We start from the raw sequence: 56,547 nt of genomic DNA on the forward strand, positions 1-56,547 counted from the left end.
CCCTCCCGCCCCCCCCCCTGTGGTCGGGGGGGGGGCGCCCCCCCCCCCCGCCCCCCCCCCCCCCCCCCCCGCCCCCCCCCCCCCCCCCCCCCCCCCCCCCCCCACGAGGGGGGTGTGCCGAAGCGCTTGCATCGAGGATTGGCCTTAGCCCTATCCATGTTCGTTTCGACTTGCTCCCCCGCCTCCGCCGATCCCCTGCCCGCCGGCTTTGTCCGCCTGGCCGATGTCGATCCCTCGATCCGCCAGGACATCCGCTATGCCGGCCTGGAAAATTTCCTGCATCGCAAGGCCGATGGCTACGACGCCCCAATCTGCATCCTCACGAAGCAAGCTGCGCAAGCGCTGTCCGGTGTCCAGAAAGCGCTCGCCGCCGATGGCCTGACGCTGGTCGTCTTCGACTGCTACCGCCCGGCCCGCGCCGTTGCCGACATGGGCAAATGGACCAGAGAGGGCGGCCCGCCCGATCCGCAATGGTACCCTCAGGTGCAGCGCGGCGACCTCATCGCCAAGGGCTATATCGGCGAATTGTCCACCCATTCGCGCGGCTCGACCGTCGATATCGCCATCGCCCGCAGCGACGGCAAGAACAAGTCATCCGCCGCTTGCGGCGCGGCCGGCGCCGGCACGCTCGATTTCGGCACCAGCTTCGACTGTTTCGACCCGGCAAGCGAAACCGCACATCGCCCATTGGCGGCAGAAGCGGCGGCAAACCGCAAAAGGCTGCTCGACGCCATGCGCGCCGGCGGCTTCAAGAATTATGCGCGAGAGTGGTGGCACTACACGCTTCGGGATGAGCCGTTTCCAAAGCTGCGCTTCGATTTTCCTATCACTGCGGGCTGAACCGCCCGGTGCTACACCGAGCCTTCCCTCGCTCGGCCTTGCTTCTGCGGTGTCAGCTCCTAGATAGCGTCAAACCGGCCGGATTTGGGTTAGACCAATATGAGGAAAATATTTCCTTCCGAAACCTAATATCGGCGAAAATTTCCTTCGAGTGGACAAAAAAGGCAACGTTGAATGCATCTAATTTCTATCAATTCGATAGAGTTCAGCCGTCATCAACGGAGGCGGGAATGACCAAACCTCATTTCAAGAAACTGCTCGGCGCACTGGTCGCCACATCGATCCAGTTCGGCACGCTCGGTTTCGCGTTTGCCGATACGACCATTCTGAACGTGTCCTACGACCCGACACGCGAACTCTACAAGGCCTATGACGAAGCCTTCGTCGCACACTGGAAGGCCGAGACCGGCGAGACGGTCACCATCCAGCAATCGCATGGCGGATCGGGCGCCCAGGCCCGCGCCGTGATCGACGGCCTCGATGCCGATGTGGTCACGCTGGCGCTCGAAGGCGACATCAACGCCATCGTCACCAAGTCGAAGAAGATCAATCCGGACTGGCGCAAGAAATTCGAAAACAATTCGGCGCCTTACACCTCGACCATCATCTTCCTGGTCCGCAAGGGCAACCCGAAGGGCATCCACGACTGGAGCGATCTGGTCAAGGACGGCGTCCAGGTGATCACGCCGAACCCCAAGACCTCCGGCGGTGCGCGCTGGAACTACCTTGCCGCCTGGGCCTATGCCAACGCCAATGATGGCGGCGACGAAGCCAAGAACAAGGAATTCGTCGGCAAGCTCTACGCCAATGCTCCGGTGCTCGACACCGGTGCACGCGGCTCGACGGTCACCTTCGCGCAAAAGGGCATCGGCGACGTGCTGATCGGCTGGGAAAACGACGCCTATCTGGCGCTCAATGAATTCGGAGCCGACAATTTCGAGATCGTCTATCCCCCGACCTCGATCCTGGCCGAGCCGCCGGTGGCGATCGTCGACGCCAATGTCGATGCCAAGGGCACCCGCAAGGTCGCCGAAGCCTATCTCGGCTGGCTCTATTCCAAGGAAGCCCAGACGATCATCGCCAAGAACCACTATCGTCCGGCCAAGCCCGAGTTGGTGGATGCGGCTGACATTCCGAAGACGCCCGAAATCAAGCTGATCTCCATCGACGATCCGCTTTTTGGCGGCTGGAAGAAGGCACAGCCTTATCATTTCGGCGATGGTGGTATATTCGACCAGATCTACAAGCCGGCCCAGTAGGATTTAGATCAGGACGACATGACCATAGCACCCGCCAAGGCGGGGTGGCGATTCAGACAGCCGAGTGTCATTCCGGGTTTCGGATTGACGCTCGGCTTCTCGCTTGCCTACCTCACGCTCATCATCCTCATCCCCCTGTCGGGCCTGATCTGGCGCTCGGCAGCCCTCGGCTGGACCGATTTCTGGGCGATCGTCACCGACCGCCGGACCATCAACGCACTCGAAATCAGCTTCGGCACAGCCTTCATCGCAGCCGCCGTCAACGTCGTCTTCGGCACGCTCGTCGCCTGGGTGCTGGTGCGCTACCGTTTCCCCGGCCGCCGCGTCGTCGACGCCATGGTCGACCTGCCCTTCGCGCTGCCGACGGCAGTAGCCGGCATTGCGCTGACCACGCTCTATGCGCCCAATGGCTGGATCGGCCATCTCCTGGCGCCGCTCGGCATCAAGGTCGCCTACACGCCGCTCGGCATCGTCGTGGCGCTCGTCTTCATCGGCCTGCCCTTTGTCGTGCGCACGGTGCAGCCGATCATGGAGGAGATCGACAAGGAAGTGGAGGAGGCTGCCGCGACGCTCGGCGCCAACCGCTTCCAGATCATCACCCGCATCCTGTTTCCGGGCTTGGCGCCGGCCATCATCACCGGCTTTTCGCTCGCCTTCGCGCGCGGGGTCGGCGAATACGGCTCGGTCATATTCATCGCCGGCAACCTTCCCTACAAGTCGGAGATCGCACCGCTTCTGATCGTCATCCGGCTCGAGGAGTACAATTATCCGGCGGCCACCGCGATCGCGGCGATCATGCTTTTGCTGTCGTTCGTGATGCTGCTGGTCATCAACCTGGCGCAGTCATGGAGTCGCAAGCGCTATGGCTGACCCCGAGATCAAATCCTACGAACCGCATCACGAGAGCCGGTCGGCGGCGGTGACTGAAAGCCGGCCGGTGCGGCTGCTGCTGATGGCGGTGGCCTTCGCCTTCCTCGCCATCTTCCTGCTGCTGCCGCTGATCATCGTCTTCCACGAGGCGCTGGCGAAAGGCATTGGCGCCTACACGGAATCGCTCTCCAATCCCGATACGCGCTCGGCGATCCGGCTGACGCTGCTGGTGGCGGTGATCGCCGTTCCGCTCAACGTCGTCTTCGGCATTTCGGCTGCCTGGGCGATCGCCAAGTTCGAGTTCAAGGGCAAGGCTTTTCTAACCACGCTGATCGACCTGCCCTTCTCGGTCTCGCCGGTCATTTCCGGCCTGGTCTATGTGCTTTTGTTTGGCGCTCAGGGACTGTTCGGTGAATGGCTGAAGGCGCACGGCATCCAGATCTTGTTCGCCGTGCCCGGCATCGTGCTCGCGACCATCTTCGTCACCTTCCCCTTCGTTGCCCGCGAACTGATCCCGCTGATGCAGGAACAGGGCAACGGCGACGAGGAAGCCGCGCTCTCTCTGGGCGCCAATGGCTGGCAGACCTTCTGGTACGTGACGCTGCCCAACGTCAAATGGGGATTGCTCTACGGCGTGCTTTTATGCAACGCCCGCTCGATGGGCGAATTCGGCGCGGTCTCGGTCGTGTCGGGCCACATACGCGGGCTGACCAACACCATGCCGTTGCATGTCGAAATCCTCTACAACGAGTACAACGCCGTCGGCGCTTTTGCCGTCGCTTCGCTGCTTGCCGGCCTGGCGCTGGTCACGCTGGTCTTGAAAACACTTCTAGAGATGCGCTACGGCGCCGAGATCGCCGCGACGCGCGGGCACTGACTAAATGCATGTCGCCCAAGACTGGGAACCGGTTTTGCGACAACGACATGCACCAAATTACTGAGGGATCTACATGGAAGTTCGCGTTGCCAACGTACGCAAGGAGTTTGACCGGTTTCCGGCCCTCCATGACGTATCGCTTGACATCAAGTCGGGTGAGCTGATCGCGCTGCTTGGGCCATCCGGCTCCGGCAAGACGACGCTGCTGAGGCTTATCGCCGGCCTGGAGCGGCCGACGCGCGGAAAGATCTTCTTCGGCGACGAGGACGCCTCGCACCGCTCGATCCAGGAGCGCAATGTCGGCTTCGTCTTCCAGCACTATGCGCTCTTCCGGCACATGACGGTCGCCGACAATATAGGCTTCGGCCTCAAGGTCCGGCATGGACCGTCGCGACCACCGGCGGCCGAAATCCGCCGACGCGCCTCCGAACTGCTCGATCTCGTTCAGCTTTCCGGCCTGGAAAAGCGCTATCCGGCGCAACTTTCCGGTGGCCAGCGCCAGCGCGTGGCGCTGGCGCGCGCCATGGCCATCGAGCCCAAGGTGCTGTTGCTCGACGAGCCGTTCGGCGCCCTCGATGCGCAGGTGCGCCGGGAACTCCGCCGCTGGCTGCGCGAAATCCATGACCGCACCGGCCACACCACCGTCTTTGTCACCCACGACCAGGAAGAGGCGCTCGAGCTTGCCGACCGCGTCGTGGTGATGAGCCAGGGCCGCATCGAGCAGGTCGGCTCCGCCGACGAGATCTACGACACGCCGAACTCGCCCTTCGTCTACTCCTTCATCGGTGAATCGAGCATGCTGCCGGTCAAGGTTGAGAATGGCGAGATCTGGCTCGCCGACCGTCCGATCGGCGTGTCGGCGCCGCACGCACCCGAGGGCGATGCGACGCTGTACTTCCGCCCGCACGATATCGAACTGCTCGACGGCTGCAGCGGCTGCATCGCCGGCACGGTCGCCGCCAGCCGCCGCGTCGCCGGCACAAGACGCGTCGAACTGGAAATCGGCGGCGAGCGCCAGCGGGTCGAGATCGAACTGCCTGTGGACCATCCTGCGGCGCAGAAGAGCCGGGTGGCGTTCAGGCCGCGGCGCTGGAAGCTTTTCCCGGCGACCTGAGCCGGCGCTATTCCAGCCAGTTCTCGACCTTCAGGCCCTTGATCCGGCTGAACTCACCGGTGTTGGCCGTAACCAGCGTCGTCCCCAGCGCGCAGGCGTGGGCAGCAATGAAAAGGTCATTATGGCCGATGACCTGGCCCCTTACTTCCAGTTCGGCACGAACCGTGCCGTATTCGGCATCCACCGGCACATCGAGCGGCAGCACAGGTAACTCGGCGAGCAATTGCTCGACCTTGGCGAGCAGCTTGGCCGATCCCTTGCGGGCGCAGCCATAACGCAGCTCCGAGGCGACAACGATGCTGGTGCACAGGGCACCGTCTCCCGCGCGAACCGCCGTACTGGCAGCCTTGCCGGCAGGGTTTCGGATCATGTCGCTGAGAATGTTGGTGTCCAGCATGAACCGCATCAAAAGATATCCTCAGGCCCCACGGGCGCATCATGGATCTCGGGAAAGTCGTCTTCAGGACCAAGCGGCGGCTCTTTCGCCCATTGGGTGAGCAAGGCGGTGAGGCCTGGTTTACGGACTGGCTCGATAACCAGGCGATCGCCGTCGCGGCTGATGAGGACTTTTTCGCCGGGAAGCTCGAACTCGACGGGAATGCGCACCGCCTGGCTGCGGTTGTTGCGGAAGAGCTTCGCCTCTCTCGGCGGCGTTGAATGGCGGTGTTGCGGCATCACGATGCATCCTTGTATATGCCAAATGTATATGCCACAGCGGCAAGATGCAATCATTTTGCATGGCGTTGGAAGGAAATCCTACCAATCGGCTGTTTCGGCAACGCTTTTTCTCATCGTCGAATGGCGAACCCGGCGCGCATGTCTGTCCGCGCTGGACATGGTCCTATTATGTTGGCGCATTATATCGATGCATCGACAAACGGCCTTCTCAAGGAGCTCCTTTTCATGAAGCGTTTTTTGCTCAGCGTAGCCGCCGCCGGCCTGATCCTCGCCTCTTCGCAGGCTTGGTCGGCCGACAAATTGCTCAACGCTTCCTATGATGTCGGCCGCGAATTGTTCGCTCAGGTGAACAAGGCTTTCGTCGCCGGCCATCCGGGCGTCACCGTCGACCAGTCGCACGCCGGCACCTCGGCGCAGGCGCGCGCCATTGCCGAAGGCCTCGGCGCCGATGTCATCACCTTCAACCAGGTCACCGACATCGACTTTCTGGTCAAGAAAGGCCTCGTCTCCGCCGACTGGCAGAAGGATTTCCCCGACAACGCCTCGCCCTTCTATTCGCTCCCATCCTTTCTCGTCCGCGCCGGCAACCCCAAGCACATCAAGGACTGGGACGACCTCGTGCGCGACGACGTGCAGGTGATCTTCCCCAACCCCAAGACCTCGGGCAATGCGCGCTACACCTATCTGGCCGCAACCGCCTACGCCAAGGAAGCCTTCAAGGGCGACGACGCCAAGGTGAAGGAGTTCGTCACCAAGCTGTTCAACAACGTGCCGATCTTCGACACCGGCGGGCGCGCCGCCACCACCACCTTCGTGCAACGCGAGATCGGCGACGTGCTGATCACCTTCGAGTCGGAAACGCGCGGCATCCGCAAGGAGTATGGCAACGACAAGTTCGAACAGGTCACGCCAACGGTCAGCCTGCTCGCCGAATTCCCGGTGGCGATCGTCGACAAGGTCGCCGACGAGCACGGCAGCCGTGACCTCGCCAAGACCTATCTCGATTTCCTCTACACGCCCGAGGGCCAGACCATCGCGGCTGAAAATGGCCTGCGCGCCCGCAACGCTGAAGTCGCGGCAAAATACAAGGCCGACTTCCCCGATGTCCGCCTGCTGACGGTGGAAGACGTCTTTGGCGGCTGGGACAAGGTACAGAAGGAGCACTTCGCCGCCGGCGGTCTGCTCGACCAGACCTATGGCAGCCGCTGATATCAGCAGCGTTCGACCTCACCTCACAAGAATGCCGGCGCTTTGCCGGCTTTTTCGTTTTCGCGCGCCGACAAACGGCTTTCATGCGGAATCTGTCGCGATCGGCGAAAAACGTTACAAAGAATCAACGCCTTTGTGCCTAACGTCTCAACCGGGCGGCTTGTTCTACGCGAAACCGGGTTGTTCAGGCGAAACGTCATGATTTGCACACAAACAACCGCCAGATGCGGGTGGTTGGGGTTTTCATGAACTGAACCGGGCATGCTTACCAAAAAAGGCAAATACGGCCTCAAGGCCCTCGTGCATCTTTCCGGCCTGCCGGTCGGCCAGCTTGCATTCGTCAACGACATCGCGATCGCCAACAACATCCCGAAGAAATTTCTGGATGCCATTCTGGGCGAGCTGCGCAATGCCGGCTTCGTCCTCAGCCGCAAGGGCAAGGAAGGCGGTTATCGCCTCGCCCGGCCGGCTTCCGAAATCAAGATCGGCCACGTCGTGCGCGTGCTGGACGGCCCGCTCGCTCCCATACCCTGCGCCAGCCGCACGCAATACCAGCGCTGCGAGGATTGCGACGAGGCGACCTGCCAGGTCCGGCACATGATGCTGGAAGTGCGCCAGGCGATCGCCGAAGTGCTGGACAATCGCAGCCTCGCCGCCATGCGCGACGCCGACAATGATGATTTTCCGGTCGAGCTGACGTCGCAGATTTAAATTAGAGCATGGTCCCGAAAAGTGCGAACCGGTTCGGACAAGATCATGCTCAAATGAGAGTCCTCAGACCAGGCCGAGCTTGCCGGCCAGGCCGACGCGCTGGATTTTGCCGGTGGGACCCTTGGGTATCTCCTGGAGAAACAGGATGTGGCGCGGCACCTTGAACTCGACGATCCGGCTGCGCGCGAAATCGCGTATCTGCTCGGCATCGGCGGTGGCGCCCTCGGCCAGCACGATGGCCGCACCCACCTCTTCGCCGAGCATGGCGTGCGGCACGGCGAAGGTCACCGCCTGCGCCACCAGAGGATGATCGAGCAGGACATTGTCGACTTCGAGCGGCGAGATCTTTTCGCCGCCGCGATTGATGATCTCCTTCAGCCGCCCGGTGATCTTCAGATCGCCATCCTCGTCGATCAGGCCCTGGTCGCCGGTGCGGAACCAGCCTTCGCTGAAGGCAGCTTCATTGGCCACCGGATTGTTGAGATAGCCATCATGGATGTTGGCGCCGCGCACCGCGATCTCGCCCTTTTCACCCGCCGGAAGGATCGTCCCCTTGTCGTCCAGGATCGTCACCTGCGGACCCGCAGGCAGGCCGACCGAGCCTGGCTTGCGGCGCGCAGGCGGCAGGCCGTTGGATGTCATCTGGTGCGCCGCCTCGGTCATGCCATAGGCCTCGACCACCGGACAGCCGAAGACGCGCTCGAGGTCGCGGAACACGGTGTCCGGAAGTGCGGCCGAAGACGAGCGGATGAAGCGCAACCTCGCAGCCGCGATGGTTTCGCCATTGCGGGCGGCGCGCGCCAGGATCGCCTGATGCATGGTCGGCACCGCGCTGTACCAGCTCGGCCTGAAGTCGCCCAGCCAGCCGTAGAATTTGAGCGGGTTGAAGCCCGGCGTGCAGACAATAGCGCCGCCGACTGCCAGCTGTGCGCTGAGCGCCGCCATCAGCCCGTGAATGTGGAACAGCGGCATCACGTTGAGACAGATATCGTCTGCCGAAAGCGCCAGGGTGCGGGCGATGTTGGCCATTGATGCCTGCAGATTGCGCTGCCGCAAGCCGACGATCTTCGGCCGCGCCGTGGTTCCCGATGTGTGCAGGACAAGCGCGAAATCGTCCGGCCCGTTGAGCTGCATATCGTCGAGGCGAGCCTCACTGGCAGCCTCCACCTCGGCGTCGCCCGCCAGGAGAAACTCGCCGGCCTTGGCGCCGTCAGTCACGACGACGTCGAGCACCGCAATGCCGAGCCCCTTTGCGGCGTTGCGCGCGGCATCGCCCATGCCTTGTCCGCACAGCAGCAGCTTCACATCGAGATCGCCGAGATAGAAGCGGAATTCGTCTTCGCCGTAAGCCGGATTGAGCGGCGCCGCCGTCGCCAACGCCGAGACCGCCAGGAAACAGGCCGCCATTTCCGGGCCGTTGGGCAAGACGATGCCGACGGCCGTGCCGCGGGCAACGCCACGCCTGGCGAGATCGCCGCAGAGCTTGTCGACAAGATTGGCGAGGCCGGCAAAGCTCAGGGACGGCCGGTCCGGCGCCATCAGCGCCACCGCAGCCGGCCGCCAGGGCGCCAGTTGGGGAAGTGCTACCGATAGGGCCTGTTTCAAGTTCGAACCCTGAATGGCGTTCACCATGGCCTTGCCGGCGCCGATTGCGCGCCCGTGGCAGACGCAGTAAAGCGATTTCCGGACGCACGCAAGAACAGGTGGACACCGATCGGATGAGGCTGCCGTGGTTGGGAAAATCCCGGAAAGCCGACCGGACACAATCTTCCGCCGTCATTTATCATACGGAAATCATCGCCGACATCCTGGTGCCCGAACGCGCCGAGCATGTCCGCTTCTTCAGCCGCAAGCAGGTCCGCGCCGGCAAGTTGCGCACCTTCAACAACAGGGATTTCCGCGAGCTGCTGCTGGCCGCCTTCTATCTCGGGGTCGCGGCATTGCTGCCGGTCAATTGGTGGGCCGCGATCTGCAGTCGCATATCGGGGCTGCGCCTCAAGCGCCATATCCGCAAGGATTTCGTGCGCTACGCCGCCGCGACGCGCGCCGTGCTCGGCAATGGCATCGATGCGCAAAGGCAGTTCAGGGCCTTGCTCTGCGCCAACCACCGCCGGCGTTTGCTGCTTGCCGCGCATCTCATCGGCCGCCGCTGGTCACCTGATATCCGGCTGGAGGGCCTGGAAGGCCTGCAAGCGGCGCTGAAGCGCGGCCACGGCGCTATCATCTGGTGCGATCAGTTCACGGCACAGACCATCATCGGCAAACGCGCTCTCCATGAGGCCGGTATCGAGACACACCAGCTCAGCGTCAGGGCTCACGGCATATCCGATTCGACCTTCGGCTTGCGCTTCCTGAACCCGCCGATGGTTCGGGTCGAGAACCGTTTCCTGAAAAGCCGGATCGTGTTCGACCGCAGCGACGCCTACCAGGTCACCGGCCGGATCCACAAGATCCTTGGCAACAACGGCGTCGTATTGGTGACCAACACCGTGCATGCCGGCTCGACATTCACCGAAGTCGGCCTTGGCGAGAGCGGCTGGACTCACCTCGCCTCGGCGCCGACGAATTTCGCTGCCAGAGGCAAGGCGGCGCTGTTTTCCATGTCGACCTTCGAGACCGATCCGTTCCGCCAATACCGCGCCGTCCTAAGTCCCGAACTGGTGCCGGCCCCGGCAGAGGCCGGCGAGCGCGCGGCCAGAGCCGGCGCCAAGAACATGGCGCTGCAGGCCGAGTACATATTGCTCAAGCGCGACCGCTTGCTGGAGGCGCTGAAACTTTATCCCGAGCAAATGATGGTCTGGTCCGGCGCCGACCGGTTCACCGAACGGCCGGAAACCGCCTTGCCCGACGAGGGTGGTTCATGATTTTGCGCCGGCCAGCAGGCTGGCAACGGCGGTGACGATCTCAGCCACTGGAAGTGTGGCGTCGGCCGTCAGCGCCCGCTCGTCGGCGCCAGGCGGCTCAAGGATGGCGAACTGGCTTTCGACCAGGCTTGCGGGCATGAAATGGCCCTTGCGGTTGGCGACACGCTGCTTGGCGGTTGCGGGATCGATCTTCAGATAGATGAAATCGATATCCCGGCGGAAGCCACGCAGACGATCGCGGTAGCTGCGCTTCAGCGCCGAGCAGGCGGCAACCACGCTTTGGCCGCTGCCGGTCAGGTCGGCGATCCGCTCGCCGATGGCATCGAGCCAGCCCTCACGCAGTTGATCTGTGAGCGGCTCGCCGCTCGCCATGCGGGCGACGTTTTCGGGTGGGTGCAGCCTGTCGCATTCGACAAAGACGGCCCCTTCCTCTGCTGCCAATGCTTTGCCGACAGCCGATTTTCCGCAGCCGGCGACGCCCATCACCACAATGGCCCGAGGCACTGAGCCGGTAGCGCCCATTGGCGCCTTTGCGGTCTTTTCGTCCACGGTCAGCGGCTTGCCGGCGCGCGGCCGTAGAGCAGGAGCATGGCAACGATGACCAAGCCATAGACGATCTGCCGCCCCGCCTCCGGCATCTGCATGACCGAAAGGATGGACTGCAGGAGCGTGATCAGGATGACACCGGCGACGGTGCCGAGATAGGAGCCGCGGCCACCCAGGATCGAGGTGCCGCCCAGAACCACGGCGGCGATCGACGGCAGGAGATAGGCATCGCCCATCGATTGCGCCGCCTTGGAGGCATAGCCGGCGAGAAGCACTCCGCCAAAGGCGGACAGCCCGCCTGAGATAGCGAAGGCGATCATCACCACGCGCCTTGTATCGATGCCGGAGAGATAGGCGGCACGCTCGCGGTTGCCGATGCCGTAGACGGTGCGGCCGAAGCTGGTGCGGGACAGCACGAACACCATCGCAGCGCCAATCAGCGCCCAGATGATGACGGCGTTAGGTACGCCAGGAATGGTGAAACCTGTCGCAAGATAGCGCATGGCGCCGGTGGCCGAATCCTGTGGCGAGTAGCCGCCGGTATAAACGACCATGAGCCCCTGAGCGACAGCGTTGGTGGCGAGCGTGATGATCATCGAGGGTATGCGCAAATAGGCGACGCCAAAGCCGTTGACGATGCCGATCAGCACCCCGCAGAAGATGCCGAACGGGATGGCCAGCGCCACACCGATCGGGCCATAGGCCGCGGCCGCACACGCCATCATCGCGCCCGCCGCCACCGCCCACGGCACAGACAGGTCGATCTGGCCTAGCAGGATGACCAGCATCATGCCTGTGGCGATGACGCCGAGGAACGAGGCCACCTTGAGCTGCTGCAAGAGATATTCAGGCGACAGAAAGCTCCTGGAATAGAGGCTGCCTAGGAACAGCAACAGCACGATGCAGGCGAAGGCCGTCAGCACCGCCGGATCGGCGCGGCGGATGAATTTCGGCATGCGGCCGGCGATACCGCCCAATGTCGTTTCGCTCACAGGAACCACTCCAGCCGGTTGCGGACCCGAAACAGCGCAAAGGCGCCAAGGCTGACCGCGACCAGCAGGATAACGCCCTGGAACAGCGGCTGCCATAGCGGATCGAAATCGAAAACGAACAACAGGTCGCCGATGGTGCGGAAGGCCAGCGCGCCGAAGATGGCGCCGATGGCGCTGCCCTTGCCGCCAAACAGCGAGACGCCGCCCAGCACCACCGCGGCGATCGAAAACAGCGTATAGGCGTTGCCGCTGGCATAGGCTGCATCGCCGGTATAGGTGAAGAAGGTCAGGAACAGTCCGCCGATCGCGGCCAACAGGCCTGCGAGCGCGTAGGCAGCGAACTTGCCGCGCCTTATCGGCACACCGGACATGTAGGCCGCCGTCTCCGACGAGCCGGCCGCATAAGCCGCCCGCCCGAGCACCGAGCGGCTGAACGGTACCCAGACCACGAGCACGACGGCGAGCAGCACGACCAGGCTCGCCGGCATCACGCCGAACAGGCGTCCGGTCAGCGCGTCGGCGAGACCTTCGTTGACCGAACCGCCGGGAAACGGCCTGAGCAGCAGCGCGATGCCGAAATAGACCGCACCCGTGGCGATCGTGGCGACGATCGGCTGCAGGCGGCCGTAGATGACGATGGCGCCGTTGATCGCCCCGCAAAGGAGCCCGGTGCCGAGCACGGCGATGACGCCGAAAGCGGTCTCGAGGCCGGTGCCGATGACCAGCCAGGAGGCGAGGCAATTGGTCAGCGTGAAGATCATGCCGACGGAGAGGTCGATGCCGGCGGTGATCACGACCAGTGTCTGCGCCATGGCGACGAAGGCGAGCAGCACGCCCTTGTTGGACGCTGTCTGCACGACATTGGCGGTGAAGCCCGCCGGATGGTTCGAGGTGTAGATGACGAACATGACAATGAATATGCCGAGTGCCATCAGTGTTCCGCGCTGCTCGGCCAGCCAGTAGCGCCACTCTTTCACGCGTCCGCTCCCTGTCTTGCGCCGGCATCGTCTCTCGCGCCGTCATCGCCGTGGATGTTGAGCGCGCTTGCAATGAGCGCCCGCTCGGTGATCTCGGCCCCGACCAGCTCGCGCTTGACCGCGCCGTCATAGAGCACCAGCACGCGGTCGCAGCAGCCGATCAGTTCGTCATAGTCGGTCGAATAGAACAGGATCGCCGCCCCCGCATCCGCCAGCTTGCGCATCAGTTGATAGAGTTCCTGCTTGGTGCCGACGTCGATGCCGCGCGTCGGATCGTTGAGCAGGATGATACGCGGCTGGCGCATCAGCCATTTGGCGATGACCACCTTCTGCTGGTTGCCCCCCGACAGCGCACCGACCGGAATGTCGAGGCCGGCCGTCTTGATCGCCAGCAGCCCGACCATGTCGTCGATCAGCCGCTGTTCGGCGGCGCGGTCGATGATGCCGGCCTTGGACAGCCGGTCTAGGGCGGCAAAGGAGAGGTTCTCGCGCACCGTCATCGGCAGCATCAAGCCTTCGGTCTTGCGGTCCTCCGGGATCAGCGCCATGCCGATGCGGTCGTCGCGCGCCGCTTGCGGGCTGGCGATCGAAACCGGCTTGCCATCGATAAGGATCTGGCCGCCGAGGCCGCGCAGCACACCGAAAAAGGCAAGCAGCAATTCGCGTTGGCCCTGGCCGTCCAGGCCGCCAAGGCCGACGACCTCGCCTGCCCCGACCGTCAGCGAGACATTGTCCAGCCGGTCCGTCCAGGACAGCTTGCGCGCCTCCAGCACGGGAACGGCGGCGGCTGCGGTGCGCGCGGGTTTCGGCGGGAAAATATGGCTGTATTCGCGCCCGATCATCAGTTCGACGACTTCGTTGTCGCTCTTTGTGCCTGCCTTGTAGCTGGCGACATTGCGGCCGTTGCGAAACACCGTGCAGTGGTCGGCAAGCTCGGCGATCTCGTTCATGCGGTGTGAAATGTAAAGCAGCGCCAGCCCTTCCGAGCGCAATCGCTTGAGCACGCTGAATATCCTGGCGACGTCCGTCGCGGTCAGGGCCGAGGTCGCCTCGTCGAGGATCAGGATGCGCGGCTTCCTGGCCAATGCCTTGGCGATCTCGACCATCTGTCTTCTTGAAAGCGGAAGATCCTTGACCAGCGCCAATGGATGGATGTCGGCCGCACCTGCGCGTGCCAGCGCATCCTCGGCAATGCGGCGCTGCGCCTTGCGGTCGATCATGCCGAAACGCTTCGGCGGATCGGAGATGACGATGTTGTCGGCAACGCTGAGTTCGGGAACCAGCGACAGCTCCTGGAAGATGCAGACGATGCCGGACTTGTTTGCAGCAGCAGGCGAAGCGAACGTCACCTCGCTGCCGTTCAGCATCATGCGGCCTTCGTCGGGCGCGACGACGCCCGCCATGACCTTGATCAGCGTCGATTTGCCGGCGCCGTTTTCGCCGAGAATGGCGTGGATGCTACCGGACGAGACCGAAAGCTCGGCCTTTTCCAGCGCCCGCACGCCACCATAGCGCTTGGATATGCCTTCCATCCGGAAGAGCGGAACCGCACCGTCCATCGGCCCTCCCGAGGCAGTTTGACTTCAAGGGATATCGAGTGGCCGGCGCCGCGGAGATCCCGCGGCGCCGGATATGCCGCCTATTGGTCAGCCCCTATTGGTCAGCTTTGGTCTGGCCCATAATTTCCTGCGCGGTGAAATTGATGCCGCAGGTCGGGAAGGAATTGCCGACGAAGAAATTGTCGGACTGGTCGGGGAAGAAATCCTGACCGGCCTTGAAGTTCGGATCCTCGACGATCGCCAGTGGCAGTTTCACTGCTTGCGGAACGACGTTGCCTTCGAGCGCGGCAATCGCCGTCTTGATGGCGACCGCGACCTGCGCCGGACCGGTGCCGGCCGATGAGCATTTCAGCCCGTCGCCGGCATGTGCCGCGCAGAACTTGCGGAAACCGTTCTCGGTCTCCCCGCCGAACGGCACGAAAGCATGCTTGGCATCGATCATCGCCTGCACGATGCCGGTGTCGCCGCCTTGCCCGGTGATTCCGTCGAACGGACCGTTGGTGGCAATGGCGTCGGCCGTGGCCTTCTGCGCCACGCCGTCGTCCCATTTGCCGACCACCTCGGTGACCTCCCATTTCTTGCCGGAGGCATCGAGCGCTTCATGGATTCCGTTGTGACGGTCGGTGTCGACGGAAGTCCCGGCAACGCCGCGCACTTCGAGCACCTTGCCGCCATTCGGCACATGGCCGACCAGCCATTTGCCCCACAATTCGCCAAGGCCCTTCTGGTCGACATTGACGTTGATGGCGTCCTTGGTATCGAGAATATTGTCGAAGGCGACGAGGATGACGCCAGCTTCCTTGGCGCGCTTGATGACCGGCCCGAAAGCGGTCGGGTTCTGGGCATTGACGACGATCGCGTCATAGCCGGAATCGATGAAGTTGTTGATCGCCGAAATCTGAGCCGGCACGTCCTCGCCGGTCGAGACGACCTTGAATTCCTTCAGTTTCGCGGCGACCTCCGGCTGGGCCGCATAGGCCTTGGCGGTCTGCACCATCTGGATGCGCCAGGTGTTGGCGATATAGCCATTGGCGAGCGCGATGCGGTATGGGCCGTCTTTCTTGGGGAACTTGAAGAACTGCGTATCGGCCGCCCAGGGCGCAAAGCAATCCGGCTCAGCCGACGGGCCCTTGACAACTTCCGGGTCGGCCATGGCCGACGAACTCAGCATGACGAATGCAGTGGCGGCAACGATGCCACCAACAAGTGACTTGATCATCGATATTCCTCCCAGTTGTAGTTTTATTTGCTGCTGCTTATTAATTTGATGCTGTTTGTCGTGGTGTGTTTTCCACGCCTGCCGAAGGCCCTCCAGCCTGGCCGGCGCCACGTCTCAAGGGCCCGAAGCCGGCCCGATCCCCTCCCCCTCGCCGCTTCACAGGCGAGAAACGAAACTAGCATATTATACATAATAAACAAGCATGAGCTGTTGCTTATGTATAATAAACAGGGGCGGCCTTTCATCAAAACGTCTGCCCGACGAAAATGGTAGCGCTACCATGACGTTGTGTAAAGCACCATTTGTTGAGGCAGCCAAAGCGTGTTCAGCGTGCGGTGCTCTCGCGGGGCTTGAGTTCGAAACCGAGATCGACGACCCGCTGCTCAGGCCTTCGTCCTGCGATCGCCGCCAGCGCCATGGCGACAGACCGACGGCCGATTTCATAGCGAGGGGTGCGGATACTGGTGAGCGGCGGGAACGCCGCCTGCATCATTTCGAGGTCGTTGAAGCCGACAATGCCGATTGTTTTCGGCACGTTGAGCGCGGCGCTATGGCATTCGAACAAAACGCCGAGCGCGATGTCGTCATTGTTGCAGAAGACGCCGTCGAGCGCCGGCATCTTGGCCAGCGCATCGCGAAGCAGCTCGCGGCCGAGCGTCACGCTGGACAGTAGCGGCGTGGTGGTGACCAGCCGGGGGTCGAACAGGCCGGCCTTCTCCATTGCCGCGCGATAGCCGGCAAGCCGCCGCTGCGAGCGCGGGTCCATGCGTGCGCCGATGAAGCCGATCCGCCGGTAGCCGGCCTCGATCAGATGCTCGGTCGCGGTGCGGCCACCGTCAAAATGCGAGAAGCCGACCAGCATGTCGACCGGATCGGACCCGGTCTCCATCACCTGCACCACCGGGCAGCCCGCGCTCTCCAGCAGTTTTCGCGAGGTCGGCGTCTGGTCGATGCCGGCCACGATCAGCGCCGCCGGGCGCTGCGGTGCGAACACCTGCAGCAGGCGCTCCTCCTCGAGGCCGGAATAATGGGTGTTGCCGAGCTGGACGCGGAACGGGCCGTCCGACAGGCTGTCATAGATGCCGCGCACCACTTCGGCGAAGACGTTGTTGGTCAGCGACGGCACCAGCACGCCGAACACATCGGCGCGCGCCGAGGCCAGCGCCCGTGCATTGGGATCCGGGACATAACCGAGTTCGTCGACGGCGGCCTGGATCTGGCGCCGCAGATCCTGGCTGACGCGTTCCGGTTCGCGCAGCGCCCGCGACACGGTGATGGCCCCGACGCCGGCCTTGCGCGCCACATCTGATAGGGTCGGGCGGCCGCCCCCACGACGCGAGCGCGGCTTGGTCATGGACATCCTCCACGTGCCAGGCCCCGGCCGCTGCGCCCTTGCGAAACCATGTTCAGCTTTTCCACTGCCACCATGCCGGCTGCTGCCGCACCCACTCGCCTGCTGGCGTCGCGCAGCCAATCGCCCTTGTCAAGCAACAGGGCAATCCTGCCTAATTAAGCCATCAGGGCAGCACTGCGTTTTGCTTTCCACAGCAGCAGCCCGATCGCCACTATGTTCAGCAAGTTCCACGCGATCCCGTTGAGGAACGCGGCGGCGTAAGAGCCGGTCAGGTCGTAGATCCAGCCCGACATCCAGCCACCGATCGCCATGCCGAAGATGGTCGCCATCATGACGATGCCGATACGCTGGCCGGCCTCCCTGGCGGGCAGGTATTCGCGCACGATGATGGCATAGCAAGGCACGATGCCGCCTTGCGACAGGCCGAACACCAGCGACACGACGTAGAGCGAGGCAAGCCCGTCGAACGGGATGTAAAACAAAAGCGACAGGCATTGCAGCACGGAACCGATAAGCAGGGTTTTCACGCCGCCGATGCGGTCGGCGACAAAGCCGGAGGCGAGCCGGCTGACGACGCCCGCCGCCATCATGATCGACAGCATGTCGGCGCCATGCGCAATGCCGTAGCCAAGATCCATGCAATAGGCGACGATGTGCACCTGCGGCATCGACATCGCCACGCAGCAGCCGAGACCGGCAACGATCAGCAGCACTTGTAACGCCGCCGGAGACAGCGAAATCGACTGCACTGTCCGGCTTCCGGGTGAACCGGCGGCAGCCGCCGCCGGAGCAGCGCGCCGCAACAACAGCACCAGTGGCACCATGGTGACCAGGCAGAAGACACCGATGCCGGCATAGGTGAAGCGCCAGCCCTCCGCCTTGATCAGCGTCGGCATGATGGTTGGCCAGAGCGCTCCGGCGAGATAGTTGCCAGCCGCCGCCGCCGTAACGGCGACGCCGCGCCGACGGTTGAACCAGTGCGAGATGTCGGCGATCAGCGGCCCGAAGATCACCGATGTGCCGACACCAATCAGCACGCCCTGGGCAAGGGTGAATTGCAGGATAGAGGTCGACAGCGCGGCGAGCAGCAGGCCGGCGGCGAGAGCCACCGAGGATAGCAGTGCCGGGATCCAATACCCCATGCGATCGACCGCGCGGCCAACCAGCACATTGCCGGCGGCGAAGCCGACCATGGTTGCGGTGTAGGGCATCGATGCCGCGGCGCGGTCAACGCCGAACTCGGCCTGCACGGCCGGCAGCACGACGACGACGGCCCACATGCCGACCGCACCGATCGTCGCCAGCAGCATGGAGATGGCAAGCCGCATCCAGGCGTAGCTGCTGTCGATGCCGGGGCTATCCGCCTGATTGGCGACGATCGGGGTCAAGGCGTTTCCTGTTTACGGTCCTGGGAAGTCGACCGTTGTGTCGCCACTATCGGCGCATTCACCGCGACGGGCAGCGCCACAGGGCCATGATCCGTGGCTCCAGCGGCCCGGCGACTTTCTCGGGAACCGGCGGCGGCCTGCTCGAGTTTTTGCGACAGGAAGGAGTTTGTCATGACCGCGAAAAAGAAATGGTCGGCCGAGGTGACCGAGCACAGCGATGCGATGGACCTCGAGGACCACATCTTCGAAGCCGACGACGCCAGGAAGATCGCGGCCTCGCTCAAGCGCTCGGCCGAGCACAGCGACCGCCGCAAGGCCGAGCCGTTTCAGTCGGCCATGTCGATGCTGAATTTCTACATCAACCGCGCCGGCAAGAACCTGCCGCAGGCGCGCCGGAAAGTGCTCGAGGACGCCAAGGACGAACTGCGCGCGGCCTTCGGAAGGCCGCAGCAGGATTAATGCATGTCGCTCAAAAGTGGCGCCGGTTTTGAGACAACGACATGCAAAGACCTAAGCGCGTCGACTTAGTCCGTTCAAACGGGACGCGCTTTAGCGCTCCCGATTGGCTCTACCAAATTCACCTCAACTGGACCTAGTGACAGGTCCTCTTTCCCCTCAGTTTGCCGGCCTCGGCTTTGTGTTTCCCCGAGCCCTTTGAAGTAGCGGCATGACGGTCAAGATCGGCATCAATCCCATCACCTGGAGCAATGACGATGTTCCCGCACTCGGCGGCGATACGCCGCTCGCGACATGCCTGTCGGAAACCAGGCAGGCCGGCTATCGCGGCACCGAACTCGGCGGCAAATTCCCCAGGCGAAGCGACGAGCTTGGACCGATCCTGTCTTCTTACGGACTGGAACTCGTCTCCGGCTGGTATGACGGCCGCATTCTGGACCGCACGGTCGACGAGGAATTCGCCGCCCTCACCTCGCATCTGACCCTGCTGCGCGACCTCGGCGCCAAGGTCGTCGTCTATGCCGACACCTCGCGCGGCCGTCATGACGGCATTTTCGCGCCGATCTCACAGCGTCCGCGCCTCGCTGACGGCGAATGGACCGCCTATGGCGAGAAGCTGACCGAACTCGCCGACCGCATGGCTGCCTTCGGCGTCGGCATGGCTTTCCATCACCATATGGGCACGATCGTCGAGAGCGATGACGAGGTCGACAGGCTGATGGCCGCAACCGGCAAGAGCGTCGGCCTGCTGTTCGATACCGGCCATTGTCTGTTCTCAGGCGGCGACCCGGCCTCCCTCCTGAACCGGCATCTCGACCGCATCGTGCATTTCCATTGCAAGGACGTCCGCGCGGCCGTGCTGGAGAAGGCACGGCGCGAGGACATGAGTTTCATGGCGGCAGTGATGGAAGGAATCTTCACCGTGCCCGGCGATGGCTCCGTCGATTTCCTGTCGCTGCTGCAGCCTCTGGCCAGCCATGGCTTCGAAGGCTGGATCGTCGTCGAGGCCGAGCAGGATCCGGCCAAGGCACACCCCTTGACCTATGCCACGAAAGGTTACGCTTCGCTTCTCAAAACGGCCTGCGCGGCCGGGTTCGACGTGGCAATACGAGACATGGCCTAACCACCGCCGGGGGGCTGGTGGTTGGGCCGGTTGGGCGCGCGCCTCGGTAGGGGTAGCGACGCGAAAGCGCCCGGCGATCCGCGCCGCCGCCCTCCCTTGGCGGCGCGGATCGCACAGTTCTTGGCATCGAAATTTTTGCCCCCGAGTTGCCGGCCCGGCGTTTCCAGCTTGAGGCTGGGGACGAGGCATGCCTTGATGCAGATGGAGGAGCGACATGGCATTCGAGGCGGCACTCGGCATGGAACGGCTTTGCACCATCCGTGAGATCGCCGAGAAGGCGGAACTCGGCGCGGCAACCGTTCACCGCGCGCTGAAGAACAGCCGCGAGGTCCGTCCCGAAACCAGACGGCTGGTGCTGGAGACTGTCTGCCTGCTTAACGAAGAGAAGATCGCCCGCGCCGCCAGGTTGGTCGGAGACTAGCTTGGCCGACCATATGCGCCTTTCCCTCGACATCATGTCGGTCGACCGCGGCTCGGACGAACCGATGCACCGGCAGATCTACGGCGCCTTGCGGCGCTTCATCCTCGACGGCCAGATCCAGCAGAACACGCTGCTTCCTTCGACACGCTCGCTGGCCGAGGATCTCAAGGTCGGCCGCAACACGGTGATCGCCGCCTACGACCAGCTGCTCGCCGAAGGGTTTATAGAGGCGCGCGCCGGGTCCGGCACCTGGGTGGCGCCGATCCAGCAGAAACGCCCGCCGGCCGCGCTGCGCGCCGGCCTCGCCGCCCCGCAAAAACTCTCGCGGCGCGGTCAGACCATCGTCAACGGCCCGCAGCCGCCACGCAATGCCGGCGTCATCAACTTCCATCCGGGCGTGCCGGAATCGGCATCCTTTCCCTTCACCATCTGGTCGAGCCTTCTGGTGCGCAATGCGCGCAGCCGCGATGAGAATTTGCTCGGCTATATCTCCTTTGCCGGCCATCCCGGCCTGCGCCAGGCCATCGCCTCGACCATAAGCCTGTCGCGCGGCATCAATTGCACCGCCGACCAGGTCATCATCGTCACCGGCGCGCAGGCAGCACTCGACCTCGCTTCGCGCGTGCTGATGGACGAAGGCGACCATGTCTGGATGGAGGAGCCCGGCTATCTCGGCGCCAAGAGCGCCTTTCTCGCCAGCGGCGCGCAGCTTGCGCCCTTGAAGGTCGATCGCCTTGGATGGCATCTCGCAGACCCAGAGCTGCCGCCGCCGCGCCTGATCTATGTGACGCCATCCTGCCAGTGGCCGTTCGGCACCATCATGCGCATCGAGGAACGGCTGCAGCTGCTCGACATCGCCGAGCGCCACGGCGCCTGGATCGTCGAGGATGATTATGACGGCGAGTACCGGTACCGTGGCCGGCCGGTACCGGCGCTGCGCGGCCTCGATCACGCCGACCGGGTCGTCTATATCGGCTCCTTCGGCAAGACGCTGATCCCGGCGCTCCGCATCGGCTATCTCATCGTGCCGCGCGAACTGTCGGTCCCCTTCGACCGCGCCGTCTCGATCACCGGCCAGTTCGCGCCGCTGATCCTGCAGGCGACGGTCAACGACTTCATCACGCAAGGCTATTTCGCCACGCATCTGAAGCGTATGCGCCGGCTCTATGCGCGCCGGCAGGCCAATTTCGTAAAACTGTGCCAGGAGCATCTGGCCGAATGGCTGACTGTGACCGAGAACGATTCCGGCATGCAGCTGCTGGCCAGTTTTATCCGACCCTACAAGGACAGCGACGTCGTCGCCGCTGCCGTCAAGGAGGGCCTCGACGTGCAGGGCATCTCGATCAACTACCATTCGAGCGAGCCGGAACACGGCCTGCTGCTCGGCTATGCCGCGATGGACGAACGCCAGATCCTGCGCGCAGTGCTGGCGCTGCGCGCCGCCTTTATGCGACTGGACCGGCAATAAGCCGGTCCAACGCGGCTCTTCAATTCACGCTGTCGAATTTCTGCAGGTCCACCGGTGCTGCCTTGCGCACCTCGACATCGTCCAGCGAGGCATTCTCCAGCGCCACACGGGCCGCCGCATCGATGTTATGGATCATGTCGTCGATGTCGGCGTCGCCATGCGCCGGATTCATCGCGATCATCACCGTGCGGTTGAGGATGTCGAGAGAACCCTTGCCGAGGTCGTCGGCATAGGTCAGCCGCAGGCCCTTGTTTTCCGGCAGCGTGTACGGATTGAGCGCCGGATGATGCGCGCCCTCATGCATCAGCACCTGGTCCCACTGGGTGAAATTGTGGCGGCCGGTCTTGCCGGCAATGACGCTCGGAATGGTCTTCGAAAAAGTCTGCGCCGCCTGTTCGCTGGGCAGCAGATACATTACCTGTGCCGCGCAATCGTCGTCGGGGCTGTTCATCGGCGACGGCGTCAGGCCGAGATTGCCGAGATGGCGCGTGCCGGCCAGCACCTTCTTCTTCTCCGCCCGCATCGCCTCGATGATGCCGTCCAGACGGTCGAGCTGGACATTGAGCATTGCACCCATCAGTTCCGAGGCGCGCGCCCCGATGCCGGCGAACGGCTTGATGCTGTCGCTGCGGCCCTGCCAGTAGAAGTGGCAGGGGTCGATGGCGCAGCGCGCGCGCTCGGCCACTTTCGGATCGCTGGTGGCGATGCCGCCGCCCTCGCCCGACGTGATGTTCTTGAAGTAGTTGAAGGAGTAGGCGCCGGCATGGCCGATGGAGCCGAGCTTCTTGCCCTCATAGCCGCCGCCAATGCCCTGGCAGACATCTTCCAGCACGAGCAGACCGCGTTTTTTAGCGATATCCATGATCGCGTTCATGTTGCAGGCCGCACCCCACATATGCACCGGGATGACCGCCTTGGTGCGCGGGCCGATGGCGTCGCGCAGAGCGGCCGGGTCAATGGTCAGGCTCTCGTCGATGTCGACAATGACCGGAATGGCGCCGACCGACAGCACTGCCGTTGCGGTCGCCATATAGGTGTGCGCCGGCACCAGCACCTCATCGCCCGGGCCGATGCCGAGGCCGATCAGGCCGGCGGCGAGCCCATAGGTGCCGCTGGCGGCCAGCGCAAAATGCTCGACGCCGAGATGCCTGGCATAGCGGGCCTCGAAGCGGTTGCACTCGCTGTTCTCGCCATAGCGAAACAGCGCACCCGAGCGGATCACCCTGGCAATGGCTTCGATCTCTTCTTCGCCGGCAGTGTACATGGCAAGTCTCCACATCGCTGATGGTATGAAAGCAGTACGCCTGCGGCCGCTGTTTGAAAGAACCACTCCGCTGCGATCTGACCAAGCCATCCCGGTTGCTTGATGGCCGGGTTTGACGCCGAATGTGGGCATATCGAATGAAATCGACATTCCAGAATGCAGGCCCGCGGAAAAATCGTACCCATCCGAATTCGTCGAAGTGGCCCTGTCGGAAAGCCGGCATTGGGCGTTCCATCGCGTCCAGTTGGGCAAACGGTCGGTTCCATGCAGCACGGGACACACTTTGGAAGACCCTCGAAACCGGCGTGCCGGCAAGATGGTGGCCGGCAAGATAGTGGCCGGCAAGACGGTGGCCGTCCATGACGCGACAGCTCGTCCTGCATGAAGACGATGTCGGCATGTGCCATGGCGCCAACAGCGCCTTCCTCGAACTGACCGCACACGGCGCCTGCAGCTCCGGCGCCGTGATGGTGCCGTGCCCATGGTTCCCTGAGATGGCCGAAGCGGCAGCCGCCGATCCCCGGCTCGATCTCGGCGTCCACCTGACGCTGAACAGCGAAAAGCAGCACTACAAATGGCGGCCGCTGACGTCGCCGTCGCGCGCGGCCGGCCTGACGGACGAGTTCGGCTATTTCTGGCCCGATGTAGCGACCACCCGCCGCAAGGCAGCACCGCAAGCGGTGGAAACCGAGCTTCGCGCGCAGATCGACACCGCCTACCGCGCCGGCATCGACGTCACTCATCTTGACGCCCATATGGGGGCAGCGCTGTCGCCGGAGTTTTGCGACGTCTACATCAAGCTCGGCCTGGAATATCGGCTGCCGGTGCTGTTGACCAAAACGCTGTCGGCCTATTCGCCCAACGACAATCTGGTCGGCGTCACCGAAGCGGCGTTCCAGCGCGGCGTCACTGGAGCCCGCGCCAAAGGCTTTGTCATCTTCGACGCCGCCATTCAGACGACCTGGGGCCGTCCACGCTCCAAGCCGATAGAGCCAGCCTACAAGGCATTGGTCGAAGGGGTCCGTGAAGGCCTGACCTTCTTTTGCCTGCACTTCAACGCGCCGGGCGAGCTCGAACTGATCGAGCCGCGCTCCGCCTATATCCGCACCGAGGAATATGAACTCTTCCGCGACCAGGCTTTTCGCGACTGGCTCGGCGCGCAGGACATCGACATCATCGGCATGAAGCCGTTGCGCGAGGAACTGCGTGCACGGCTCGGGGCATCGACACCGGCAAAGGCCCGCAAAGCGGCCACCCGGTCAGCGCCGTAAGCCGATCCGTCGGCCAACAGCGCAAAGAGGGATTTGGAACTGCAACGACAATGGGAGAATGACATGAAGACTGTTCTGAAACTGGCGCTCGGCGCGCTTGTCTCGATGAGTATGCTGGCGGGCGTCGTGCAGGCCGCGGGCCTGAAGGACCCGAAGGATGTCCGCATCACCTTCGTGGTGCATGGCTCGGCCTCCGATCCCTACTGGTCGGTGGTCAAGCGCGGCGTCGACGATGCGGCGGCGCTCACCGGCGCCAAGGTCGAATATTATGCGCCGCAAGTGTTCGACGTGGTCGAACAGGCCCGCCTGCTCGACGCGGCCATCGCCACCAATCCCGACGGCATCGCCGTCTCCATTGCCGACGCCAATGCGCTTGGTAAATCGGTCAAGGCCGGCCTTGCCGCCAACATTCCGATGGTCGTCCTGGATTCCGGCGAGAAGGAAGGCGCCGAACTCGGCACCTCTCTCTACGTCGGCACAGTCTCCGAATATGATTCCGGCAAGAAGGCGGGCGAGCGGCTGGCCAAGGAAGGCACGCTCAAGGTCGTCTGCATCAACCACGAGGTCGGCAATGTCAGCCTCGACCAGCGCTGCCAGGGGTTGAATGACGGGCTGAAGCCGTCAGGCGGCGGCACCGAGGTGCTTACCGTGTCGCCCGATCCGGCCGACATCCAGCGCCGCACCGAGGCCTATCTGTCGGCGCATCCCGACACCCAGGCGGTGTTTGCGCTCGGCGCCACCGCCGCCAATCCGCTGATCCCGTTCTTCCGGCAGAAGGAACTGTTCGGCAAGATCAAGCTCTACACCTTCGACATCAGCCCCGAAGTCCTGGATTCCGTCGTCGCCGGCGAAATGGGCTTCGGCATGGACGCCCAGCAATATCTGATGGGATACCTGCCGGTGATCTATCTGGTCGAGCATGCCACACATGGCTTCTGGCCGCAGAACAACGCCTACACCGGGCCGCTGTTCATCGACTCGCCCGACAAGGCCAAGGCGATCCTGGCGCTCGCCAAGGACGGCATCCGCTAAGGCAAGACCAAAACGGATCGGGGAGCCGCCATGCGCTCCCCGTCTCTGGTCGAGATTGCGAAGTGAGCGATTGGGGAGCCTAATGGCTGTTGTGGAAGACAAGGCGATACCTCCAGAAGCGCCGGCCCCCGGGGTACTGGGCAAGGACCGTTTCGGCATGACGTCGAAACGGGCTGCCGGCACTGACGAGCGGCTGGCCAGCACCGGCCGGCTGACGCAATGGCTGCGCCGGCCCGAAGCCGGTGCCGCCGGCGGCCTCATCGCCACCGTCATCATCTTCGCCCTGCTGCCGGGTGCGTCGAACCTCTATTCGCTACAGGGGTCGATGACCTTCCTGACGCTGGCAGCCGAACTCGGCATCATCGCCACGGCCGCAGCCCTTCTCATCATCGCCGGCGAGTTCGATCTCTCCGTCGGCTCGATGGTCGGCTTCGCCGGCGTCGTCATCGGCCTGACCGTCAAATACTGGGGCTTGCCGCTGTGGGGCGGCATCGCCTGCGCCTTCGCTGTCGCCATCCTCACCGGCTACGTCAACGGCCTGATCGTGGTGAAGACCCGCCTGCCCTCCTTCATCGTGACGCTGGCGTCGCTCTACATCCTGCGCGGCCTGTCGATCGGCATCACCCGCGCCGTCACCGGCCGCACGCAGATCCCCTACATCCTCGACGGCGCGCCGGACCCGGCAACCGCGGGCCTGTTCAACGGCCATCTCCTGACCGGCTTCTTCCAATGGATGGGCACGCAAGGCTGGATCGCCACCCGCACCGACGGCATTCCCTTCGTCGTCGGCATTCCGATGTCGATCGTCTGGTGGCTCGGACTGACAGCGCTTGCCGGCTATGTCTTGACCCAGACCAAATACGGCAACTGGATCTTCGCCACCGGCGGCGACCTCAATGCCGCCCGCAATGTCGGCGTGCCGGTCGACCGGGTTAAGATCGCGCTGTTCATCTACACCGCCTGTGCCGCGACCTTGCTTGCCACCATCCAGGTGATGGAGGCCGGCTCCGCCGACACCACGCGCGGCCTGCTCAAGGAATTCGAGGCGATCATCGCCGCGGTCATCGGCGGCGTGCTGCTCACCGGCGGCTACGGCACCGTCTATGGCGTGCTGTTCGGCGCGCTGATCTTCGGCCTGGTGCAGATGGGCATCTTCTACACCGGCATCGACACCGACTGGTTCAAGGTCTTCCTCGGCATCGTCATTTTGATGGCCGTGCTGGTCAACAACTACATCCGCCTCAAGGCGCTCGGACGCGGAGGCGGCAAATGACCTACCCAAACCCGTCCCCGGCCATCCAGCCAGCCATGGAATTGCGTGGTGTGTCGGTCAATTTCGGCTCGGTGCGCGCGCTGCAGGATATCGACATCAAGGTCTATCCCGGCGAGGTGCACTGCTTGCTGGGCGACAACGGCGCCGGCAAGTCGACGCTGATCAAGGTTCTGTCGGGCGTGCACCGGCCGACCAAGGGCGAGATTTTCGTCGACGGCAAGCCCGTCACGTTCCGCAGCCCGCGCGACGCGCAGGACCTCGGCGTCGCGACGGTCTTCCAGGACCTCGGCATGATCTCGCTGATGTCGATCACGCGCAATTTCTTCCTCGGCCGCGAGCCGACCAGAAGCCGCCTGCCCTTCTCGCGCTTCGACAAGGAGCGCGCCAACACAATTGCCCGCCAGGCGATGGCCGATATCGGCATCGACGTGCGCGACCCGACGCAGGCCGTCGGCACGCTGTCGGGCGGCGAGCGCCAATCGGTGGCAATCGCGCGCGCAGTCCACTTCGGCGCAAAGGTGCTGATCCTTGACGAGCCGACCTCGGCGCTCGGCGTGCATCAGGCGGCCATGGTGCTGAAATTCATCATCGAGGCGCGCATGCGCGGGCTGGCGGTGATCTTCATCAGCCACAACATCCACCACGCCTACCCTGTCGGTGACACTTTCACGCTGCTCAACCGCGGCCGCAATCGCGGCACATACGCAAAGTCCGAGATCTCGCGCGACGAGGTGATTTCCATCATGTCGGGCGGCGAGGATCTGAAGGCGGTGGAAGCTGAGATTGCCGGGCTGTTGGCGCAGATCGGCAATCGGCCGGCCGCCGCACCCTGAGCCTGGAACACTTTGCAGAGAGTTTTAGCAGCATGAGCAGGATACGGGTTGGCGTTATCGGCGCCGGCATGATCTCGCAGGTCGAGCATATTCCGAATCTGTTGCGGCTCGGCGACCTGTTCGAACTGGTCGGCGTCGCCGACCCGTCAAGGATTTCGCGGGAATATGTCAGCGAAGTTCACGGCATCGCCAATTTCGAAACGCCGGAGCAACTGTTCGACCATAAGCTCGACGCCGTCGTGATCGGCTCGCCCGACCCGCTGCATCAAGAGCAGGTGCTGGCCGCACTGGGGCGCGGCCTGCATGTCTTCTGCGAAAAGCCGCTCTGCTATTCCCCGGCGGAAATCGCCGAGATCATCGCCGCGCGCGATAAGGCCGGCAAGGTCATGCAGGTCGGCTATATGAAGCGCTTCGATCCGAGCTACCGGCTGGCGCTGGCCTCGCTGCCCGGCACGGCAAAGACGTTGCGGTCCGTCTCGGTCGAGGTTAACGATCCCGATGCCTGGCCGTTCATCGCCCACCAGCGCTACAAGCGCGGCAACGACATTCCCGAGGAGCTGATTGCCGCCGCGCAAGCCAGGCAGAAACAACAGGTCGAACGCGCTATCGGCCAGCCTTTGAACGATCTGGCTTTCCGTGGATTTACCGCCGCTTACAGCTCCGCCTTGATTCACGATGTGAATGCCGTACACGGCCTGCTCGACGCGCTCAGCGTGCCGGATGGCGAGGTCGTCGGCGCGCAGATCTTCGCCAATGGCGATGGCGGCCAGGGCGCAGTAAAACTGCTCGACGGCCAGGCGCTGTGGACGATGACGCATCTCACCGTGCCGAAGCTCGCCGACTACAAGGAACGCATCACGCTGTTCTTCGACGATGCCAGCCTCGAGCTCGAATTCCCCTCGCCCTGGCTCAACCATCATCCGACCCGGCTGACTGTGAAGACCTCGGACGGCCACACACTGTCGACAAGGGATCTGCGTGCCGGCTACGGCGAAGCCTTCGTCGAGGAACTGCGCGGCTTCTGGGGTGCGATCGTCAATGGCGACGAGGTGGTCAACCGCCCCGAGCACGCCGCCCGCGACCAGGCGCTGCTGGTCGCGCTGACCAGGCAGCACCTGGCCACTTCGCAGGCCGGCTGAGCGCTCGCAGGATGTGTTGAGATTCAGGTCAGGCCGCGCCGAAAACGTTGGATTTCGAGAACCGGAGCGGAGCGTACTTAAGTACGTGAAGCGCGAAAGCCGGCGTTTGCAGGCCGGCCTCACCTGAATATCAGCATATCCTACCGGGTGTTGATGACGCCGTCGGTATTGGCGAGCAGCTTGCGCACCGCGTTGCGGGCCGCCTCCGGCCGCTGCAGGCGGATGGCCTTCTCGATCGCCTCGTGCAGTTGCTGTGCATGCTGCAGATCGTCGAGTTCGCGCGTCGTATAGGTGAACAGATGATCGAAGGCGGATTCGATCAGCACGCCGAGCGGCACCAGCAGATCGTTGCCGGAGGCGCGCAGGATGGCCAGATGGAAACGCGTATCGGCGCGCGTGCGCTCCTGCAGGCTCGGCGCCTCGCCCATCTCGCGGCAGGCCTGGCTGATCTCGGCCATCTGCTCTTCGGTGCGTCGCATGGCGGCGAAGGCAGTCGCTTCCGGCTCGATGATATGGCGGAATTCCTGCACCGTCTTCAGGAACACCTCACGGTCGGGCGCGGTCGCGTACCAGGCGAGCACATCGCGATCGAGCAGGTTCCAGCGCTCCCTGGGCTCCACCCAGCTGCCGATCTTGGGGCGCGATGCCAGAAGGCTTTTGGCCATCAGCATCTTGATCGCCTCACGCACCGCCGAGCGGCTGACGTTGAAGGTTTCGGACCATTTGGCTTCATTGGGCAGGATGGTGCCCGGCGGATAGTCGCCGCGCACGATCCGAAGCCCGATTTCGCTGGCCAGCGAGGCATGCACGCTGGTGCCGGGCATCCGGGTAGCGTCAGCCCGCCGAACGGCAGCCGGGCGCTCGGCTGTCTCAGTCTTGTCAGACTTCTTTCCCTTATTCGGCTTTCCGTCCCTCATGCATCCACAAAGTCCGGATTTCGAAAGCTGTCAAGCAGAGGGCCGGGCGCAGGCGGCAAAGCCTGTGGCTGTGCACAGATCAGGTTACAACCTTGCCCCAAAGCCCAATTTGCCAGACCTATTTGACGTATTTGCGCCAGCTGTGCTCGGGACGGAAGCCGAGCATGTCCCTGGCCTTGCGGTTGGAAAGCAGCGTTTCATATTCGCCGAGCTTCGTCTTGACCGGCACGTCGGGATAAAACCGCTTCAACAGTTCCGCTGTCGGCAGGTCGGACGAGGTATCGTCATTGGCGGCGTTGAACACCTGGAAGCCGAGCCCGTCCGTTTCAACGGCGCGCAGCGCGATCTGGCCGAGATCGCGCGCGTCGACATAGCTCCAGGCGATGCGCTTGCGAAAGCCCGGATCGGCAAACCACTTCGGAAACAGCGAATATTCGTGCGGCTCGATGACGTTGCCGATGCGCAAGGCATAGATATCGGTGCCGTTGCGCTGCGCAAAGGCGCGCGCCGTGTGCTCGTTGACGACCTTGGACAGAGCATAGCTGTCCATCGGATCGACGTCGTATTCTTCATCGAGGGGAAAATATTTGGGGTCGCGCGGTTCATTGGCGAACACCACGCCATAGGTGGTCTCGCTGGACGCGATCACCACCTTGGGGATGCCAAGCTTCACCGCCGCCTCGATGACGTTGTAGGTGCCCATCGCGTTGGTGCGGAACACCTCATTGTCGGTCGTGATCATGATGCGCGGTATGGCGGCGAAATGCACCACGGCATCGACCGGCTGCGGGCGCAGCGACGGATCGAATTCATGCAGGCCCATATAGCTCGACAGCGCGTTGAACACCTGGCCGCTGTCGGTGATGTCGGTGATCAGCGTGCGTACCTTGGGATTGTCGAGCGGCTTGGTGTCGATGTTGAGCACCTGGCAGCCCTGTTCGACCAGATATTGCACGACATGGCGACCGGCCTTGCCGCTGCCGCCGGTGAACATGATCCGCTTCGTCATTTTCGTCTCCAATGCCTAGGATTTCTGTGTATTGTCAGACAATATGGCATTCTGCAACCACCCTTCGCCCGCAAGACGGCGCCGCCCAATATCAATCATCGCAACAGGACTTCAAGACATGACCACGACCGCCGCGAGCGAAAAGATCGGCTTTATCGGCCTTGGCCTGATGGGGCACGGCATTGCCAAGAACATCGTCGACAAGGGCTATGGCCTGACCTTCCTCGGCCGCAAGAACCGCAAGCCGGCGGAAGACTTGGCTGGCCGGGGTGCGAAGGAAGTGGCCACCTCGCGTGAGGTGGCAGCGGCATCCGATATCGTCTTCATCTGCGTCACCGGCTCGCGCGAGGTCGAAGCCATCATCCGTGGCCCCGGCGGCCTCAAGGAGGGTCTGAAAAGAGGCTCGGTTGTCGTCGATTGCTCGACCGCCGATCCGGTCTCGACCGTGGCGCTGGCGGCGGAACTGAAGGAGATCGGCGTCGACTTCGTCGATGCACCGCTCAGCCGCACGCCGAAGGAAGCCTGGGAAGGCACGCTCGACGCCATGGTCGGCGCGCCCGACGCGCTGTTTGCCCGTGTGAAGCCTGTCATCGAAACCTGGGCCGGCCGCATCGTCCATATTGGCGATACAGGTGACGGCCACCGCATGAAGCTGCTCAACAACTTCATCTCGCTGGGCTATGCCGCGATCTATTCCGAGGCGCTGGCGCTGGCCGAAAAGGTCGGCATCTCGCCACCGCGTTTCGACAGCGTCATCCGCAACGGCCGCATGGATTGCGGCTTCTACCAGACCTTCATGCGCTGGACGCTGGAGGGCGACCGCGACGCGCATAAATTCACCATCGCCAACGCCTTCAAGGACCTGACCTATCTGGAATCGATGGCGGGTGCGGCCGGCATCGCCAACCCGCTCGGCAACGCCACCAAGAACTCCTTCGCCGGTGCCCATGCCACTGGCCCGGCCGAGCAATTCGTGCCGATGCTGGCGACATATGTCGGCAAGGTCAACGGCGTCGACCTGATGCCCAGCAAGGACGGCAAGAAGCAGACGATTTGAAGGCGGCGAAAAGCCTGTGTCAGCGCCTCGACCGGCCGATAACATCGTCGGTGTTGGCGAGCAGTCTGTGCACCGCATTGCGGGCGGCCGCAGGACGCTGCAGGCGGATGTTCTTCTCGATCGCCTCATGCAGCGCCTGCGCCCGCCGCTGATCGCTGGTCTCGCGTGTGACGAAGACAAAGAGATGATCGAGCGCCGACTCGATCAGAACGCCAAGCGGCACCAGCAGATCGTTGCCCGAGGCGCGCAGTATGGCGAGGTGAAAACGCGTATCGGCGCGGATACGCTCCTGCAGGTTCAAAGCCTCGCCCATCTCACGACAGGCCTGGCTGATCTCGTCCATCTGCTCGTCGTTGCGCCGCGTAGCGGCAAAGGCCGACGCTTCCGGCTCGATGATGTGACGGAACTCCTGCACCGTGCGCAGGAAGGCTTCCCGGTCCGGCCCGGTCGCGTACCAGGCCAGCACATCGCGGTCGAGCAGGTTCCAGCGTTCCCTGGGCTCGACCCAGCTGCCGATCTTGGGCCGTGAAGCCAGCAGGCTTTTGGCCATCAGCATCTTGATGGCTTCGCGCACCGCCGAACGACTGACATCGAAGATCTCGGCCCATTTGGCCTCGTTGGGCAGAATGGTGCCGGGCGGATAATCGCCGCGCACGATTCTGAGGCCGATCTCGCCGGCCAGCGAGACATGGACGCTCGCTCCCGGAAAATGCGCGGCACCGGCTCTGCGCATGACAGCCGGACCGCGGCTGGCTTGTGCCTTGGCCCGCTCGGTTCGCTTCTTTGATTTCTCGTCCGGCATTCACGTTCCAATGCGTCGGCCGTCTGCGTCCGGACTGGTCCGAACCTGCACGGCGCGCCGATCTCGTTGCCGAAAATCCAAACTACAGACGCGTCAAAGCCGGAGCCTGCTGCCCCAACCGTTGCGTCCGTCCGGGAAGAGACGGGGCGCCCGTCAAAGGGCGCCCCGAAATCGAGAACCTACTTCTGGATGCAGGTGTCGACCGTGTCCTTGGTGCATTCGTCGAGGCCGGTGAACACCGGATCGGCGACGGCCTTGCCTTCGACCAGATCGATCATCACCGATGGTGCCTTGTAGCCCATTTCGAACGGCCGCTGACCGACCAGAGCGGTCACAAGGCCGTCACGGGCGATCGCCACTTCATCGCCGATCGTATCGGCGGCGCCAATGACGAAGTCGTTGCTGGCGATGCGGTCCTTGAGCGGCCCGAACAGGTCGCGATAGGGCTGCGGTGCGCCAAACAGCGGCCAGCCGCCCATGATGCCGAAGGCGTCGAGCTTGGGATTGGCGGCGAGGATGTCGGTCATCGCCTGCACGCCCTTGGCGCCGTCGTCATTGGTGAACACCGGGCAACCGGCGACTTCGGTCCAGCCGCCTTCGCCGGCAAGTGCCGCCAGGCCTTCCTTGCCCGACAGCGCGTCACGCATGCCCTGCGCCCGGCGCAGGATGTTGTCGGCCGCGGGATTGCCTTCGATGGTACAGATCGTGCCGCCATTCGGCTTGCCCTTCTTGATGTACTCGCCGATCTTGTGACCCATCAGATAGTTGTCGGTGCCGAGATAGGTCTTGCGCAGCGCGGCATCTTCCTTGCTGAGATCGGCGTCGAGCGTCATGATCGGGATCGTCGGATTGGCGGTCTTGATCGTCTGCGCGATCAGCGGCGCGTTGGATGGCGAAATCGCCATTGCCACCGTGTCGGCCTTGCTCAGCATGTCCTGAACGATCTGCGCCTCGCCGGCCTCGTCCGAGGTCGACGCCGGGCCGGTGTAGAAGCATTCATATTCCGAGCTGGCATTTTCCTTGTTCCATTTCTCGCAACCCTGGTGGATGGCTTCGAAGAATGGATTGTCGAGACCCTTCACCACGATGACGAGCTGTTTCTTGGCCAAAGCCGGCCCGGCGCCCAGCGCCATGGCGGCGACGGCGGCGAGCAAAAGTGTTTTCCTCATGTCAGTCCTCCCTTGAAACAGACGGACACGGCGTGCCCGCCACACAGATCGACCGGATGCTTAATGACCGAGGTTCGTTTCACGAGCACTCGTGTCGCCAAGACAGATCGATAAGCATTTCCAGATGCGGCATTGGCCCGGCTCAACACATGGGTGGCGCCGCAACCTCGACCGATAAACCTCCGCCGATTCCGCCCGGCTAACCGCCAGCGGCATCGGCATAATCTCCTCCGACGCTTAGCTAATATCGGCTTGCGGCCAACGTCAATGCTATTTGTCCTACAAAACGGATTTTTGGATAACCAAGGCTTCAATTCGTCCGACAATTGATTGACGAGCGCCGGCTTTTGCGTAAAAGAACGCTGACGCTGTTTCCGGGAGGAGATGGGGAGAGCGGGGCCAAAGCAGCGCCGGCATTCACGCCGGGAACAGCAGCGGGTCGCAAAACACGGGGAGGCAAAGACTGGTGGCGGTTCTCGAACTCACCAATATCTCGAGGCATTTCGGCGCCATCCAGGCGGTCAACGACGTATCGCTGTCGATCGAGCCCGGACAGGTGGTCGGCCTGATGGGCGACAACGGCGCCGGCAAGTCGACGCTGGTCAAGATGATCGCCGGCAATTTCCGCCCCAGCCATGGCGTCATGCGCATGGACGGCAAGGAGTTGATCCTGCACAAGCCGGCGGAAGCTCGCCAGCACGGCATCGAGATCGTCCACCAGGACCTGGCGCTGTGCAACAATCTGACCGCTGCCGCCAATGTCTATCTCGGCCGTGAATTGCGCCGCGGCTTCGGCCCTTTACGCATCCTCGACTATGCCGCCATGTACAAGCGCGCCGGCCAGCTCTTCGCCGAGTTGAAGTCCGAGACCCGTCCGCGCGACCTCGTCAAGCAGATGTCGGGCGGCCAGCGCCAGGCAGTAGCGATTGCCCGCACCATGCTGTCGCAGGCCAAGATCGTGTTGATGGACGAACCGACGGCCGCGATCTCGGTGCGCCAGGTCGCCGAAGTGCTGAACCTGATCCGCCATTTGCGCGACCAGGGCATCGCAGTGGTGCTGATCAGCCACCGCATGCCTGACGTGTTCACCGTCGCCGACCGCGTCATCGTCATGCGGCGCGGCCGCAAGGTCGCCGACAAGACGATTGCGTCAAGTTCGCCCGAGGAAGTCACCGGGCTGATCACCGGCGCCATCGAACAGGTTTGATCTCAGCGAATTTCACCACGCACAGCACATGAAGGTCGACGATGGCACTGACAATTGACCAGCCGATCGAACAAAAGCAGCAATCCTTGCCGGCAAGACTGTTTGCCAGCCAGACCTTCTGGGTGGTGATCGCGGTCATCCTGGCCTGCCTGTTCCTGTCTTTTGCCACCGACGCCTTCGCCACGTCGAAGAACCTTTACAACATCACCCGCAACATCACCTTCGTCGCCATCATCGCGCTCGGCATGACCTTCGTCATCATCACAGGTGGCATCGACCTGTCGGTCGGTTCGGTGCTCTGCCTGTCGTCGATGGTGCTGGCCGTCACCATGCATGCCGGCTACTCCATAGAAGTCGGCATCCTCGCCTCGATCGCCACTGCGCTCGCCATAGGCGCCTTCAACGGCATCATGATCGCCTATCTCGGCTTTCCACCCTTCGTGGTGACGCTCGGCATGCTGTCGATTGCCCGCAGCCTCGCCATGGTCGCCTCCAACAACACCGTCGTCTTCCAGTTCGGCCCGGATCACGACAAGCTTCTGGCGCTGGGCGGCGGCGCGTGGGTGTTCGGCATCGCCAATCCGGTCCTCTACATGATCCTTCTGGCGCTGATCACCGGCTTCACGCTGCGCTGGACCAAGTTTGGCCGCCACATCTTCGCCATTGGCGGCAATGAGCACGCGGCGACGCTGACCGGCGTTCCCGTCAAGCAGATCAAGGTCGCCGTCTATATGATCTCGGCGCTGGCGGCGGGCATTGCCGGCATCATCCAGACCGGATGGCTGGGCGCCGTCACTACCAATCTCGGAACCGGCATGGAACTGCAGGTCATCGCCGCCACGGTCATTGGCGGCGCCAATCTCGCCGGCGGCGTCGGCACCGCCTTCGGCGCCATTGTCGGTGCCGCGCTCATCGAAGTGATCCGCAACAGCCTTGGTCTGCTCGGCATCAATGCTTTCTGGCAAGGCGTGTTCATCGGCGGCGCCATCCTGCTCGCGGTGCTGTTCGACCGGATCCGCAACTTCAGGCGCAATGACTGAATGTTTTTGGACTGAACCTTTCGGCTGGAAACCGTTGCCTTGACATCGAAATCCCTGTTCGAGCTCAACGGCCGGCTGGCGCTGATCACCGGCTCCGGCCAGGGCATCGGCCTGGCGCTGGCGCGCGGCCTTGCCGAGCATGGCGCAAGTGTCGTGCTCAACGGCCGCGATGCCGGCAAGGTTGCCGGTGCTGTCGCCGGCTTGCGCGACGCCGGCTTCAAAGCGCACCCCTCGACCTTCGACGTGACGGATTTTCGCGCGGTCGATGCCGATGTCGCCCGCATCGAGGCCGAGATCGGCGCCATCGACATCCTGATCAACAATGCCGGCGTGCAGTTCCGCGCTCCGCTCGAGGACTTTCCCGAGGAGCAGTGGGAGCGGCTGTTCAAGACCAATGTCTCCGGCGCCTTCCATGCCGGCAAGGCGGTCGCCCGCAATATGATCGCGCGCGGCAAGGGCAAGATCATCAACATCGGCTCGGTGCAGAGCGAACTCGCCCGGCCCAACATCGCGCCCTATACGGCCACCAAGGGCGCAATCCGCAATTTGACACGTGGCATGTGCACCGACTGGGCGAAATACGGCTTGCAGATCAATGCCATCGCCCCCGGCTATTTCCGCACCGAGATGAACCAGGCGCTGGTCGACAACCAGGAATTCTCCGCCTGGCTGGAAAAGCGCACGCCGGCTGGCCGCTGGGGGTATGTCGACGAACTGATCGGCGCCGCCGTGTTCCTCGCCTCCGACGCCTCATCCTTCGTCAACGGCCATACGCTTTATGTCGACGGCGGCATGACGGCTTCGGTTTGACGGGAAACCCTATCGCTCAGTCTGAAAATCCACCACTACGGCCGGCAGCACACAGCGGCTTTCGCCCCGCGCCTTGACGCGAGCCCGAACTCAGCCGCACAATCCCGTCGCAGGCGAAGGGAGGCCAGTCGTCTGCGGGAGGTATAACCCATGACGGACGCGATCAGGCTCTATTGGGGCCGGTTCGGACATGTTTCTGTCCTGAATGTCGCCAGCGACTTCGTCACCCATGCGCATGTCGAGGCCCACATCATCATCTGGCTGGAGGGCACGGCCGGCGAGATGACCGTCGGCCGCGAGACGGTGCCGCTGGGTCCCGGCACCGCCGCCGGCATCAATTCCTACCAGCCGCACAGCCACATTCTGTCGCAGAACGGCAGGCCCGGCCTGTTCCTCGCTTTCTACATCGATCCGGATTGGGCGCGCCGGCGCCGCGACCTGCCTTCGTCGGCGCCGTTGTTTGCACAGGCTGCGATCACGCTCGAACCCTGGCTGCACCAGGCCGCCGCCAACCTGCTCGACCATTTGAGCGATAATGAAAGCATCGACGACGTCGCCAATTACGAGATCGAGCGCTTCATCGATAGCCTGCTCGACGCCGCCGACGCCTCGGCGCCGCAGGAGGCGCGCATCCGGGTCAACACAATGCAGGATTTCCGCGTCCGCAAGGCAATCCAGCTGATGAAGGCCAATGTCTGCGAACGCATCTCGTTCGACGACGTCGCCCGCAGCGTCGGCCTGTCGCGGCCGCACTTCTTTGCTTTATTCAAGGAACAGACCAATCTGACGCCCAACGTCTACTGGAACACGCTGCGCATGGAGGAAGCCGTGCGGCAGCTGCAGTGGTCGCAGGAGCCGCTGATCTCGGTCGCCTGCAATCTCGGCTTCACCACCCAGGGCAATTTCTCGCGCTTCTTCCGCGACCATGTCGGCGTGCCGCCGACGCTTTACCGCGAAGCGGCGCGTGCCATGGCCTGAACGGGCTGTTCTTTTTCAGACTCCTTGATAGGGCCGCAAGACCCATTGATAAGCGCAGCGCCGGCCGCCGCCCTACCCTGCAGCGTATCGAATTCGTAGGGGAATGATCATATGGCTGAAGTCACCGTCTCCAGCGTCATCGACGCGCCGGTCGAAAAGGTCTGGGCGCGCATACGCGACTTCAACGGCCTGCCGGGCTGGCATCCGCGCATGGTCAAGAGCCATATCGAAGACGGCAAGAGCGCCGAAACCATCGGCTGCGTGCGTAATTTCGAGCTCGCCAGCGGCGCGCGTATCCGCGAGAAACTGCTCGACTTCTCCGATTCGAATTTCCGCGTCAGCTACTCCATCCTGGAGACGCCGCAGCCGCTGACCAATCACAAGGCAACGCTGCAATTGCGCCGCGTGACCGACGGCGACCGCACCTATGCCGAATGGACCGCAACTTTCGACGCGGCGCCCGAAGAGGCCGACAAGATCGCCGCCGGCATGGCCGCCAATGTCTTCCAGGGTGGCTTCAATGCGTTGAAGAGCCATTTTTCTGGCCAGAGCTGAGTCAGGGGAGACTGCCATGGCGCTTGCCCTCCAGACCTTTTCGGCCGTCAGGGATGCCAACGCGGCGCTGAAGGCGCCCGGCACCCGCTATCTCGGCGGCGGCACGCTGGTCGTGCGCGCCGCCAATGAAGGCGATGTCTCCGTCACCGGCCTCGTCCGCTCGACCGATCCGACCCTCTCCGGGATCACCGTTGCCGGCGGCAAGGTCCGCATCGGCGCTTCGGTGACAATGGCGGCCATCGCCCGCCATCCCGAGCTTGCGGCGCTGTCCAAGGCTGCGCGCGCCGTCGGCGGCCCGGCGATCCGCAATATGGCGACTGTCGGCGGCAATCTGTTCGCACCCGCGCCCTACGGTGATTTCGCTGTCGCCCTGCTGGCGTTGGATGCGACGGTCGGCACCGATGATGGGGAATTGCCTATCGAGGATTTTCTGGCCAGGCGGGACGACAGCCGCGCCATAGTCACATCAGTCGCCTTCGCGTTGCCGAAGGCCAAGAATTTCCGCTTCCTGAAAGTGTCGCGGGTCAAGCCGAAGGGCGTCTCCGTGCTCAGCATCGCCGCCGTTCTCGAACAGGCCGGCGACGGCACTGTCTCCTCGGCGCGGATCGCGCTCGGCTGCATGGCAGACCGGCCGATGCGCGCCCGTGCTGCGGAAAAGGCACTGATCGGCAGCAGGCTCGAGCAGGACGGCGTCGCAGCGGCGCTGGCTGCAGCCGGTGAAGGCACTTCGCCAATCACCGACCCGATCGCCAGCGCCTGGTATCGCGCCGAGGTTCTGCCGGTCCATCTCGGCCGGCTGCTGCTTACTTAACCACCGCTTGGGGGGCGCGCGTCTGTCCGATCAACCGGGCAGGCGCGCTGGGAGGAAAACATGGCAAAGGTTCCGGTTCAGTTCACGCTCAACGGCTCGGAGAAGGCCGAATTTGTCGACAGCGGCACGACGCTGCTGCACGCGCTGCGCGACAAGATCGGCGACACCTCGCCCAAGGGCGGCTGCCACCAGGGCACCTGCGGCGCCTGTTCGGTCATCATCGACGGCGAACTCCGGCTCTCTTGCCTGACCCTGGCCGAGACCTGCGGCGGCGCCGACATTCGCACCACATCGGGCCTCGCTGAGGCCGGCGTCCTGCATCCGCTGCAGCGTGCCTTCCTCGACGCCTTCGCCACACAATGCGGCTTCTGCACGCCGGGCATGATCATGGCCGCCAAGGTGCTGCTCGACCATACCCCCAATCCGAGCCGCGAGGATGTGGTCGAGGCGCTGTCCGGCAACATCTGCCGCTGCACCGGCTACGAGCCGATCATCCAGGCGGTGCTGACCGCGGCCCGAGCCAATTCGCAGAACGCGGCCTAAGGACCAAAAGAATGGAACTGCGCAAAAACTATTTCGCCGATCAGCGCAAGGACGGCCTGCACGAGATCGGCCATGGGCGGCCGCGGCTGGATTCGCCGGGACATGTGACGGGCAAGACCGCCTATTTCGCCGACCGCAACGTCCCGAATATGCTTCACCTGAAAATGGTGCGCAGTCCGCACCACCATGCCCGCATCCGTTCGATCGACACTTCCGAAGCGGAGAAGCATCCCGGCGTGGTGAAAATCCTCACTGCCAGGGACGTTCCGCACAATGTCTACACCATCCTGATCCTGATCCAGGTCGGGCCGGAGGACGAGACGGTGCTGGCCGACGGCAAGGTGCGCTGGAAGGGCGAGGCCGTGGTGGCGGTGCTGGCCGAGACCGAGCGCGCGGCTCAGGAAGCGGCAGCCAAGGTCAAGGTCGACTACGAGGTGCTGCCGGCCGTCTTCGACATGGAGGAAGCGCTGAAGCCCGGCGCGCCTTTGGTCAACGAATATCACGGCCAGAACTATTATCTCTATGACAGCGGCGAGTGCCGCAAGGTGCGCTTCGGCGATGTCGAGGCGGGCTTTGCCGGCGCCGACCACATCCTCGAACAGAGTTATCAATCCTCGCCGATCGAGCATGCGCCGACCGAGACCACCGGTTGCGTCGTGGTGCCCGAAGGCAATGACCGCTTCACCTGCTACACCAACACCCAGGCGATGTTCTTCACCCTCGACAACGCCTCGATCATCCTGCAGATGCCCGGCTCCAAACTGCATTTCGCCGGCGGCACCGTCGGCGGCGGCTTTGGCGGCAAGGTCGACGTCATCGTCGAGCCGATCGCCATTCTTGGCGCCAAGCTCACAGGACGTCCCGTCTCCTTCATCTACAGCCGCGAGGAGGAGATGCAGATCTCGTCACCCCGAGCGGCCGAAAAGATAATCATCAAGGACGGCGTGATGAACGACGGCCGCATCGTTGCGCGCAAGGTGACCGGCTATACCGATGCCGGCGCCTATTCGCGCCATTCGCCTTATGGCGCGCAGAAGGGAGCGGCGCACTATCCCGGGCCCTACACCATTCCCAATGTCTGGATCGACACTTATTGCGTCTACACCAACCGCACCCCCTCCTCCGCCATGCGCGGCTTCGGCGTCACCATCGGCGACTTCGCGCTTGAGGTGCAGATGGACAAGCTGGCGCGGCTGATCGGCATGGACCCGCTCGAATTCCGCTTCATCAACGCCTATCGCGATGGCGACATGAAGGCGCATCGCCAGCCGACCGAAGGAGCGGCGCTGATCGAGTGCATGCAGGAGGCGTCGCGCGCCGCCAACTGGCCGGTGGCGGAGAAGTATATGGCGATGTCCTCCTACACGAAGGGAGCTTGAGATGGCGATAAGGCGCGGACGCGGCGTCGCCGCGATCAACTACCCGACGGGCATGAACCTTGGCGGCGACCCGACGCAGGCGCTGGTGCATTCGACGCCGACCGGCAATTTTATGGTCACACTTTCGTCGGTCGATCTCGGCCAGGGCCTGAAGCAGATCATGGCGCAGATCTGCGCCGAGACCATCGGCGTGCCGACCGACCGCGTCACCATCGACACCGCCGACACCGACACCGGCCCGCACTGCATGGGAACCTTCGCCTCGCGCGGCACCCACCGCGCCGGCAACGCCGTCATCCAGGCGGCCAAGGAAGCGCGCCAGGTGATGTTGGAAGTGGCGGCGGAAGAGCTGGAGGTCAACGCTTCCGACCTCGAGACTGACGGCCAGGGCAATATTCTGGTCAAGGGCGCGCCGCAAAAGTCGATCTCGATCTTCGATGTCGCCTTGTCGGCGCATTTCAAGCGCGGGCGCTCGATATCCGGGCGCGGCATGTTCCTGATCCCGCGCTCCTATCCGGAGAAAGAGACCGGCGCGATGAAGCCGTCGACCTGCTACGCCCATGCCTGCACGGTGGCCGAAGTCGAGGTCGATGACGAGACGGGCGAGGTTACGGTGCTGACCGTGAAGAACGTCTTTGAGATCGGCCGCGCGCTGAACCCGAAAATGGTCGAGCAGCAACTGGTCGGCGGTTCCTGGATGGGCATCAGCCACGCGCTCTACGAAACGACCGAGCCCTATTATCCCAACCGCGACCATGGCGGCACCGACTTCAACCAGTATCTGATGCCGGGACCGGGCGATCTCGCCCAAACCGAGATCATCGTGCTGGAGCGGCCTTCGGCCGACGGGCCTTATGGCGCCAAAGGGCCAGGCGAAATGTGCGCGAACCCGCAGATCCCCGCGGTTGCCAATGCCGTCTTCGACGCCGTCGGCGTGCGCATCGACACGCTGCCGATCACGCCGGAACGCATCTTGCGCGCGCTGAAAGCGCAAGCGGCGAACTGAGGATGCCAGAGGTGAACGCCGAGACTGTCGCGACCTCACCGGAGGCGGTGGCACGCCACCTCGCTGGATCGCGCTATCTCGCCGACGACAGCCTGGCGACGGCGATCTTCCTGGCGATACGGCTGGGCAAGCCGTTGCTGCTCGAAGGCGCGCCCGGCGTCGGCAAGACCGAAGCGGCCAAGGCGACCGCGCAACTTCTCGGCCGCGATCTGGTGCGGCTGCAATGCTATGAAGGAATCGACGCAGCACACGCGCTCTATGAATGGAACTACCAGCGCCAGTTGCTCGCCATCCGCCATGCCGGCGAGCACGAGATCGACATCTATGACGACCGCTTTCTGATCGCGCGGCCATTGCTGCAGGTGCTGCGGGCGCCGGAGCAGCGCGTGCTGCTGGTCGACGAGATCGACCGCTCCGACCACGAATTCGAAGCGCTGCTTCTGGAATTCCTCTCGGACTTCCAGATCAGCATTCCCGAACGCGGCACCATCCGCGCCGAAGCGCAGCCGATCGTCATCCTGACCTCGAACCGCACCCGCGAACTCGCCGAAGCGCTCCGGCGCCGCTGCGTCTATCACTGGATCGGCTATCCCGACGCCGAGCGCGAAGCCGCCATCATCATGCTGCGCGCCGGCGATGTCGCCGAGACCACCGCCCGCGCCGTGGCGGCCGCTGTGCAGGAGATCCGCGTCCGCCCGCTGGCCAAGCCGCCCGGCATCTCCGAGGCCGTCGAATGGGCCAACGCCGCCACCATACTGGAGAAAGGCGGCAGCCCATGGCCGCAAGCCTTCCGCCGCGCCATCGGTGTGCTGATCAAGGACGAGGAGGATTTGTCCGCGATCGCGCCGGAGCTTGGCCGGATTATCGAGGAGGCGCTGGGGTGACGTGTGAGGTCAACAGCTCGTTCACAGCGAGGTGGCCTCACCTGGGCACTCTGCAACGCTGGCGGGACAGCGCCCCCCTCTGTCCTGCCGGACATCTCCCCCACAAGGGGGGAGATCAGCCGTCATCCTGGCTTTCGCCAATCTCCAGCGGCGCAGAAAGAACCGAAGCGCCGAAGCCGCCAATCTCCCCCCTTGAGGGGGAGATGTCCGGCAGGACAGAGGGGGGCGCGAAGGAATGATGCGTCAGGGAACCCTTCCTCTCGCCTCCGCGCCCTTCCTCCACTTCGCCCGGCTGCTGCGCCGCCACGCCTTTGCCGTCGCCCCCGAGCAGGTCTCCAGCTTCATGCAGGCGGTCACCCTGCTCGGCCCCCGCTCGATGGCCGACATCCGCGAGGCGGCGCTCGCAACGCTTGCCCCCCCGCCCGATCGCCGCGGCGAATTCGAGGCGCATTTTCGCAATCACTTCCATGGCGATGGCCAACCCTCGATCGAAGGCGAGGAAGACGAGGAAACCCGCATCAAGGACGATCACGGCACGCGCCAGGAGGAGAAACAGACGACGCGCCAGGAGAAAGTCGGCGAGCTGTCGTCGGGCCTTGAGCAACTGAGCACGCGCGATTTTCAGCGCGACGATGACAGGCTGACCGCCTTTCGCCGCAAGCTGTCGGCTGCCCTGCCCGCCCGCCGCTCCTTCCGCACCGTGCGCACCCATTCGCGCGGCAAGCTCGACCTGCGCCGCTCGCTCAGGGAAATCGTCAGCGCCGATGGCGATATCCCCTCGCCGCAGCTGCGCCGCCGCCAGACGGTGCCGCGCAAACTGCTGATCCTCATCGACGTCTCCGGCTCGATGAAGCTGCACACATCGGATTATCTCAAATTGGCGCACGCTGCCGTACAAGGCGCTGACCGTGCCGAAATCTTCACCTTCGGCACGCGGCTCACCCGCATCACGTCCGCACTGCGTATCCGCGATCGCGACCAGGCTCTCGCCCGAGCGGCGGCACTCGTAGACGACTGGGACGGCGGCACGCGCATGGGACCGACCCTGCTCGCCTTCCTCTCGGTGCCGCGCTTCTCAGCCTTCGCGCGCGGTGCCGCTGTGATCATCCTGTCGGACGCGCTGGAGCGCGGCGACCATGCCGATCTCGAAACGGCGATACGCCGACTGAGTGCGCGCGCCTTCCGGCTTTCGCTAGCGACACCCTTGGCCGGCGACCCGCGCTTCCAGCCGGCGACGGCGGCACTCCGCGCCATCCTGCCTGATCTCGACGATCTCATCGACGGCTCGTCGCTCAGGAGTCTCACCGATTTCATCCTGTCGCTCGCCCGCCCCGCCCCGGCGGCGTCGGCAATCTGGAAAAGGGTATCGTGATGCAGAAAGCCATCGACGCGCATTTCCACATCTGGCGCCAGCAGGACCAGCCCTGGCTGGTCGGCCCGATGGTGCCGCGCATTTTTGGCCCCTACGAGCCGATTCGCCGCGACTATCCGATCGAGGAATTTCTCGCCGATCAGCAAGGCGCAGGTGTCGAGAAGGCCGTCTATGTCCAGACCAACTGGGCCAAGGAGGATTTCGAAAAAGAAGTCGCCTTCCTGCAGAAGACTGCCGACGAGACCGGCTGGCCGCACGCTATCGTCGGCTATACCGATATGACTGTCGACGATGTCCGGCCCCAGATCGATCGATTGAAAAAGTACCCGCTGCTGCGCGGCGTGCGCATGCAGTTACACTGGCACGAGACGCCGGCCTTCCGCTTCGCTGCCTCGGCCGATCAAGTCATCGACCCCAAGGTGCGGGCCAATGTCGCGCGGCTTAAAGACTATGGCCTGTCCTTCGACCTGCAGCTTTTCCCTGCCCAGATGAAGGACGGGCTGACGCTGGTCGGCGAGAACCCGCAGATCAACTTCATCCTCACCCATGCCGGCATGCTGACCGGCATGGAGCCGGAAACCACCGAGGCCTGGAAAGCCGGCCTGAGTACGCTATCAACAGCGCCGAACTTCTACGCCAAGCTGTCGGGCCTCGGCACCTTCGCCCACCGCAACGATCCGGCGTTGATTGCCTACATCGTCGACAATGCCATCGACATTCTGGGCGCTGACCACCTGATGTTCGGCTCCAACTTCCCGATCGAAAAACTCTGGACGACCCATGCCGAACTGATCAAGGCGCACCGCGCCGCGGTAGGCAAGCATGGCGCAGCCGCCGAGGCGGATATCTTCTGGAACACGGCCGAGAAGGTTTACAGACCGGCATAGCGCACTGCTTCCCCTCTCCCACAGGGGAGAAGGGAAATCCGCCCCTCACCTCACTTCAAACTCAGGATCGACCAGAATCTGCATCGCCGTCACCAGATGGTTGGTCTGCCCGGCCAGCCCGATGATCGACACCATCTCGCCATGCTGCGCATCGGTCATGCCTTTGGCGCGGGCGGCTGCCGTATGCGAATGGACGCAGTAGGAGCAGCCATTGGCGGTCGACACCGCGATATAGATCATTTCCTTGGTCAGCGGGTCGATGGCGCTCTCCGTGGCCATCACCACCTTCACCTGTTCCCATGTCCGTTTCAGCAAGGCCGGATCGTTGGCGAGCCCACGCCAGAAATTGTTGACGAAATCCGATTTGCGCGTCGCGCGGATGTCATCGAACACAGCCTTCGCAACCGGGATTTTTTCGACCTCGGCATCGCTGAGGAGTTTTGTGGCGGCCATGGCGTTTCCTTTCGTTGAATCGGTGGATCAGGTGGTTGAATCAGGTCTCGAGCAAGGGCGGCTAACCGGCTATTCCGATTCAGTTTTTGATGCTGACAGAACCATGGCGATTGGCCGAAGCATCTCAGCTTCATTCACGTGCGAAGCAGGCGCGAAGCCACGTCGCGGAGACCGAGGATGACGAAGGCGCTGAGGCCTTCGCCAATTGGCGACGTATGCGCACCCTCAAACACCGACCAGCAACCTAATGAACCGCCGCATACATGATCTTCTCCTCCGTCGCCTCGGCGGGCGAAAACTCCTCGACCATGCGGCCCTGCCGGCACACCAGAATCCGGTCCGACAGGTTCATGATTTCCGGCAGGTAGGACGAGATAACGACGACGGCCAATCCCTCGTCGGCCAGCCGGTTGATGATCTGGTGGATCTCGGCGATGGCGCCGACATCGACGCCGCGCGTCGGCTCGTCGAAGATCACGATACGCGGCTGCTGCACCAGCCCCTTGCCGATCACCACCTTTTGCTGGTTGCCGCCGGAAAGCTCGACCACGCGGGCATTGTCGTTGATCGCCTTGATGTTCAGCGTCTTCGTCCATTCAGCGGAAAGCGTGCGCATCTCCTGCTGGTTGATCACCCAGGCCTTTTCGCGGCCCGCCGCCAGCAGCCCGCCGAACAGGTTCTCGGCGATGCCCATCGTCTCGAAAATGCCCTCGCTCTTGCGGTCCTCGGTAACATAGACGATGCCGTCGGCGACCGCCTCACTGGGCACGAGATAGCGTACCGGCCGGTCGTCCAGCTCGATGGCGCCGCCGCGCAGGAAATCGCGCTTGTAGATGCCCGACACGATCTTGAAGGTCTCGGTGCGGCCCGAGCCGATCAGCCCGAACACGCCGGTGATCTGTCCCTCGAAGATCGAGAAGGAGGTGTTGCGCACGACATTGCTCATCGAAATGTCCTGCACCGACAGCACCTTCTTGCCCGCCTTGCGCAGCCTGGCCTCGTCGCGCTGGCGGTAGATCTGACCCGACAGTGTACGCCCGACCATGGCGGCGACGATCTTGTCGCGATCGAAGGCCGATGTATCGTCGGTTATGACCAACTCGCCATCGCGCAGGATTGTGATGCGGTCGGCGATCATCAGCGCCTCTTCCAATGCATGGCTGATGAAGACGATCGAGACGCCGTTCGCCTTCAGCCGCCGGATCAGCGCGAAAAAGTGCCGCTTCTCCTCCGGCGTCAGCGTCGCCGTCGGCTCGTCGAAGATGATGATCTCGGCATTGTGGTGAACGGCGCGGGCGATCTCGACCATCTGACGCTTGGCCGCGCCCAGCGTTGCCACCATGGCGTTCGGGTCGACCGGAAAGTTCAGCGATTGCAAAAACTGTTGCGCCGAAATGTAGGTGCCGCGCAGCCGGTTGAGAAACTTTTCGGTGCCGAGATAGAGGTTCTGCGCCACTGTCATCGACGGCACCAGGCTGGTCTCCTGGAACACCATGGCGATGCCGGCCTCGAGCGCCGCATGCGGCGAGGCGTAGGCGATCTCGCGGCCTTTGTGGAACATCTTGCCTGAGGTGGCGTCGACGACGCCGGCGATGATCTTGGTCAGCGTGGATTTGCCGGCGCCGTTCTCGCCGAGCAGCGCGTGGATTTCGCCCTTGCGCAGTTCGAAGCTGACTTGTCTGACCGCGGGCACGCCGCGATAGTTCTTGGTGACATTTTCCAGGCGCACGATCGGTTCCATCAGAGACCTCCTGCGTCGATGGCCAGCACGCAATCGCCGCCCCTGGAGGCGATGAACAGGCGGCCGTCCGTTTCCGCCACGCTGCAGATGCCATGGCGCGTGCCGTCGGCGCGGCTGTGCAGGCTGAATTGCGGCTGCATGTTCTGATCGAGCCTGACCACCAGCCCATAGGAGCGGCTCGGCGACCAGGGCTTGTGGATGCCCATGGTGCGGATGCCGCCACATTGCAGCGGTTCGAGGAAGCTGCGGTTGGAGGCCAGCGCCGGCGCGATCCAATAGGCCGGCGGCACCTGGTCGATCATGTCGCGCCGGTAATGCGTTTCCTGCAGCACGAATTCGATCAGCCGGTTGCGCGGCGCGAACAGAGCCAGCCACGCGCCGCCATCGCCGGCCGGCGCGAGGCGCGCGGGATAGCCGGGCAGATGCGTCAGCACGGTCGAGCGGCTACCGGTCGCACCATCGAAGCGAACGAGCTGATGGCGCCAGCTTTCGCTGACCAGCACATCCCGCCCAATGGGATGCAGCCCATAGGGAAAGGCGATATCGCCGGCCACTTTGCGGAACTCGGCGGCGGCCGCGTCCCGCCTCCAAAGCGAACCGGACGCGCCCTTCTTCATCAGGTCGGCGGCCCATTGCGACGGCGTGTGCTCAGCCGAGCCATTGGCCAGCCACAACGTGCCGTCGTCTGCATAGGCAAGCGCGGTGATGCAGCTGACGCCGGCCGGCAGCGAAACCTCCTTGCCGGCAACCAGCAGCTTGCCGCTTTCCAACCCCACCGTCAGTTCGCCCGACAGTGATAGAGCCAGCGCCGTGATGGGGGAAGGAAAGGTCCCGACAACCTTCGGCTCCACCCCTGCGGCAAGCGAATATACCGCATTGCCGCTGGAAACGAGCAGCCGGCCATCGGCAACCAGAAGATTGTCGGGCTCCGTCAAATCGGCGAACACTGGCGCCTCGTCCAGCCGCGTGTTGGGACGGAAGGCACCGTCGAGCGGTGGGATGGTCACCGCCTTGCCACGAAACAGGTCGAGCACAGGATCGAGGATCATGGCTTCGCTCCCCAATAAGAAGCGGAACTGGTCCAGTTCGGGTCGGCGCCCGCAATCTTGTAGCGGCCGATGCGGTTGTTGAGGATGCCGCCGACGAACAGGAAACCCTTGTGCTCGCGCATCGAGGTGACCATCGGATGCGCGCCGCCGGTGAGGTCGCCCATCGCCTCGACAATGCCACCCTTGTCGTTGAATTTCACCACGCCGCCGGTGTTGATGTTGGGGAACAGCCACTCGTCCTGCGGCAGCCGGCGCGTCATGCGCTTGCGCATATCGGGATGGCGCAGCGACAGGTCGAAGCTGGGCGTGCGCATGCCGAGCCACGCCATCCAGTAATTGCCGTCGGAGGCGCGGTTGATGTTGTCGGGATAGCCCGGCATGTCGCGGATGACGCATTCGGCGGCGCCCGCCTTTGGCCCTTCCAGCCAGTAGCGGTGGACGCGGCAGGCCCAGCTCTCAGCGAAGAACAGCGACTTGCCGTCATGCGCCATGCACACGCCATTGGTGTAGCGGTAGCCGTCGAGCAGTGTCTTCGTCGAACCGTCCTTCGGGTCATAGACCAGCAGCCGGCCGGTGGCGCGGTTCTCGATCGAGTCCAGCGCCCAATCGTGCGCGTCATAGCGCTTGGTGGAGTCAGTGAAATAGATGCGCCCGTCCGGCGCGATGTCGCAATCATTGGGGTCGCGCAGCCGCGCATCGTCGACGATCGAGGTCCAGGAGCGCGACGTCTCGGCCGACAGGCGCTTCACTTCCCGATCCGGCGAGACGGAATAGAGCCCCATGGCGCCGACGCAGCTGATCAGATTGCCCGATTTGTCGAAGGCCAGGCCCAGCGGAAAGCCGCCGATATGGGCAAACACCTCCGATTTCATATAGTCCGGCGCGAAGAAGCGGACGATCTCGCCATGGCGCGTGCCGCAATAGAGGTGATCGTCGCGGTCGAGGATGACGTCTTCCGGCCCTTCCAACTCGCCGAGCCCGATATGGTCGGCCGCCGACAGCCGGTTGTCGAGCGCGTAGGGCGTGCCTGAGCCCGGCACCGCAGACTGTGTCTCGCCCATCTTGAGATAGACCGGCGCGACATAGACTTCGTTGAGCACCTTATGGCGGTTCTTCAGCCAGCGGATGTCGATCGTCACCGCCACCGCCAGCATGATGCCCAGCACCATCTGGTTGGTGCCGGTGCCATAGCCCAGCCGGATCAGCCCGTTGGTCATGGTCAGCACGATGATGGCGCCCATCAGCCCCTTGATGACCGAGCCGCGGCCACCACCCAGGCTGACGCCGCCGACCACCGCCGCCGTCAGCGCCATGATCTCAAGGTTGAGGCCGGTGCCCGGCCCTGCCCCACTCAGGCGGCAAGCGATCAGGAAGCCGCCGATCGAGGCGCAGAAGCCGGAAAAGACATAGGTCATGAACACGGTGCGGCGCACGCGAATGCCGGCATTGTGCGCCGAGCGCCTGGATCCGCCGACCGCCAGCACATGCCAGCCCGGCCGTGAGCGCGTCAGCGCGATATGGGTGACGATGGCAAGAATGATCGCCAGCCACACCGAGACCGAAAGCCCCCAGAAGGTGCTGTCGCCGATGAAGTCGAGCACATCCGATGTCGCCTGGGAAAGCTGCACGTCGGCGGCGTAGGTGGTGACGAGAATATCGAACAGCGCCCGGCCGAAGATGAACGTCACCAGGGTGGTGAGGAAGGCGCGCAGCCTGAGGTAGCCGACGAGGTAGCCGTTGACGGCGCCGAAGATCAGGCCGGTGGCGAGCGATGCCGCCAGCGCCAGCCAGATAGACTGTTCGAGAATGAAGAAGACATAGACGGCGGAGAAGCAGGACAGCGCGAAGATCGAGCCGACGGACAGGTCGATGCCGCCGCCCAGCATCACCACCGTCATGCCGGTGACTACCATCGAGAACTCGCCGAGCTGGCGGGTCGATTCCTGCAGCGAGGTCAGCTTGAAGAAGCCGGGAATGATCGAGCCGAACACGCTGAGCGTCGCCACCAGCGCCAGGAACGGAATGGCGTTGTCGGTCCAGCGTTTTGTCAGGATCTCGCCGACCAGATGGTCGGGCACGAGATTGTAGCGCCAGGACTGGAGGCGTTCGCGAAAGGACATCGGCGGCTGCTATTCCATGAGGGAACGAGGTGACCGGATTGTCCAGTCACCTCGTTTGTTTCAGTCGAAAAAGCGCGGCTTACTTCGCCGCCGCTTCGGCCTGCAGCGCCTTCAGGTCCCAGCAGCTGTCGGGCTTGAGGTCGGCCTTGGTCGTAGCCTTCTCCAGTGTGTAGATGTAGGTGTGCGACGTGCCGGCCGGCTGGCCGCTCTGCAGCAGGAACTTGATGATAGCGTTCATGTCGCCGGACTGGCGAGCCAGATCGGTCATCACCACGGCGCCGTAAGTTCCGTCCTGCAATTTGTCGCAATCGGCCGCCTTCTCGCCGCCGCCGGTGGTGACCAAAAAGACCTTGCCGTCGAGCTTGGCGTCGCGGATGGCGGCGGATGCGCCGGTGGCGTCACCATCCCAGAAGTCGATGATCGAGCAGATGTCGGGGTTCTGCTGCAGCATTGTCGTCGTCACGTTGCGCGACGTCGTCGGATCCCAGTTGGAGTCGGGCTTGGCCACGACTTTGAAGTCGGGGTGCTTCTCCAGCACCTTCATGATGCCGGCATACTGGTAGAGACTGGACGAGTTGGCCTGATCACCCTGCACAAGGCCGATCTTCTTCGACGAATTCTCGCCGCAGCCCTTGATCGCCGCTTCGGCCTCGAGTTGGCCGAGCCGGTCCCAGTCACTGCCGACAAAGGCGTCGGCCGGGAAGTTGGCGGGGTTGTCGACCAGTATGACGTAGGTTCCGGCAGCCTGCGCCTTCTTCATCAGCTTGGAATAGGAGTTGAGATCCGGCGCATGGATGATCAGCACGTCCGGCCTTGTGTCGGACGAGATCGCGTCGGTGATCGCCTGTGCACCGGCATCGACGACCCAGTTCGGATCGCGTGTTTCGAAGGTGCCGCCCCAGGCCTCGACTTCCGTCTTCAGATAGTGCGACCAGCCCTGCGCAAGGTCGAAGCCCATCGCCAGCGGCACCAGCATGACGCGCTTGCCCTTGAGCGCCTGCGCGTATGCGGCCGGGCCCGGATCGTCGGCGGCGAAGGTCGGCGCGACGAAGGCGGTAGCGGCAAGCGCCGTGGCGGCCGCCATCAGTGTTCTGATCAGTTTCATGTCACATCCTCTGTTTTTCACTTATTGCCGGCCGGTCGGCATGACCCGGTCGGGTACCCCTTAGATGTCGCCCTGCTGCGCGGTCTGTTCGTCACGCGGATTGATGATGCCGTCGACGATGATGGCTCCGAGCAGGATCGCCGCCTTGATCAGGTTTTGATAGAGCAGCGGAATGTCGATGATGGTCATCGCGTTCGACAGGATGCCGATAAGTGCAGCGCCCACCAGCACATTGCGCACCCCGCCCCGCCCGCCGGAAAGGCCGATGCCGCCGATCACCGCCACCAGCACGATGTCATAGAGCAGCGTCGAGTTGACGACGCGGGTGTTGATCGAGTGCAGGCTCGACGCCGTCAGCAGGCCGGCGATCAGCGCCACGAAGGCCGAAACCACATAACGCAGCACCAGCATTGGCCGCACCGGAATGCCGATGTTGCGCGCGGCGACCGGATTGTCGCCGGCGAAATAGATGTAGCGGCCCCATTTGGTGTAGCGCAGGAACAGGAAGAACAGGAAGGCGAGCCCGGCGAAGACGAACACTTCGATCGGAATGTCGAGGAAACGCAGGCCGCCGAGCAGCTCCACCCAATGGCCCTGAGGCACCGGCACCGCATCCTGTGTGATCAGTTGCGAGCGCACATAGCCGAAGACGAAGGAGCCGGTCGCCAGCGTCACGAAGATCGCCGGCACGTCGGCATAGGCGACGAGAAAACCGTTGAGCAGGCCGATGGCGAGCACGCCTGCCAGCACATAGGCGAAGGCGAGCCCATCAGGCGTTCCGGCGTTGAGCAATTGCAGATACCAGGCGACCGACATCGCCATGATCGCCACCGCCGACAGGTCGATGCCCCTGCCGATTATGACGACCGCCATGCCGAGCGCCAAAATGCCCAGCACCGACACCGAGCGGACGATGGCAACGAGATTGTTGGCAGCGATGAAACCAGGCAGCCCAATGGCAGCGGCGACGAACAGCACCACGGCGATGGCAAAGACAATGCCTTCCTGATTCAGGCTCCTGACATTTGGCCAGCCAATCGTGTTCATGTCTGCATTCGCCCCGATGGCAGCTCTGCCACCCCTTCCGAAGAAAGCTAATCGGCTCGGCGCCGCTTCGTCAAATGAATCCGCGCTCGGAACACCCGTTGGCAGTGATAATCTTCCAGTGGACGCACCGATTGCTAGAACTGGCGCAATGCTAGGAAAAGGCTGCGCTTTTGGCATTCGGTTGCGCCATTGCGCGTATGCGCGAAGGTGCCCTTCTGAGGCGAAAGCACAAGGCGGAATTAATTGCCGCCTGAGCGGCGAAAATCGCGAATTCAGGTCCTGGTCATGTGGCCTGAAACTTCGGCGCCTGCACCGGGCGGCAGCACGAGGAACCGCAACGCCGCCGTCAGCCCGATGGCGCCGATGACCAGGAAGGCGATGCGAAAATCGACGAGGTCGAGCGCCGGCCGGTGCCTGACGATCTGCGACAGGTTCAGAATGGCAGCCGCCACCGCTACGCCGAACAGCATCGACATCTGCTGCAGCATGGACGACAAAGTTGCCGCCGAGCTGCGCTGCGCCGCATCGATATCGGCGAAGGCCAGTGTATTCAGCGCTGTGAACTGCATCGAGCGCGTCAGGCCGGCGATCAGCATCAGCGCTACCACCAGCGCCTGCGGCGTCTCCGGCGAGATCGCCGCGCACGCCATGATCGAGGCCGAGGCGATCAGGCCGTTGACGACCATGACCGTGCGAAAACCAAAGCGTCGCAGCATCGGCGTCGTCACCGTCTTCATGCCGAGATTGCCGAGGAAGTAGGCCAGGATCATCAAGCCGGCATCGACCGGCGAAAGGCCAAAGCCGACCTGAAACAGCAGCGGCAAAAGGAACGGCGTGGCGTTGATCGCCACGCGAAAAATGGTGCCGGCGGCAAGCGTCGAGATGGCGAAGGTCTGCACCCTGAACGCGCTGAGATCGAGCAGCGGATGCGGCGCGCGCCGGAGATGCCGCACCGCCAGCCAGCCGATGACGATGCCGGCGGCAACCGGCAGCACGGCGGGCAAGGCGCCGTCTTCCGGATGTGCGATGCGCTCAAGGCCGTAGAGCAGCAGCGCGAGCCCCAGCGACGTGAGGAAAAACCCCGGCCAATCCAGCGGCTTGGGATCGGCCGCGCGGTCGCCCGGAATGAAGCGCGCGACCAGCGCCAGCCCGACGAGCCCAAGCGGGATGTTGATGAAGAAATTCCAGTGCCAGGAGAGATAGGTTGTGATGAAGCCGCCAAGCACCGGCCCGACCACGGGCGCAAACAACGCCGGCCAGGTGATCAGCGCCGTGGCGTTGAGCAGCTCCGACTTCGACGCATTGCGCAGCACCAGGATGCGGCCGACCGGCGTCATCAGCGCGCTGCCCAGGCCTTGCACGACGCGAGCGGCAACGAACTGAGGCAGACTTTGCGAGAAGCCGCAGGCCAGCGAGGCCAGCGTGAACAGTACGATCGCCAGCAGGAAGATGTTGCGCGCGCCGAAGCGGTCGGCAAGCCAGCCCGACAGCGGCACGAACACTGCCATGGTCAGCATGTAGGCGGTGATGCCGATGCTCATCGCCACCGCCGGCACGCCGAAGGATTGTCCCATCTGCGGCAGCGAGGTCGAGATGATCGTCGAATCCAGCAGCTGCATGAAAAACGCGATGGCGACGATCAGCGCCACGCGCCGCGCATTGCTGGCGGTTACGGCGGAGGCCTCGGTGTCGGGAACGGCAGTCATGGCGAACCGCGTTGAACAGCATATGGCTGGCCCCGTCCAGAGCTTATCCAACAAACTTCCGTGTCGGCTCGCAGCCTGTTATGGATGGGCGGGCGGCCAAGGACATTGCATGAAGCCTATCTATATCGACTACCTCAATGGCCTCGATATCGAAGCCCTGGAGATGACCGACGGCGAAATCATTGCCGCTGTCGAAGCCGGGCTTATCGCGCAAGGCAATGGCCAGACGGTGATCGAGCCGCGCGTCCATCTTGAACCCGCCCCTTCCTTCCATGGCCATTTCAACGTTCTGCGCGGCTACGTTGCGCCGCTCGATACGGCGGGCGTGAAAATCGTCGGCGACTATGTCGACAATTATCTGCACGGGCTCCCTTCAGAATTTGGCATTCTAAACCTGTTCGATCCGCGCACCGGCACGCCGCGCGCCATTCTCGACGCCACCGTCATCACCGACATGCGCACCGGCGCCGTCACCGCTATCGGCGCCAAACATCTGGCGCGCAAGAACTCCAAGGTGCTGGCCCATATCGGCGCGCGCGGCACCGCCTACTGGAATGTGCGCCTGCTCGACCATCTCTTCGACTTCGACGAGATCCGCGTCCATTCGCGCCGCCCGGAAAGCCGCGACGGCTTCGCTGCCAAACTCTCGGCCGGTCTCGGCAAGAAAGTTACCGCGGTTGCCGACTGGGAAAGCTGCATCAAGGGCGCCGACATCGTCGTCGAAGCCTCACGGCTGCCGGAGCCGCAGCCGCTGCTCAAGACCGAATGGATCAAGCCTGGTGCACTGGTCGTGCCCTATGGCACGATGAGCGCGGTGGAGCTGTCGCTGACCGACATCATGCAGAAAATGGTCGTCGACGATTGGGGCCAGTGCAAGGGTGGCAAGTTCGGCTCGCTGCGCGCCCATGTCGAGACGGGTCGGCTAAGCGAAGCTACACTGCATGCCGAGCTCGGCCAGATCGCCGCAGGTTTAAAGCCCGGGCGTGAAAGCGACGATGAGACGATCCTGTTCTGGCATCGCGGCCTGTCGCTGTCCGACATTGCGTTGGGCAAGGCGATGCTGGCCAAGGCAGGAGATAAAGGTATCGGCCAGAGGCTGCGCTTCGCATGAGCGCGCTCGTCCTCACCGGCGCCGGCGTCAGCGTCGAGGACGTTGCGCAGGTTGCCCGCGGCGGCCGCAAGGTCGAGGTTGAACCGACAGTCATCGAGAGGCTCGACAAAGCGCGAAAAGTGCTCAACCAGGTCGCCGCGTCCGGCCAGCAGATTTACGGCCTCAACACCGGGCTCGGCGCCAATCTCGGCACGTCGGTCGAGGGCGATGCCGGCGCCTTCCAGCGCCAGTTGCTGGAAGGGCGAAGCGGCGCTGTCGGCGAGCCGCTGCCGCAAGAAGCGGTGCGGGCGACCATGTTTGCCCGTGCCGCGATGTTCTCTGTTGGCGGCTCCGGCATTTCGCCGGCGGCTTTCACCGCCCTTGTCGATGCTCTCAATGCCGGCGTGCATCCGGTAATGCCGCAGTTGGGCTCGATCGGCGCCGGCGATCTCGTGCTGATGGCGGCGCTCGCCCGTCTGCTGACCGGCGACGGCGAAGCTGACTATCAGGGTCGGCGCATGCCGGCGGCCAAGGCATTGATGATGGCGCGGTTGGCTCCGATCAGCCTGGCGCCGAAAGACGGCCTGTCGCTGATCAACGCCTCGGCGGTATCAGCCGGCACTGGCGCGTTGGTACTGGCCGACGCGCTGTCGGCCTTTGCGCAACAGCAGCAGGCGGGCGCGCTGACCATGGAAGGGTTTGGCGCCAACCGCACCATCCTCGATCCGCGCCTGCATCTGGCGCGGCCGGCAGCCTGCCAGCAACTCGCGGCCAAGGGCCTGCGCGACCTGCTTGCTCGTGACGAGGAGCCGACGCCGATCACCTTGCAGGACCCGCTGTCGATCCGCTGCATGCCGTCGATCCATGGCGCGCTGATCCAGGCGATCGACCAGGCGCGGCTGGCGCTGGAGATCGAACTCAATGCCGCCGCCGACAATCCGCTGGTGCTGGGCGATGACGGGCTGGTGCTGTCGACCGGCAATTTCCACACCGCATCGCTGGCGCTGGCCTTCGAGACGCTCGGCCTGGCGATCGCGCAATGCGCCGCGGCAAGCGTTGCCCGCTTGATCCAG

Annotated in this window: 54 protein-coding genes (1 of these 54 only partly in view); 32 read left to right on the plus strand and 22 right to left on the minus strand. The window is 63.6% G+C overall.

Annotated features, from left to right (window positions below; genetic code table 11):
* The first annotated feature begins 156 nt into the window (after nt 1-156).
* From NKI46_RS13355 to NKI46_RS13375, 5 genes are all read left to right on the plus strand, one after another.
* On the plus strand, nt 157-840 hold the full coding sequence (locus tag NKI46_RS13355; protein ID WP_023739909.1) for a M15 family metallopeptidase: 684 nt from the start codon (nt 157-159) through the stop codon (nt 838-840).
* A 230-nt stretch (nt 841-1,070) separates the two neighbouring features.
* Nucleotides 1,071-2,099 carry a sulfate ABC transporter substrate-binding protein gene (locus tag NKI46_RS13360; protein WP_023673082.1) on the plus strand — a complete coding sequence of 343 codons (1,029 nt, stop codon included), beginning with the start codon at nt 1,071-1,073 and terminating at the stop codon, nt 2,097-2,099.
* An 18-nt stretch (nt 2,100-2,117) separates the two neighbouring features.
* Nucleotides 2,118-2,969 (plus strand): sulfate ABC transporter permease subunit CysT, encoded by an 852-nt coding sequence (gene cysT / locus NKI46_RS13365; RefSeq protein WP_023739910.1) that lies wholly within the window; start codon nt 2,118-2,120, stop codon nt 2,967-2,969.
* Entirely contained in the window at nt 2,962-3,846 is an 885-nt protein-coding gene (gene cysW, locus NKI46_RS13370; RefSeq protein WP_023690809.1) for a sulfate ABC transporter permease subunit CysW, read from the plus strand. The genes cysT and cysW overlap by 8 nt, the downstream gene beginning before the upstream one ends.
* 73 nt (nt 3,847-3,919) lie before the next feature.
* Nucleotides 3,920-4,960: a sulfate/molybdate ABC transporter ATP-binding protein gene (locus tag NKI46_RS13375; RefSeq protein WP_023739911.1), complete on the plus strand. Its 1,041-nt coding sequence runs from the start codon at nt 3,920-3,922 to the stop codon at nt 4,958-4,960.
* 7 nt (nt 4,961-4,967) lie between these two features.
* Here the strand turns inward: NKI46_RS13375 and NKI46_RS13380 are convergent, their stop codons facing one another.
* Together NKI46_RS13380 and NKI46_RS13385 are read right to left on the minus strand one after the other, a co-directional pair.
* The gene (locus tag NKI46_RS13380; RefSeq protein ID WP_023739912.1) at nt 4,968-5,366 is read right to left on the minus strand and encodes a type II toxin-antitoxin system VapC family toxin; all 399 of its coding nucleotides are present in this window, start codon (nt 5,364-5,366) and stop codon (nt 4,968-4,970) included.
* A complete protein-coding gene (locus tag NKI46_RS13385; RefSeq protein ID WP_023739913.1) occupies nt 5,366-5,635 on the minus strand; it encodes an AbrB/MazE/SpoVT family DNA-binding domain-containing protein in 270 nt (89 codons plus the stop codon). The genes NKI46_RS13380 and NKI46_RS13385 overlap by 1 nt, the downstream gene beginning before the upstream one ends.
* Nucleotides 5,636-5,863: 228 nt before the next feature.
* Between NKI46_RS13385 and NKI46_RS13390 the strand changes: the two genes are divergently transcribed.
* Together NKI46_RS13390 and NKI46_RS13395 are read left to right on the plus strand one after the other, a co-directional pair.
* The gene (locus NKI46_RS13390) at nt 5,864-6,847 is read left to right on the plus strand and encodes a sulfate ABC transporter substrate-binding protein (RefSeq protein ID WP_023673076.1); all 984 of its coding nucleotides are present in this window, start codon (nt 5,864-5,866) and stop codon (nt 6,845-6,847) included.
* 261 nt (nt 6,848-7,108) lie between these two features.
* On the plus strand, nt 7,109-7,558 hold the full coding sequence (locus NKI46_RS13395; protein ID WP_023673075.1) for an RrF2 family transcriptional regulator: 450 nt from the start codon (nt 7,109-7,111) through the stop codon (nt 7,556-7,558).
* A gap of 63 nt (nt 7,559-7,621) precedes the next feature.
* On the opposite strand, the gene NKI46_RS13400 is transcribed toward NKI46_RS13395, so the two are convergent.
* Nucleotides 7,622-9,163 (minus strand): acyl--CoA ligase, encoded by a 1,542-nt coding sequence (locus tag NKI46_RS13400; RefSeq protein WP_502896813.1) that lies wholly within the window; start codon nt 9,161-9,163, stop codon nt 7,622-7,624.
* A gap of 113 nt (nt 9,164-9,276) precedes the next feature.
* Here NKI46_RS13400 and NKI46_RS13405 point away from each other — a divergent pair, with 113 nt between their 5' ends.
* Nucleotides 9,277-10,422 carry a hypothetical protein gene (locus tag NKI46_RS13405; protein WP_352746565.1) on the plus strand — a complete coding sequence of 382 codons (1,146 nt, stop codon included), beginning with the start codon at nt 9,277-9,279 and terminating at the stop codon, nt 10,420-10,422.
* Here NKI46_RS13405 and NKI46_RS13410 read toward each other — a convergent pair.
* The 7 genes from NKI46_RS13410 to NKI46_RS13440 form a co-directional block, all read right to left on the minus strand.
* Nucleotides 10,417-10,971, minus strand: coding sequence for a gluconokinase (locus tag NKI46_RS13410; RefSeq protein WP_352746568.1), 555 nt, complete (start codon nt 10,969-10,971; stop codon nt 10,417-10,419). The genes NKI46_RS13405 and NKI46_RS13410 overlap by 6 nt on opposite strands.
* Before the next feature lie 2 nt (nt 10,972-10,973).
* Nucleotides 10,974-11,960 carry an ABC transporter permease gene (locus NKI46_RS13415; protein WP_023673071.1) on the minus strand — a complete coding sequence of 329 codons (987 nt, stop codon included), beginning with the start codon at nt 11,958-11,960 and terminating at the stop codon, nt 10,974-10,976.
* Nucleotides 11,957-12,937 (minus strand): ABC transporter permease, encoded by a 981-nt coding sequence (locus tag NKI46_RS13420; protein ID WP_023725417.1) that lies wholly within the window; start codon nt 12,935-12,937, stop codon nt 11,957-11,959. Before NKI46_RS13420 ends, NKI46_RS13415 begins: the two co-directional genes overlap by 4 nt.
* Nucleotides 12,934-14,496 carry a sugar ABC transporter ATP-binding protein gene (locus NKI46_RS13425; RefSeq protein ID WP_023733122.1) on the minus strand — a complete coding sequence of 521 codons (1,563 nt, stop codon included), beginning with the start codon at nt 14,494-14,496 and terminating at the stop codon, nt 12,934-12,936. Before NKI46_RS13425 ends, NKI46_RS13420 begins: the two co-directional genes overlap by 4 nt.
* Before the next feature lie 94 nt (nt 14,497-14,590).
* Nucleotides 14,591-15,715, minus strand: coding sequence for a sugar ABC transporter substrate-binding protein (locus tag NKI46_RS13430; RefSeq protein ID WP_023705611.1), 1,125 nt, complete (start codon nt 15,713-15,715; stop codon nt 14,591-14,593).
* Between the two features lie 325 nt (nt 15,716-16,040).
* Entirely contained in the window at nt 16,041-17,069 is a 1,029-nt protein-coding gene (gene gntR / locus NKI46_RS13435; RefSeq protein WP_023746968.1) for an HTH-type transcriptional regulator GntR, read from the minus strand.
* Between the two features lie 155 nt (nt 17,070-17,224).
* On the minus strand, nt 17,225-18,397 hold the full coding sequence (locus tag NKI46_RS13440) for an MFS transporter (RefSeq protein ID WP_050588883.1): 1,173 nt from the start codon (nt 18,395-18,397) through the stop codon (nt 17,225-17,227).
* Nucleotides 18,398-18,628: 231 nt separating this feature from the next.
* Between NKI46_RS13440 and NKI46_RS13445 the strand changes: the two genes are divergently transcribed.
* The 4 genes from NKI46_RS13445 (at nt 18,629) to mocR (ending at nt 21,925) form a co-directional block, all read left to right on the plus strand.
* Nucleotides 18,629-18,916 (plus strand): DUF3175 domain-containing protein, encoded by a 288-nt coding sequence (locus tag NKI46_RS13445; protein ID WP_023673065.1) that lies wholly within the window; start codon nt 18,629-18,631, stop codon nt 18,914-18,916.
* A gap of 208 nt (nt 18,917-19,124) precedes the next feature.
* Nucleotides 19,125-20,036: a myo-inosose-2 dehydratase gene (gene iolE / locus NKI46_RS13450; RefSeq protein WP_023673064.1), complete on the plus strand. Its 912-nt coding sequence runs from the start codon at nt 19,125-19,127 to the stop codon at nt 20,034-20,036.
* A gap of 214 nt (nt 20,037-20,250) precedes the next feature.
* Nucleotides 20,251-20,457, plus strand: a complete 207-nt coding sequence (locus tag NKI46_RS13455; RefSeq protein WP_023673063.1) for a LacI family DNA-binding transcriptional regulator — start codon at nt 20,251-20,253, stop codon at nt 20,455-20,457.
* Nucleotide 20,458: 1 nt separating this feature from the next.
* Nucleotides 20,459-21,925, plus strand: coding sequence for a rhizopine catabolism transcriptional regulator MocR (mocR, locus tag NKI46_RS13460; RefSeq protein ID WP_023673062.1), 1,467 nt, complete (start codon nt 20,459-20,461; stop codon nt 21,923-21,925).
* Between the two features lie 19 nt (nt 21,926-21,944).
* Here mocR and NKI46_RS13465 read toward each other — a convergent pair whose 3' ends face one another.
* Complete coding sequence (locus NKI46_RS13465; RefSeq protein WP_023673061.1) at nt 21,945-23,189, minus strand: DegT/DnrJ/EryC1/StrS family aminotransferase; 1,245 nt, start codon at nt 23,187-23,189, stop codon at nt 21,945-21,947.
* A gap of 359 nt (nt 23,190-23,548) precedes the next feature.
* On the opposite strand from NKI46_RS13465, the gene NKI46_RS13470 reads away from it, so the two are divergent.
* The 5 genes from NKI46_RS13470 (at nt 23,549) to NKI46_RS13490 (ending at nt 28,737) form a co-directional block, all read left to right on the plus strand.
* A complete protein-coding gene (locus NKI46_RS13470; protein ID WP_023673060.1) occupies nt 23,549-24,460 on the plus strand; it encodes a polysaccharide deacetylase family protein in 912 nt (303 codons plus the stop codon).
* A 63-nt stretch (nt 24,461-24,523) separates the two neighbouring features.
* Nucleotides 24,524-25,492 carry a rhizopine catabolism ABC transporter substrate-binding protein gene (locus NKI46_RS13475; RefSeq protein WP_023687959.1) on the plus strand — a complete coding sequence of 323 codons (969 nt, stop codon included), beginning with the start codon at nt 24,524-24,526 and terminating at the stop codon, nt 25,490-25,492.
* Nucleotides 25,493-25,649: 157 nt separating this feature from the next.
* Nucleotides 25,650-26,765 (plus strand): ABC transporter permease, encoded by a 1,116-nt coding sequence (locus tag NKI46_RS13480; protein ID WP_023687958.1) that lies wholly within the window; start codon nt 25,650-25,652, stop codon nt 26,763-26,765.
* On the plus strand, nt 26,762-27,598 hold the full coding sequence (locus NKI46_RS13485; protein ID WP_023712088.1) for an ATP-binding cassette domain-containing protein: 837 nt from the start codon (nt 26,762-26,764) through the stop codon (nt 27,596-27,598). Before NKI46_RS13480 ends, NKI46_RS13485 begins: the two co-directional genes overlap by 4 nt.
* A 32-nt stretch (nt 27,599-27,630) precedes the next feature.
* The gene (locus NKI46_RS13490) at nt 27,631-28,737 is read left to right on the plus strand and encodes a Gfo/Idh/MocA family protein (RefSeq protein ID WP_352746576.1); all 1,107 of its coding nucleotides are present in this window, start codon (nt 27,631-27,633) and stop codon (nt 28,735-28,737) included.
* 140 nt (nt 28,738-28,877) lie between these two features.
* Here the strand turns inward: NKI46_RS13490 and NKI46_RS13495 are convergent, their stop codons facing one another.
* Nucleotides 28,878-29,654 (minus strand): FadR/GntR family transcriptional regulator, encoded by a 777-nt coding sequence (locus tag NKI46_RS13495; RefSeq protein ID WP_023729409.1) that lies wholly within the window; start codon nt 29,652-29,654, stop codon nt 28,878-28,880.
* A gap of 118 nt (nt 29,655-29,772) precedes the next feature.
* Entirely contained in the window at nt 29,773-30,663 is an 891-nt protein-coding gene (locus tag NKI46_RS13500; protein ID WP_023739923.1) for an NAD-dependent epimerase/dehydratase family protein, read from the minus strand.
* Nucleotides 30,664-30,781: 118 nt separating this feature from the next.
* Here NKI46_RS13500 and NKI46_RS13505 point away from each other — a divergent pair, with 118 nt between their 5' ends.
* A complete protein-coding gene (locus tag NKI46_RS13505; protein ID WP_023690788.1) occupies nt 30,782-31,720 on the plus strand; it encodes an NAD(P)-dependent oxidoreductase in 939 nt (312 codons plus the stop codon).
* Between the two features lie 19 nt (nt 31,721-31,739).
* Here NKI46_RS13505 and NKI46_RS13510 read toward each other — a convergent pair whose 3' ends face one another.
* Together NKI46_RS13510 and NKI46_RS13515 are read right to left on the minus strand one after the other, a co-directional pair.
* Nucleotides 31,740-32,522, minus strand: a complete 783-nt coding sequence (locus NKI46_RS13510) for a FadR/GntR family transcriptional regulator (RefSeq protein WP_023729411.1) — start codon at nt 32,520-32,522, stop codon at nt 31,740-31,742.
* Nucleotides 32,523-32,701: 179 nt separating this feature from the next.
* A complete protein-coding gene (locus NKI46_RS13515) occupies nt 32,702-33,691 on the minus strand; it encodes a sugar-binding protein (protein WP_023673050.1) in 990 nt (329 codons plus the stop codon).
* 466 nt (nt 33,692-34,157) lie between these two features.
* On the opposite strand from NKI46_RS13515, the gene NKI46_RS13520 reads away from it, so the two are divergent.
* The 12 genes from NKI46_RS13520 (at nt 34,158) to NKI46_RS13575 (ending at nt 45,163) form a co-directional block, all read left to right on the plus strand.
* Nucleotides 34,158-34,898, plus strand: a complete 741-nt coding sequence (locus NKI46_RS13520; RefSeq protein ID WP_023673049.1) for an ATP-binding cassette domain-containing protein — start codon at nt 34,158-34,160, stop codon at nt 34,896-34,898.
* A 41-nt stretch (nt 34,899-34,939) separates the two neighbouring features.
* Nucleotides 34,940-35,938, plus strand: coding sequence for an ABC transporter permease (locus NKI46_RS13525; RefSeq protein WP_023673048.1), 999 nt, complete (start codon nt 34,940-34,942; stop codon nt 35,936-35,938).
* A 39-nt stretch (nt 35,939-35,977) separates the two neighbouring features.
* Entirely contained in the window at nt 35,978-36,748 is a 771-nt protein-coding gene (locus tag NKI46_RS13530) for an SDR family oxidoreductase (protein ID WP_031194897.1), read from the plus strand.
* A gap of 150 nt (nt 36,749-36,898) precedes the next feature.
* Nucleotides 36,899-37,726: an AraC family transcriptional regulator gene (locus NKI46_RS13535; RefSeq protein ID WP_023673046.1), complete on the plus strand. Its 828-nt coding sequence runs from the start codon at nt 36,899-36,901 to the stop codon at nt 37,724-37,726.
* 111 nt (nt 37,727-37,837) lie between these two features.
* Complete coding sequence (locus tag NKI46_RS13540; RefSeq protein WP_023687951.1) at nt 37,838-38,281, plus strand: SRPBCC family protein; 444 nt, start codon at nt 37,838-37,840, stop codon at nt 38,279-38,281.
* A 16-nt stretch (nt 38,282-38,297) separates the two neighbouring features.
* Nucleotides 38,298-39,092 carry an FAD binding domain-containing protein gene (locus tag NKI46_RS13545; RefSeq protein ID WP_352746581.1) on the plus strand — a complete coding sequence of 265 codons (795 nt, stop codon included), beginning with the start codon at nt 38,298-38,300 and terminating at the stop codon, nt 39,090-39,092.
* Between the two features lie 60 nt (nt 39,093-39,152).
* The gene (locus NKI46_RS13550; protein ID WP_023673043.1) at nt 39,153-39,635 is read left to right on the plus strand and encodes a (2Fe-2S)-binding protein; all 483 of its coding nucleotides are present in this window, start codon (nt 39,153-39,155) and stop codon (nt 39,633-39,635) included.
* A gap of 11 nt (nt 39,636-39,646) precedes the next feature.
* Nucleotides 39,647-41,014: a xanthine dehydrogenase family protein molybdopterin-binding subunit gene (locus tag NKI46_RS13555; RefSeq protein ID WP_352746584.1), complete on the plus strand. Its 1,368-nt coding sequence runs from the start codon at nt 39,647-39,649 to the stop codon at nt 41,012-41,014.
* A gap of 1 nt (nt 41,015) precedes the next feature.
* Nucleotides 41,016-42,020: a xanthine dehydrogenase family protein molybdopterin-binding subunit gene (locus NKI46_RS13560; protein WP_023699673.1), complete on the plus strand. Its 1,005-nt coding sequence runs from the start codon at nt 41,016-41,018 to the stop codon at nt 42,018-42,020.
* A 2-nt stretch (nt 42,021-42,022) separates the two neighbouring features.
* Complete coding sequence (locus NKI46_RS13565; RefSeq protein WP_352446076.1) at nt 42,023-42,904, plus strand: AAA family ATPase; 882 nt, start codon at nt 42,023-42,025, stop codon at nt 42,902-42,904.
* 235 nt (nt 42,905-43,139) lie between these two features.
* Entirely contained in the window at nt 43,140-44,276 is a 1,137-nt protein-coding gene (locus NKI46_RS13570) for a vWA domain-containing protein (RefSeq protein ID WP_352746587.1), read from the plus strand.
* On the plus strand, nt 44,276-45,163 hold the full coding sequence (locus NKI46_RS13575) for an amidohydrolase family protein (RefSeq protein WP_023817892.1): 888 nt from the start codon (nt 44,276-44,278) through the stop codon (nt 45,161-45,163). The genes NKI46_RS13570 and NKI46_RS13575 overlap by 1 nt, the downstream gene beginning before the upstream one ends.
* Before the next feature lie 45 nt (nt 45,164-45,208).
* On the opposite strand, the gene NKI46_RS13580 is transcribed toward NKI46_RS13575, so the two are convergent.
* The 7 genes from NKI46_RS13580 to NKI46_RS13610 all read right to left on the minus strand — a co-directional run bounded on the left by NKI46_RS13580 (nt 45,209) and on the right by NKI46_RS13610 (nt 54,384).
* Complete coding sequence (locus tag NKI46_RS13580; protein ID WP_352746590.1) at nt 45,209-45,616, minus strand: carboxymuconolactone decarboxylase family protein; 408 nt, start codon at nt 45,614-45,616, stop codon at nt 45,209-45,211.
* 244 nt (nt 45,617-45,860) lie between these two features.
* On the minus strand, nt 45,861-47,357 hold the full coding sequence (locus NKI46_RS13585; protein WP_023714820.1) for a sugar ABC transporter ATP-binding protein: 1,497 nt from the start codon (nt 47,355-47,357) through the stop codon (nt 45,861-45,863).
* Nucleotides 47,357-48,406, minus strand: a complete 1,050-nt coding sequence (locus tag NKI46_RS13590; RefSeq protein ID WP_352746593.1) for an SMP-30/gluconolactonase/LRE family protein — start codon at nt 48,404-48,406, stop codon at nt 47,357-47,359. The genes NKI46_RS13585 and NKI46_RS13590 overlap by 1 nt, the downstream gene beginning before the upstream one ends.
* The gene (locus NKI46_RS13595; RefSeq protein WP_352746595.1) at nt 48,403-50,526 is read right to left on the minus strand and encodes an ABC transporter permease; all 2,124 of its coding nucleotides are present in this window, start codon (nt 50,524-50,526) and stop codon (nt 48,403-48,405) included. Before NKI46_RS13595 ends, NKI46_RS13590 begins: the two co-directional genes overlap by 4 nt.
* A gap of 79 nt (nt 50,527-50,605) precedes the next feature.
* Nucleotides 50,606-51,631: a sugar ABC transporter substrate-binding protein gene (locus NKI46_RS13600; protein ID WP_023668177.1), complete on the minus strand. Its 1,026-nt coding sequence runs from the start codon at nt 51,629-51,631 to the stop codon at nt 50,606-50,608.
* Nucleotides 51,632-51,691: 60 nt separating this feature from the next.
* Nucleotides 51,692-52,678, minus strand: coding sequence for an ABC transporter permease (locus NKI46_RS13605; RefSeq protein ID WP_023668176.1), 987 nt, complete (start codon nt 52,676-52,678; stop codon nt 51,692-51,694).
* 272 nt (nt 52,679-52,950) lie between these two features.
* Nucleotides 52,951-54,384: a DHA2 family efflux MFS transporter permease subunit gene (locus NKI46_RS13610; protein ID WP_352746598.1), complete on the minus strand. Its 1,434-nt coding sequence runs from the start codon at nt 54,382-54,384 to the stop codon at nt 52,951-52,953.
* A gap of 109 nt (nt 54,385-54,493) precedes the next feature.
* Between NKI46_RS13610 and NKI46_RS13615 the strand changes: the two genes are divergently transcribed.
* A complete protein-coding gene (locus NKI46_RS13615; RefSeq protein WP_352746601.1) occupies nt 54,494-55,495 on the plus strand; it encodes an ornithine cyclodeaminase family protein in 1,002 nt (333 codons plus the stop codon).
* Nucleotides 55,492-56,547, plus strand: partial view of an HAL/PAL/TAL family ammonia-lyase gene (locus NKI46_RS13620; protein ID WP_352459562.1) — the 5' portion only. 453 nt of this gene lie beyond the right edge of the window; only the first 1,056 of its 1,509 coding nucleotides appear in the window; its start codon is at nt 55,492-55,494; its stop codon lies beyond the right edge, outside the window. The genes NKI46_RS13615 and NKI46_RS13620 overlap by 4 nt, the downstream gene beginning before the upstream one ends.

It is taken from the genome of Mesorhizobium sp. M0615 (assembly GCF_040320805.1).
Lineage (GTDB): Bacteria > Pseudomonadota > Alphaproteobacteria > Rhizobiales > Rhizobiaceae > Mesorhizobium.

What these genes read in the sequence shown, in the direction of transcription:
- NKI46_RS13525 (WP_023673048.1), top strand. Translation starts at nt 34,940, where the DNA reads ATGGCACTGACAATTGACCAGCCGATCGAACAAAAGCAGCAATCCTTG.
- NKI46_RS13550 (WP_023673043.1), top strand. Translation starts at nt 39,153, where the DNA reads ATGGCAAAGGTTCCGGTTCAGTTCACGCTCAACGGCTCGGAGAAGGCC.
- NKI46_RS13455 (WP_023673063.1), top strand. Translation starts at nt 20,251, where the DNA reads ATGGCATTCGAGGCGGCACTCGGCATGGAACGGCTTTGCACCATCCGT.
- NKI46_RS13565 (WP_352446076.1), top strand. Translation starts at nt 42,023, where the DNA reads ATGCCAGAGGTGAACGCCGAGACTGTCGCGACCTCACCGGAGGCGGTG.
- NKI46_RS13490 (WP_352746576.1), top strand. Translation starts at nt 27,631, where the DNA reads ATGAGCAGGATACGGGTTGGCGTTATCGGCGCCGGCATGATCTCGCAG.
- NKI46_RS13485 (WP_023712088.1), top strand. Translation starts at nt 26,762, where the DNA reads ATGACCTACCCAAACCCGTCCCCGGCCATCCAGCCAGCCATGGAATTG.
- NKI46_RS13380 (WP_023739912.1), bottom strand. Translation starts at nt 5,366, where the DNA reads ATGCGGTTCATGCTGGACACCAACATTCTCAGCGACATGATCCGAAAC.
- NKI46_RS13430 (WP_023705611.1), bottom strand. Translation starts at nt 15,715, where the DNA reads ATGATCAAGTCACTTGTTGGTGGCATCGTTGCCGCCACTGCATTCGTC.
- NKI46_RS13470 (WP_023673060.1), top strand. Translation starts at nt 23,549, where the DNA reads ATGACGCGACAGCTCGTCCTGCATGAAGACGATGTCGGCATGTGCCAT.
- NKI46_RS13505 (WP_023690788.1), top strand. Translation starts at nt 30,782, where the DNA reads ATGACCACGACCGCCGCGAGCGAAAAGATCGGCTTTATCGGCCTTGGC.
- NKI46_RS13475 (WP_023687959.1), top strand. Translation starts at nt 24,524, where the DNA reads ATGAAGACTGTTCTGAAACTGGCGCTCGGCGCGCTTGTCTCGATGAGT.
- NKI46_RS13605 (WP_023668176.1), bottom strand. Translation starts at nt 52,678, where the DNA reads ATGAACACGATTGGCTGGCCAAATGTCAGGAGCCTGAATCAGGAAGGC.
- iolE (WP_023673064.1), top strand. Translation starts at nt 19,125, where the DNA reads ATGACGGTCAAGATCGGCATCAATCCCATCACCTGGAGCAATGACGAT.
- NKI46_RS13555 (WP_352746584.1), top strand. Translation starts at nt 39,647, where the DNA reads ATGGAACTGCGCAAAAACTATTTCGCCGATCAGCGCAAGGACGGCCTG.
- cysW (WP_023690809.1), top strand. Translation starts at nt 2,962, where the DNA reads ATGGCTGACCCCGAGATCAAATCCTACGAACCGCATCACGAGAGCCGG.
- NKI46_RS13540 (WP_023687951.1), top strand. Translation starts at nt 37,838, where the DNA reads ATGGCTGAAGTCACCGTCTCCAGCGTCATCGACGCGCCGGTCGAAAAG.
- NKI46_RS13480 (WP_023687958.1), top strand. Translation starts at nt 25,650, where the DNA reads ATGACGTCGAAACGGGCTGCCGGCACTGACGAGCGGCTGGCCAGCACC.
- NKI46_RS13595 (WP_352746595.1), bottom strand. Translation starts at nt 50,526, where the DNA reads ATGTCCTTTCGCGAACGCCTCCAGTCCTGGCGCTACAATCTCGTGCCC.
- NKI46_RS13580 (WP_352746590.1), bottom strand. Translation starts at nt 45,616, where the DNA reads ATGGCCGCCACAAAACTCCTCAGCGATGCCGAGGTCGAAAAAATCCCG.
- NKI46_RS13425 (WP_023733122.1), bottom strand. Translation starts at nt 14,496, where the DNA reads ATGGACGGTGCGGTTCCGCTCTTCCGGATGGAAGGCATATCCAAGCGC.
- NKI46_RS13360 (WP_023673082.1), top strand. Translation starts at nt 1,071, where the DNA reads ATGACCAAACCTCATTTCAAGAAACTGCTCGGCGCACTGGTCGCCACA.
- NKI46_RS13395 (WP_023673075.1), top strand. Translation starts at nt 7,109, where the DNA reads ATGCTTACCAAAAAAGGCAAATACGGCCTCAAGGCCCTCGTGCATCTT.
- gntR (WP_023746968.1), bottom strand. Translation starts at nt 17,069, where the DNA reads ATGACCAAGCCGCGCTCGCGTCGTGGGGGCGGCCGCCCGACCCTATCA.
- NKI46_RS13600 (WP_023668177.1), bottom strand. Translation starts at nt 51,631, where the DNA reads ATGAAACTGATCAGAACACTGATGGCGGCCGCCACGGCGCTTGCCGCT.
- NKI46_RS13375 (WP_023739911.1), top strand. Translation starts at nt 3,920, where the DNA reads ATGGAAGTTCGCGTTGCCAACGTACGCAAGGAGTTTGACCGGTTTCCG.
- NKI46_RS13510 (WP_023729411.1), bottom strand. Translation starts at nt 32,522, where the DNA reads ATGCCGGACGAGAAATCAAAGAAGCGAACCGAGCGGGCCAAGGCACAA.
- NKI46_RS13535 (WP_023673046.1), top strand. Translation starts at nt 36,899, where the DNA reads ATGACGGACGCGATCAGGCTCTATTGGGGCCGGTTCGGACATGTTTCT.
- NKI46_RS13570 (WP_352746587.1), top strand. Translation starts at nt 43,140, where the DNA reads ATGATGCGTCAGGGAACCCTTCCTCTCGCCTCCGCGCCCTTCCTCCAC.
- NKI46_RS13515 (WP_023673050.1), bottom strand. Translation starts at nt 33,691, where the DNA reads ATGAGGAAAACACTTTTGCTCGCCGCCGTCGCCGCCATGGCGCTGGGC.
- NKI46_RS13385 (WP_023739913.1), bottom strand. Translation starts at nt 5,635, where the DNA reads ATGCCGCAACACCGCCATTCAACGCCGCCGAGAGAGGCGAAGCTCTTC.
- NKI46_RS13590 (WP_352746593.1), bottom strand. Translation starts at nt 48,406, where the DNA reads ATGATCCTCGATCCTGTGCTCGACCTGTTTCGTGGCAAGGCGGTGACC.
- NKI46_RS13585 (WP_023714820.1), bottom strand. Translation starts at nt 47,357, where the DNA reads ATGGAACCGATCGTGCGCCTGGAAAATGTCACCAAGAACTATCGCGGC.
- NKI46_RS13465 (WP_023673061.1), bottom strand. Translation starts at nt 23,189, where the DNA reads ATGTACACTGCCGGCGAAGAAGAGATCGAAGCCATTGCCAGGGTGATC.
- NKI46_RS13445 (WP_023673065.1), top strand. Translation starts at nt 18,629, where the DNA reads ATGACCGCGAAAAAGAAATGGTCGGCCGAGGTGACCGAGCACAGCGAT.
- NKI46_RS13615 (WP_352746601.1), top strand. Translation starts at nt 54,494, where the DNA reads ATGAAGCCTATCTATATCGACTACCTCAATGGCCTCGATATCGAAGCC.
- NKI46_RS13500 (WP_023739923.1), bottom strand. Translation starts at nt 30,663, where the DNA reads ATGACGAAGCGGATCATGTTCACCGGCGGCAGCGGCAAGGCCGGTCGC.
- NKI46_RS13390 (WP_023673076.1), top strand. Translation starts at nt 5,864, where the DNA reads ATGAAGCGTTTTTTGCTCAGCGTAGCCGCCGCCGGCCTGATCCTCGCC.
- NKI46_RS13575 (WP_023817892.1), top strand. Translation starts at nt 44,276, where the DNA reads ATGCAGAAAGCCATCGACGCGCATTTCCACATCTGGCGCCAGCAGGAC.
- NKI46_RS13560 (WP_023699673.1), top strand. Translation starts at nt 41,016, where the DNA reads ATGGCGATAAGGCGCGGACGCGGCGTCGCCGCGATCAACTACCCGACG.
- NKI46_RS13495 (WP_023729409.1), bottom strand. Translation starts at nt 29,654, where the DNA reads ATGAGGGACGGAAAGCCGAATAAGGGAAAGAAGTCTGACAAGACTGAG.
- NKI46_RS13405 (WP_352746565.1), top strand. Translation starts at nt 9,277, where the DNA reads ATGAGGCTGCCGTGGTTGGGAAAATCCCGGAAAGCCGACCGGACACAA.
- NKI46_RS13440 (WP_050588883.1), bottom strand. Translation starts at nt 18,397, where the DNA reads ATGCGGCTTGCCATCTCCATGCTGCTGGCGACGATCGGTGCGGTCGGC.
- cysT (WP_023739910.1), top strand. Translation starts at nt 2,118, where the DNA reads ATGACCATAGCACCCGCCAAGGCGGGGTGGCGATTCAGACAGCCGAGT.
- NKI46_RS13610 (WP_352746598.1), bottom strand. Translation starts at nt 54,384, where the DNA reads ATGACTGCCGTTCCCGACACCGAGGCCTCCGCCGTAACCGCCAGCAAT.
- NKI46_RS13355 (WP_023739909.1), top strand. Translation starts at nt 157, where the DNA reads ATGTTCGTTTCGACTTGCTCCCCCGCCTCCGCCGATCCCCTGCCCGCC.
- NKI46_RS13545 (WP_352746581.1), top strand. Translation starts at nt 38,298, where the DNA reads ATGGCGCTTGCCCTCCAGACCTTTTCGGCCGTCAGGGATGCCAACGCG.